Origin of the sequence: Clostridium sp. OM02-18AC (assembly GCF_003481825.1) — a bacterium.
Taxonomy (GTDB): domain Bacteria; phylum Bacillota; class Clostridia; order Lachnospirales; family Lachnospiraceae; genus Brotaphodocola.
In genome coordinates this window covers 43,813-89,187 of the sequence record NZ_QULW01000019.1, presented here as the reverse complement: position 1 = coordinate 89,187, position 45,375 = coordinate 43,813, and the positions used below count along the sequence as shown (strand labels likewise).

The 45,375-nt window shown below is 46.8% G+C and carries 45 protein-coding genes, 1 pseudogene and 1 riboswitch; of the genes and pseudogenes, 6 read left to right on the top strand and 40 right to left on the bottom strand.

Annotated features, from left to right (window positions below; all coding sequences use genetic code 11):
• Positions 1-39 precede the first annotated feature (39 nt).
• From DXB18_RS16250 to DXB18_RS13275, 4 genes are all read right to left on the bottom strand, one after another.
• Positions 40-177 (bottom strand): hypothetical protein, encoded by a 138-nt coding sequence (locus DXB18_RS16250; protein ID WP_182430574.1) that lies wholly within the window; start codon positions 175-177, stop codon positions 40-42.
• Positions 178-195: 18 nt separating this feature from the next.
• Entirely contained in the window at positions 196-426 is a 231-nt protein-coding gene (locus DXB18_RS13285) for a hypothetical protein (protein WP_118708288.1), read from the bottom strand.
• A 348-nt stretch (positions 427-774) separates the two neighbouring features.
• A complete protein-coding gene (locus DXB18_RS13280; RefSeq protein WP_118541067.1) occupies positions 775-1,200 on the bottom strand; it encodes a flavodoxin in 426 nt (141 codons plus the stop codon).
• Between the two features lie 46 nt (positions 1,201-1,246).
• A complete protein-coding gene (locus DXB18_RS13275; RefSeq protein ID WP_118541069.1) occupies positions 1,247-1,837 on the bottom strand; it encodes a DUF3793 family protein in 591 nt (196 codons plus the stop codon).
• Positions 1,838-2,093: 256 nt separating this feature from the next.
• On the opposite strand from DXB18_RS13275, the gene DXB18_RS13270 reads away from it, so the two are divergent.
• Positions 2,094-2,963: a MerR family transcriptional regulator gene (locus DXB18_RS13270; RefSeq protein ID WP_118708286.1), complete on the top strand. Its 870-nt coding sequence runs from the start codon at positions 2,094-2,096 to the stop codon at positions 2,961-2,963.
• A 107-nt stretch (positions 2,964-3,070) separates the two neighbouring features.
• Here the strand turns inward: DXB18_RS13270 and ugpC are convergent, their stop codons facing one another.
• The 10 genes from ugpC to DXB18_RS13220 form a co-directional block, all read right to left on the bottom strand.
• Positions 3,071-4,183 (bottom strand): sn-glycerol-3-phosphate ABC transporter ATP-binding protein UgpC, encoded by a 1,113-nt coding sequence (gene ugpC / locus DXB18_RS13265; RefSeq protein ID WP_118708284.1) that lies wholly within the window; start codon positions 4,181-4,183, stop codon positions 3,071-3,073.
• A gap of 27 nt (positions 4,184-4,210) precedes the next feature.
• A complete protein-coding gene (locus DXB18_RS13260) occupies positions 4,211-4,675 on the bottom strand; it encodes a DUF6106 family protein (RefSeq protein WP_118541074.1) in 465 nt (154 codons plus the stop codon).
• Positions 4,672-6,183 (bottom strand): response regulator, encoded by a 1,512-nt coding sequence (locus tag DXB18_RS13255; protein WP_118708282.1) that lies wholly within the window; start codon positions 6,181-6,183, stop codon positions 4,672-4,674. The genes DXB18_RS13260 and DXB18_RS13255 overlap by 4 nt, the downstream gene beginning before the upstream one ends.
• Positions 6,158-7,942: a histidine kinase gene (locus DXB18_RS13250; RefSeq protein ID WP_118708280.1), complete on the bottom strand. Its 1,785-nt coding sequence runs from the start codon at positions 7,940-7,942 to the stop codon at positions 6,158-6,160. The genes DXB18_RS13255 and DXB18_RS13250 overlap by 26 nt, the downstream gene beginning before the upstream one ends.
• Before the next feature lie 48 nt (positions 7,943-7,990).
• Positions 7,991-8,818: a carbohydrate ABC transporter permease gene (locus tag DXB18_RS13245; RefSeq protein WP_118708278.1), complete on the bottom strand. Its 828-nt coding sequence runs from the start codon at positions 8,816-8,818 to the stop codon at positions 7,991-7,993.
• Positions 8,819-8,830: 12 nt separating this feature from the next.
• Complete coding sequence (locus tag DXB18_RS13240; RefSeq protein WP_118708276.1) at positions 8,831-9,760, bottom strand: sugar ABC transporter permease; 930 nt, start codon at positions 9,758-9,760, stop codon at positions 8,831-8,833.
• Positions 9,761-9,852: 92 nt separating this feature from the next.
• A complete protein-coding gene (locus DXB18_RS13235; protein ID WP_118708274.1) occupies positions 9,853-11,178 on the bottom strand; it encodes an extracellular solute-binding protein in 1,326 nt (441 codons plus the stop codon).
• Positions 11,179-11,355: 177 nt separating this feature from the next.
• On the bottom strand, positions 11,356-13,845 hold the full coding sequence (locus DXB18_RS13230) for a glycoside hydrolase family 31 protein (RefSeq protein WP_118708272.1): 2,490 nt from the start codon (positions 13,843-13,845) through the stop codon (positions 11,356-11,358).
• A gap of 24 nt (positions 13,846-13,869) precedes the next feature.
• Positions 13,870-15,546 carry an alpha-glucosidase gene (locus DXB18_RS13225; RefSeq protein ID WP_118541088.1) on the bottom strand — a complete coding sequence of 559 codons (1,677 nt, stop codon included), beginning with the start codon at positions 15,544-15,546 and terminating at the stop codon, positions 13,870-13,872.
• A 233-nt stretch (positions 15,547-15,779) separates the two neighbouring features.
• A complete protein-coding gene (locus tag DXB18_RS13220; RefSeq protein WP_118708270.1) occupies positions 15,780-17,228 on the bottom strand; it encodes a cell wall-binding protein in 1,449 nt (482 codons plus the stop codon).
• Positions 17,229-17,448: 220 nt separating this feature from the next.
• Between DXB18_RS13220 and DXB18_RS13215 the strand changes: the two genes are divergently transcribed.
• Positions 17,449-17,877, top strand: a complete 429-nt coding sequence (locus tag DXB18_RS13215) for a DUF5684 domain-containing protein (protein ID WP_118708268.1) — start codon at positions 17,449-17,451, stop codon at positions 17,875-17,877.
• A gap of 126 nt (positions 17,878-18,003) precedes the next feature.
• Here the strand turns inward: DXB18_RS13215 and DXB18_RS13210 are convergent, their stop codons facing one another.
• The 7 genes and pseudogenes from DXB18_RS13210 to DXB18_RS13185 all read right to left on the bottom strand — a co-directional run bounded on the left by DXB18_RS13210 (position 18,004) and on the right by DXB18_RS13185 (position 22,514).
• On the bottom strand, positions 18,004-19,035 hold the full coding sequence (locus tag DXB18_RS13210; RefSeq protein ID WP_118708266.1) for a sugar kinase: 1,032 nt from the start codon (positions 19,033-19,035) through the stop codon (positions 18,004-18,006).
• Between the two features lie 11 nt (positions 19,036-19,046).
• Complete coding sequence (locus DXB18_RS13205) at positions 19,047-19,700, bottom strand: bifunctional 2-keto-4-hydroxyglutarate aldolase/2-keto-3-deoxy-6-phosphogluconate aldolase (RefSeq protein ID WP_118541231.1); 654 nt, start codon at positions 19,698-19,700, stop codon at positions 19,047-19,049.
• Positions 19,701-19,812: 112 nt separating this feature from the next.
• The gene (locus tag DXB18_RS13200; RefSeq protein WP_118708264.1) at positions 19,813-20,574 is read right to left on the bottom strand and encodes an IclR family transcriptional regulator; all 762 of its coding nucleotides are present in this window, start codon (positions 20,572-20,574) and stop codon (positions 19,813-19,815) included.
• A 402-nt stretch (positions 20,575-20,976) separates the two neighbouring features.
• A pseudogene (locus DXB18_RS16875) lies at positions 20,977-21,177 on the bottom strand (tyrosine-type recombinase/integrase); the annotation flags it as partial.
• A complete protein-coding gene (locus DXB18_RS16240; RefSeq protein WP_182430575.1) occupies positions 21,128-21,325 on the bottom strand; it encodes a hypothetical protein in 198 nt (65 codons plus the stop codon). The gene DXB18_RS16240 and the pseudogene DXB18_RS16875, both read right to left, overlap by 50 nt.
• 1 nt (position 21,326) lies before the next feature.
• Complete coding sequence (locus DXB18_RS13190; RefSeq protein ID WP_347560895.1) at positions 21,327-21,911, bottom strand: iron-containing alcohol dehydrogenase; 585 nt, start codon at positions 21,909-21,911, stop codon at positions 21,327-21,329.
• A gap of 18 nt (positions 21,912-21,929) precedes the next feature.
• The gene (locus DXB18_RS13185) at positions 21,930-22,514 is read right to left on the bottom strand and encodes a DapH/DapD/GlmU-related protein (protein ID WP_118541235.1); all 585 of its coding nucleotides are present in this window, start codon (positions 22,512-22,514) and stop codon (positions 21,930-21,932) included.
• 217 nt (positions 22,515-22,731) lie between these two features.
• On the opposite strand from DXB18_RS13185, the gene DXB18_RS13180 reads away from it, so the two are divergent.
• Positions 22,732-23,646, top strand: a complete 915-nt coding sequence (locus DXB18_RS13180; RefSeq protein WP_118708262.1) for a LysR family transcriptional regulator — start codon at positions 22,732-22,734, stop codon at positions 23,644-23,646.
• A gap of 6 nt (positions 23,647-23,652) precedes the next feature.
• On the opposite strand, the gene DXB18_RS13175 is transcribed toward DXB18_RS13180, so the two are convergent.
• Positions 23,653-24,195, bottom strand: a complete 543-nt coding sequence (locus DXB18_RS13175) for a flavodoxin family protein (RefSeq protein ID WP_118541100.1) — start codon at positions 24,193-24,195, stop codon at positions 23,653-23,655.
• 81 nt (positions 24,196-24,276) lie between these two features.
• Between DXB18_RS13175 and DXB18_RS13165 the strand changes: the two genes are divergently transcribed.
• Positions 24,277-25,056, top strand: coding sequence for a LysR family transcriptional regulator (locus DXB18_RS13165; RefSeq protein ID WP_118708260.1), 780 nt, complete (start codon positions 24,277-24,279; stop codon positions 25,054-25,056).
• Here the strand turns inward: DXB18_RS13165 and DXB18_RS13160 are convergent.
• From DXB18_RS13160 to DXB18_RS13085, 16 genes are all read right to left on the bottom strand, one after another.
• Entirely contained in the window at positions 25,042-25,617 is a 576-nt protein-coding gene (locus DXB18_RS13160; RefSeq protein WP_118708258.1) for a YdeI/OmpD-associated family protein, read from the bottom strand. The genes DXB18_RS13165 and DXB18_RS13160 overlap by 15 nt on opposite strands.
• Before the next feature lie 49 nt (positions 25,618-25,666).
• Positions 25,667-25,822, bottom strand: a complete 156-nt coding sequence (locus tag DXB18_RS13155; protein ID WP_118541104.1) for a binding-protein-dependent transport permease — start codon at positions 25,820-25,822, stop codon at positions 25,667-25,669.
• Positions 25,823-25,867: 45 nt separating this feature from the next.
• Entirely contained in the window at positions 25,868-26,047 is a 180-nt protein-coding gene (locus DXB18_RS13150; protein WP_118541106.1) for a hypothetical protein, read from the bottom strand.
• A 155-nt stretch (positions 26,048-26,202) separates the two neighbouring features.
• A complete protein-coding gene (locus tag DXB18_RS13145) occupies positions 26,203-26,526 on the bottom strand; it encodes a type II toxin-antitoxin system RelB/DinJ family antitoxin (protein WP_182430572.1) in 324 nt (107 codons plus the stop codon).
• A 188-nt stretch (positions 26,527-26,714) separates the two neighbouring features.
• Positions 26,715-28,007 (bottom strand): adenylosuccinate synthase, encoded by a 1,293-nt coding sequence (locus tag DXB18_RS13140; protein ID WP_118541110.1) that lies wholly within the window; start codon positions 28,005-28,007, stop codon positions 26,715-26,717.
• Positions 28,008-28,355: 348 nt separating this feature from the next.
• On the bottom strand, positions 28,356-29,786 hold the full coding sequence (purB, locus tag DXB18_RS13135) for an adenylosuccinate lyase (protein WP_118541112.1): 1,431 nt from the start codon (positions 29,784-29,786) through the stop codon (positions 28,356-28,358).
• Between the two features lie 103 nt (positions 29,787-29,889).
• Positions 29,890-31,329 carry an amidophosphoribosyltransferase gene (gene purF, locus DXB18_RS13130; protein ID WP_118708256.1) on the bottom strand — a complete coding sequence of 480 codons (1,440 nt, stop codon included), beginning with the start codon at positions 31,327-31,329 and terminating at the stop codon, positions 29,890-29,892.
• Between the two features lie 102 nt (positions 31,330-31,431).
• A complete protein-coding gene (locus DXB18_RS13125; protein WP_118541116.1) occupies positions 31,432-31,782 on the bottom strand; it encodes a hypothetical protein in 351 nt (116 codons plus the stop codon).
• A gap of 86 nt (positions 31,783-31,868) precedes the next feature.
• The gene (locus tag DXB18_RS13120) at positions 31,869-32,348 is read right to left on the bottom strand and encodes a hypothetical protein (RefSeq protein WP_147355244.1); all 480 of its coding nucleotides are present in this window, start codon (positions 32,346-32,348) and stop codon (positions 31,869-31,871) included.
• A 185-nt stretch (positions 32,349-32,533) separates the two neighbouring features.
• Entirely contained in the window at positions 32,534-33,289 is a 756-nt protein-coding gene (gene dapB, locus DXB18_RS13115; RefSeq protein WP_118541120.1) for a 4-hydroxy-tetrahydrodipicolinate reductase, read from the bottom strand.
• A 130-nt stretch (positions 33,290-33,419) separates the two neighbouring features.
• Positions 33,420-34,304, bottom strand: coding sequence for a 4-hydroxy-tetrahydrodipicolinate synthase (dapA, locus tag DXB18_RS13110; protein ID WP_118708252.1), 885 nt, complete (start codon positions 34,302-34,304; stop codon positions 33,420-33,422).
• 265 nt (positions 34,305-34,569) lie between these two features.
• Positions 34,570-34,745: riboswitch (Lysine riboswitch) on the bottom strand.
• A 46-nt stretch (positions 34,746-34,791) separates the two neighbouring features.
• Positions 34,792-35,289, bottom strand: coding sequence for a cob(I)yrinic acid a,c-diamide adenosyltransferase (locus DXB18_RS13105; RefSeq protein ID WP_118541124.1), 498 nt, complete (start codon positions 35,287-35,289; stop codon positions 34,792-34,794).
• Positions 35,290-35,450: 161 nt separating this feature from the next.
• The gene (locus tag DXB18_RS13100) at positions 35,451-36,092 is read right to left on the bottom strand and encodes a single-stranded DNA-binding protein (protein WP_118541126.1); all 642 of its coding nucleotides are present in this window, start codon (positions 36,090-36,092) and stop codon (positions 35,451-35,453) included.
• A 169-nt stretch (positions 36,093-36,261) separates the two neighbouring features.
• On the bottom strand, positions 36,262-37,605 hold the full coding sequence (locus tag DXB18_RS13095) for an MATE family efflux transporter (RefSeq protein ID WP_118708250.1): 1,344 nt from the start codon (positions 37,603-37,605) through the stop codon (positions 36,262-36,264).
• 129 nt (positions 37,606-37,734) lie between these two features.
• A complete protein-coding gene (gene typA / locus DXB18_RS13090; RefSeq protein ID WP_118541130.1) occupies positions 37,735-39,564 on the bottom strand; it encodes a translational GTPase TypA in 1,830 nt (609 codons plus the stop codon).
• Between the two features lie 153 nt (positions 39,565-39,717).
• On the bottom strand, positions 39,718-40,368 hold the full coding sequence (locus DXB18_RS13085) for a YigZ family protein (RefSeq protein WP_118541132.1): 651 nt from the start codon (positions 40,366-40,368) through the stop codon (positions 39,718-39,720).
• A 316-nt stretch (positions 40,369-40,684) separates the two neighbouring features.
• Between DXB18_RS13085 and DXB18_RS13080 the strand changes: the two genes are divergently transcribed.
• Positions 40,685-43,366 (top strand): transglycosylase domain-containing protein, encoded by a 2,682-nt coding sequence (locus tag DXB18_RS13080; RefSeq protein ID WP_118541134.1) that lies wholly within the window; start codon positions 40,685-40,687, stop codon positions 43,364-43,366.
• An 82-nt stretch (positions 43,367-43,448) separates the two neighbouring features.
• On the opposite strand, the gene spoVAE is transcribed toward DXB18_RS13080, so the two are convergent.
• Together spoVAE and DXB18_RS13070 are read right to left on the bottom strand one after the other, a co-directional pair.
• Positions 43,449-43,805, bottom strand: coding sequence for a stage V sporulation protein AE (gene spoVAE / locus DXB18_RS13075; protein WP_118541239.1), 357 nt, complete (start codon positions 43,803-43,805; stop codon positions 43,449-43,451).
• Positions 43,806-43,897: 92 nt separating this feature from the next.
• Complete coding sequence (locus DXB18_RS13070; protein ID WP_118541136.1) at positions 43,898-44,929, bottom strand: stage V sporulation protein AD; 1,032 nt, start codon at positions 44,927-44,929, stop codon at positions 43,898-43,900.
• A gap of 146 nt (positions 44,930-45,075) precedes the next feature.
• Here DXB18_RS13070 and DXB18_RS13065 point away from each other — a divergent pair, with 146 nt between their 5' ends.
• Entirely contained in the window at positions 45,076-45,258 is a 183-nt protein-coding gene (locus tag DXB18_RS13065) for a hypothetical protein (RefSeq protein WP_118541138.1), read from the top strand.
• Positions 45,259-45,375: the final 117 nt, after the last annotated feature.

Below are 45,375 nucleotides of genomic sequence, written 5' to 3'. Positions count from 1 at the left end.
CTTTTAAAAGAGCGGTGGAATTTACTTTTGCACTGGAATTTACTTTTTCAAGTCAGCACAGATTTTCTCGATCCACTGGACCAGTTCTCCGTCATAATCAGCATCTCCATGCGGCTGATCCCACACCAGTGCATAATCTACATCGGCGTCGGTCTTGTTCTCCAGACTCAGAGCCATCCCAGCTCAGGAAAGTGCTCAGATCCGTCCCTTTTTCGGTTCCAGCAGTGCGTCCTGCATTCCCGGTTTCAGTGCTCCCTGCTTCCGGCTTCGTTCTGTCTGCGTTCTCTGGCTAACCGGCTGCTTCCGTTTTTTCTGCATCTGCCGTCCGGTCTGCTTCTCCTGGTTTTCCCGCATCGTCCGGCTTTCCCGCCTCATCCGGTCTGGCATCCAGATATCGCAGCTGCTGCGGTCACTGCCGCAAGCCATAAACCGCTCTGGTAAAATCGTTTATTCCGCTTCATAATGATATGCACTCCTTTTCATGCCGTCCATTTTATATAGCGAATGTGATTTGAAAATGGAAATTCTGTGTTCATTCTGTGAAATCCCATCCACATTCCTGCATTATTTTACAGAACAATTTTCGCAGGAAAGCACAAGAATGCCCCGCGACCCAGACTTTTCATCCGGCATCCACGGGGCATTTATCATTACGTGGCATATCGAGGAGGCGCCGGTGGCGCGTCCGCTGATTTTTTACCGCTGCTTCAACCTGCAATATTACAATTCACGGATACACAAGCGACAACAGGATTTTTATCGATATGATTCTTTTTATTTTGCCAGTGCTGCACCAAGTGCCTTGCATGCTGCCTCATCATCATCGTTCGGAGTCAGATTTGCGATCACACCCTCACCGTTTACAACATTTGCGCCAGCTGCACGCATACGCTCTACCCATTTGCGCATCCATTCGCCATCGCCCCAGTCATAAGAACCAAAGAGGCCAACGGTCTTGCCAGAGCAGATTCCCTCTACTGCGGTCACAAAATCATCCATTTCTGCATCCAGTTCCTCATCACCCATAGCAGAAGCGCCCAGTGCGAAGCTGTCTGCATCCTTTAACATAGAAACATCTGCTGCGGATACCTCGATGACATTTGCCTTTCCGCCTGCTTCTTCCACACCTGCACCTACAGCCTCAGCCATAGCCTGTGTATTTCCTGTGCTGCTCCAGTAGATTACGTTTACTTCTTTCATGTTCGTTATTCTCCTTTCTATTTCCGGCTGCATGGTATTTTCATGTTTAGGACACTGCCACATGGGACAAGGTCCGTCCGCACATGATTTCCCTCAAAGCCTGTTCTTTCACCCGGTCATACAGGTCAAAGATTTTTTCAGCTTCCTTCGGATTCTGGTATACTTTCCAGTAGCGGGATGTCAGGCTGTTTTCTCCGCGGTTGATGATAAACCCTTTCACATCTCCCACCGGATATCCAAGCAGAACGCCAAGTTCATGAGGAAATTCTTTCGCAGTCCCGGCATACCGCTGATACCGTCTCCGAAGTCTCGCCAGCACAGACGCTACATCAAACCGGTCATAGCCGCAGTTTTCCAAAAACTCCCGGACTTCCCGGCTTTTCAAATGCCGTTCCAGCTGTTCATAGCGGTAGAGAAATAAAACTTCTTTTTCTGCATCCATATAAAGCGGAATACAGATAATCCTGCTTTTCTTCAGATATGCACGGATCTTACGCCATCCGCCCGGTTTCATGGTAATAAGATTCGAAATCTTTACTCCTTTTAAAACCGGGGCACACTGTGTCACAACCCGGAAGCCAAACTTTTCTTCCGATGTACAGTTGTTCAGAAAATGAAGCATGGTCTCTGCTGACATGTGCCATTCCTCCTGTAAGGTTTCTTCTTGGCTCGCATCTGGTTACCCGCCGCTAACCCGATGTGTTTATGTTAGCATAAGCTAACTTTTAAGTCAATCCAGTTTTCTGAGGAAAATTTTCATTAACTGCTTATTGAGAATTTCTTGTGATCTGTCCGCTATCTTTTGATTTATTTTTACACATTTTTACGATTTTATTACACTGGTTGATTTTTCTTCGTTCTCCTGATACCATCTTGCCAGGAGGTCAAGCAGCATGAATCAACGAAAATACCGGATTGGAGATGTGGCAAGCCTTATGGGCATGAGCCGCGATACCATTCGCCATTACGAAAAACGCGGACTGATCACTGCACAAAAAGCAGAAAATGGTTACCGTTATTATACAGAAACAGATCTTTCCAGGCTTCTCGGTATCCTTTACCAGAGAAAAATGGATATCGGCCTGGATGATCTTGCTTCACTATGGAACGCAGAGGATTCTGCCGATTCAAATGAACAGTTAAACCGGATCATCGACCATCGTCTGGAAGAAGAAGAGGAAGCGATCCTGGAACACAAACGCAAAATTGCCCGCTTAAAACTCACTAAAAATGACTGTGAAAACATGCAGAAATATGCGGGGCAGATTTTTCTTTGCTCGATTCCGGATTCCTATCTGATCGAGTCCAACCTGACCTTTCAGGATGGTCTGGAACAATGGTTCCAGTATGCAAGGGAATACAACGGGTTGGACACGATGTATCTGTTTGATGAATTTCAGCTCCAGACAACATCGTCAGAAACGCCCTTGACAGTTTCCCGGCATGCAGCACAAAAGGATGCCCTGTGTCTCAATTATCAGCGTTCCTCTCTCCTGCTCCATAAAGATATGGCAGAATATGCTGATTACCCGATTCCCAGCGACATTCCCTGTACAAATCCGTCCAGACAGTATCTGTCTGCATTCTGCACTTCGCAGGACCGCATTCCGCCCGTCCAGGTGATAAAGGATATGATCGCACATGCACAAAAGAATGGTCTGAACTGCCAAAATCAGCTGTTTTCCACCTTTCTTATACAGGGAATACGCGGACAAGAGCAATGCTATTACATGCAGCTTTTTCTTGCAGTATCGGGTTGTTAAAAACGAAAGGCTGAAAAACTGCTGCGAAAGGCTTTTTCAGCCGTACGAAAATTCAAAAGCGGACGCACCAACCGGCACGTCCGCTTTTCTTTTTTATCTTTTCTTTTTTAGTTTGTAATGGTTTTTTCTGTATCACAGTCAAACACGTGAACCATCTCAGCATCCAGTCCAAGCCGGACCTGATCCCCGCTCTTTAACGGAATGGAAGTATCTAAGGATGCAACCCATCCGGTCTGGTCCACATCGAAATAGATCAGCGCATTTGCTCCAAGCATCTCATATACCTTGACATCCACATCAAAATGTACCAGGTCTGCTTTCTCTTTTTCTGTTTCTCCCCCATAAATATGCTCCGGACGGATTCCCATGACGACTTTCTTTCCAATGTATCCGCCGTCTCGCAGTGCTTTCGATTTTTTTTCGTTTAACGGAACCCGGATGCCGCCAAACTCCAGGATCACGGTATTCCCCTCTTCAACCGCCTGTGCTTCTATCATATTCATCTGCGGGGAACCGATAAAACCGGCAACAAACTTATTGCATGGGCAGCTGTATAAGTTCTGCGGGCTGTCTACCTGCTGGATCACACCGTCTTTCATAACAACGATCCGGGTACCCAGGGTCATGGCCTCGGTCTGGTCGTGGGTTACGTAGATAATGGTTGCTCCCAGGCGCTGGTGCAGCTTGGAAATTTCCACACGCATCTGTCCGCGCAGTTTTGCATCCAGGTTGGAAAGCGGCTCGTCCATCAAAAATACCTTTGGCTTGCGGACAATGGCGCGTCCCATCGCCACACGCTGACGCTGACCACCAGACAGAGCCTTTGGCTTACGTTCCAGAAGCGGTTCCAGATCCAGGATTTTCGCAGCTTCCCTTACTGCCTTATCGATTTCATCTTTCGGAACCTTATGCATTTTCAGGGAAAATGCCATGTTATCATAAACTGTCATATGCGGATACAATGCATAGCTCTGGAATACCATGGCAATATCGCGGTCTTTTGGCTGTTTTTCGTTCATCAGCTGTCCGTCGATATACAATTCGCCATCCGAAATTTCCTCCAGACCGGCAATCATACGCAGCGTCGTGGATTTTCCACAACCAGATGGTCCGACAAAAATTACAAATTCCTGATCTTCAATTTCCAGATTGAAATCTTTTACTGCCTCAAATCCGTTCGGATATCTCTTGAATACGTTTTTTAACTGTACGTTAGCCATATGCCCATCCTTCTTTCTACCATTATTTTACTTCTCATTCCACAGCCTTCTGTAATGCATCTCATTTAAAAATGCTTCATTCGGCTCCAGATAAATCGCATCGTTTTTCGTGTTTAATGTAAAAACAGAAGCATCCGGACGGTTTGATGTATAATCGCGCACCCGGCGGCTGCCAGCCGGCTGTCTGCCTTTTACAAAAGATTCCACTTCACTTACAGAAACCTGATATAACTCTCTGCGGTTTTCTTTTCGTATGATTTTGGAAATTGTCATACTTCCATTTACATACTCAAATTCATATTCTATTTTCCAGCTCTGAATCAGCAGAAAACTGATCACAGCCAGCGCAGCACTGACTACCAGAAGTGCCCTTATAAGAAACAGGCCGTTGAATAAAAAAACGATCGTTTCTACAATCAGGAGAACTTTAAAACATTTTTGTTTTCTTCCCGGCACATAGGGGATGCTCCATTCAAATGCAACATCGTTCATTCATTCCCGCCCCCATTTCTTTCATACAGATTTTTCCGGTACTGCTCCGGTGTCATACCCTCAACCCGTTTAAATACTTTGGAAAAATAGGTTGTATTTTCATATCCCAGAATATCTGACACCTGGTAAACCAGTTTTCCGTCCGCCAGCAGTTCTTTTGCCCGTTTCATTTTCTGCCGGTTCACATATGGAATAAAATTCTCATTCATGGAACTTTTAAAGAATGAGCTTAAATACGGCTCCGATACTCCGATCAGTCTTGCCGCATCGGATAACTGAATCGGCTTATCCAGATTCTCTTCGATATAATTCAGTGCACTCTGAATGATATCGGATTCCGATTTTTTCTGTCTTGTAAAAAACTGACCGGTAAATTTGGGGATAAAATCCATCCACCAGTTCTGAAGTCCCTGAAAGCTGGTCATATTTACAATTTTCTGATAGTGCTTGTAGCTTTCCTGGACTTCAATCTCCTCAATCGCCCCGCCCAGAAGTCCGGCCTTTTTGGAAAACCGGCTCAGGATTTCAATCATCAGTTTTTTTACCAGGTTCACAGACAAATACGGATTCCCGGAAATCTCATCGAACAGCTTTTGCAGCGTATTTTTGATATCTGTTTCCGAAATCTTTGCAATTCCATGCTCCAGCTGTTCCATGTAACTTCCCACATCAAAAGGAAAAGTTTTGTTGATCTCCAGCGGTTTCTCCATGAATACGGTTTTGGGACCACATTCGTAGAAACCATATACCTCAATGGCATTTGCCACATGGATAAAAAACTGGTCATCCTGCTCCTTGAAATGATACGGTGTGATACTGATGTAACAGCGGTTTGTGACAAACTGAAAGATCAGTTTCCGAAGTTTTTCCACCTCTTCCAGCGTTGTTTCTTCTTTCAAAAGAATGAGCAGTTTCCCTTCATAAAAAGCACTCATCAGGGTTCTTCCAAGCTTCTGATAATACTGACAGGCAACCGTTTCTACGATTTTCATGTCCGTGATTTCTTCCGAATATTTCCAAAGCATATAGAAGCTTAAAACATATCCGGAAAGAAATTCTTCTGGAATCTGCTGCAGTTTTTTCCGCATTTTCATGCTGCTCTGCACCGCTGACTGCTGCAGATAAGAAGGGACTTCTGCCGGCATTTCCATCACATTTTTTAAAGAAGATAACAATTCTTCTTTCGATAATCCAAACTTCCGGATATAGTCTGCAGCTCCGAGTTTCATCGCTTTTTTTACCGTATCAAAATCCTCATAACAGCTGACTACGATCACTTTGCACGGCAGATTTCTCTGCCGGATCATCTGCAGAAGTTCCAGTCCGTTGATCTCCGGAATGTTCAGATCCAGCAGGATCAGATCCGGCTGTTCCTTTTCCATTTTCTTTAATGCTTCCGCCCCGTCACTTGCGTCTTCTAACAATGTAATTCCCAAAGACTCCCAGTCAATCAGAGAGCGCATTCCCAACCTTGCAAGTAATTCATCTTCTACTATCAGCGCTTTCATCTGCTTTTGCCTCCCGTTTCATCGCCGGAATCCGCAGCGATATTTTAAACCCGATTTCCACGGTTGTATCGATGTTCAGTCCATAATCCGGACCATAAAGTGTCTGGATCCGCTTATGGATATTGGATAATCCGATTCCCGTAATTCCGCGTTTATTGTCCTCACTTTCTTTTGAGAGATCCAATTCTTTTCCATGCAGACCTTCTCCGTTATCGATCAGGGTAAGCTCGATATCGTTTCCATTCTGTTCTCCCCTTAAAACAATAAGTCCGTTTTCCGTGTGACTCATGCCATGGATAAAGGAGTTTTCCACAAGCGGCTGAAGACAGAATCTTGGAATCAGGTATTCTCCAAGTTCATCCGAATTCACACAGAAAAATTCCACCTTATTGCCAAACCGGACCTCCATGATCTTGACATAAGCTTCCAGGATATAGATCGCATTGTCTATGGTCTCAAGTTCATTATCATTTTTATAAGTTTCACTCAGAAGCACACCCAGATTGGATAAAACTTCTGCAACCTCCTGATCTCCATTGATCGAAGCTTTCCAGTGAATCGCATTCAGCGTATTAAACAGAAAGTGCGGTTTGATCTGTGCCTTTAATGCATCAAACCGGGCTTTTTCTTTCATTTTCGCTTCATGCCGAACTTCTTCCAGTAAAATCCGGATTCGCTCCTTTGCACGCAGCATTCCATGTTCCAGTTCCAGTGTCTCCTGGAAATGATTCTTTTCCAGTACCAGTTTCTTTGTGTCAATATGTTCAATCTGCTGGATTTTTCCGGCCAGAAGCAGAATTGGCTTTGTGATATACTGGGAAATGCACCAGGTAATGGCAACGGAAAGCGCCGTGATCACAGCCATAAAGATCCAGAGATAATAAAAGATCTGTTCACTCCGCTCAAAGATCGCATGCCGGTTTCCCACATAAAGGACTACATTGCTGCAGGAAGAGAGACGTTTGCCAAGCACGTAACAGTCATCATAGTTTCCGTTTTTCTGGTCATTTGCTTTCCACTGCTGCAAAATTTCAGCCAGTCTTTCTTCGGAATAGTGTTCGCATGCACCGGTTAAAAGACGCTCATCCGAAGAAAACATGAACATCCTTCCCTTCTGATAACGGATATCATCCGGGGACTGAAAAAACAGTTTTTTCGGAAGTGCGATCAGGGCATATCCGTAAACTTTCTGACCATAACGGGTTAACTCTCTTCCGTATGTCACGTAATTATCTGGATTCAACTGGTCAAATAAAGCACTGATTGCGGTGTCCCAGTAAGGATTGGATTTTTCTTCCCGCACCTTTTTCAGCCACGCCTGCCCCTCCAGCGACAATCCCGTTTCCACTGCTTTTTCCGAGCTGATCAGAAGACCATCGTTCATCAAAAGGATCATCTCACCGCCAAAGCTCGCCAGGTTTATGACATTACGGTTTAAGATCATATCCCGGATCTTTTTAGCAGCCACGCTCCGTTCATAGGCATTGCCAGCCTGATAGTATTCCCGCAGAAGACCATTATTTTCCGTGTAAGTGATCATTGCACTGCTGACATAGTTCGACTGGAGAATCGCCGTGTCAATTTCCCGGATATTCTGGTCAAACATCATCTGATAAGATTCTGCAATGTTGGAAGAAATGGTCCGCTGCATCATCACACACAATACCAGAAGTGCTGCAAATAACGGTAATAAAACCCCTGCGATAATGCTGATGATCAGACTGAATTTTATGCTTGGTGCCTGCTGCTCTTTCCTCAAACTTGATCCCCTTTTCTGTGCTGTTTTTCTTTTGCCGCGGGGAAACGATTAACCTTTTACTGCTCCTGCAGAAAGTCCTCCAACCAAGTTATCCTGGACAAATACAAAGAATACGATTACCGGAATCAGGCTCAAAATAACAGCCGCCATCAGCGGTCCCCATTCGGTAGAATACTCTCCGATATAGTCGCGGATTCCGACTTGTACGGTCTTCTTGACTGCGGTATTGATAAACGTATTTGCATACATAAATTCATCCCAGGACATCAAAAAACAGTACAGTGTTGTTGCAGAAATACCTGGCTTTGCAAGGGGGAAAATGACTCTGGTAAATGCCTGGAAACGGTTGCATCCGTCTACCAGCGCAGCCTCCTCGATCTCCCATGGCATCTGTGCAAAGAAGGTGCACATATTCCATACTGCAAACGGCAAAACAAACGAACAGTTAATAATAACCAGGCCAAGATGTGTATCGATCAGGCCCATTTTTTTCATGATAACATAGTAAGGAATGGAAAGCAACACGCCCGGAAACATCTTGGTGAACAAGATTCCCATCTTGATCCGCTCAGATCCCATGATGTGATAACGGCAAAATCCATACGCTGCCATGACTGCAAATATCATGGAAATCAGGGTAACTGCAATGGAAATCACGGCACTGTTTAAGAAATAACGTGCAAAATTTGAGTGAAATAATACCTGTTTGAAGTTGTCAAATGTGATATAAGTCGGGATGATCTGGCTTGCATTAAAGATCTGTTCCGGTGATTTTAATGCGGTCAGAAGTACCCATACAAACGGCAAAGCCGCACACAATGCTATGATAATCGAAAGGATATACAGCACTGCCAGTTCCAGTTTTGTCCTCTTCATCCTGTCTCCTCCTTACTCTTTCCGGTCTGACGCGATCATCTTTACATAGATTACGGTAAGAATTGCAATGACGATAAAAATGACCACCGATGTTGCTGCTGCATAACCGAATTTGTGATCCACGAATGCCTGCCGGTATGCATAAGTGTACATGATCTCGGTGCTGTCAAGCGGACCACCCTTGGTCAGCAGCCAGATTGCATTGAAGTTGTTGAATATAGAAATCACATTCAGGATTACCGCTACGGCCATGGGCTCTTTGATATTCGGCAGTGTGATGTATAAGAAGCGTTTCAGCTTTCCTGCGCCATCAATTGCAGCACTCTCATACATGTCGTAGGACACGCCCTGCAAGGCTGCCAGGATAAAGATCATCAAAAACGGGGTGCTTTTCCAGACGTTGGCCAGGATAACCGCCGGCATCGCTGTCTGCACATTTCCAAGGAAGGAAAATCCCTCTTTCAGGATACCGAGTTTGATCAAAATAACATTAAAAATACCGATCTTGGTATCGTACAAGGCACTGAATGTCAGGGCACTGATTGCTGCCGGGATTGCCCATGGCAAAAGAGCAATGGTACGGAACAGGCCGCGTCCTTTCAGTTTTTCATTTAAAACCAGTGCCACAACCATGGCAAGTGCCAGTTGTGCGACAATATTGACCAGAGTCCACACAACCGAATTGGCTACCGCATTCCGGTATTTGGAATTGCTGAAAATGACGTGATAGTTTTTTAATCCGGCAAACGTACCGAATGCTGCACTGTTTGCTTTCGTCATGTCATAGTTCAAAAAGCTGATCCAGATACCCTGCAGCAGCGGGTAAATACTTAACAGGATAATTGCAATGACTGCCGGGGCAATCAACATATAACCATGCATATTCTGCTGGAATGAATATTCCTTCAGACGCAGTTTTGTTTTCTTTGTTTTTGCCTTCATGCTGCCCTCTCTCTCCAGATTTTTTCAGAAGTCAACCGTAAAAAAAGGACCGCCCGCCTGCTTATAAGGCGTTGGCGGTCCTTACAACCAAATTAGTAGTTTTCTGTAATGAAATCGTTCAGTTCAGTCTCTAATTCATTCAGTGCATCCTCAGCAGTGCTCTGATCGAAAAATACCTTCTTGAATGCGTCGCAAACCATCTCATCAACAGAAGATGCATTCTTTACACGCGGTCTTGGAACGGTATAAGCAGCCTCATCGATAAATACCTGATAATCCGGATTCATCTCAATGATCGGTGCGTAATCCACATCGGTTCTGCCCGGGATACGACCCTGCTCGGTTAAAACATAATCGCACTCTTTGCTGGTCAAATACTCAACAAAGGCCCATGCCAGATCTTTGTTTGCACTGTTCTCGTTGATCGCCAGGTTATAACCGCCAAGACATACGGCGTTTACTTTTCCTTTCGGCATCGGAGCCAGACCAAACTGCATATCCGGGTTGCCGGTCGCGATGTTCTTGTAAGCCCAGTCACCGCAGACAAAGAACAGACAGTCATCGGACACGAATGTGGTGTAAGCAGTTGCCCAGTCAGAAGCATCTTTCATGCCTTCCGGGAATGCTTTGTATTTGGTGTGAAGGCCTGTCCAGAAGTCGAATGCTTCCTTACCAGACTCATTGTTTACCGTTACAACCGGTGTCTCACCTGAGGTATCGATAATCGGGTTGTCATTCTCCATAAATGCATTGAAGATTGCGTAGCCATCCAGTCTGGTGGAGATACCTGCATAACCTTTCTCGGTTGCAAGCTTGATATCCTCTTCCAGTTCATCCCAGGTGGTCGGTGCTTCGGTCTTTCCGATCTCTTCCAGGATCCGCTTGTTGTAGTATAATCCGGTATTGTTGAAATACCATGGAACCGAATAATAGCTGCCTTCATACAGTCCGGATTCCAGCGGTCCCTGCAAATAATCGTTCTCAGACGCTTTGATCTGATCATCAAGCGGTGTGATCAGTCCCATCGCTGCAAGGTCGATCGGCCAGCCGGCATTGTCCAATGCAACAATGTCCGGACCAGAGCCTGCCATTGCGGATGTGGTAAATTTGCTGACCAGTTCTTTACCAGATAAACCTTCGATCGTAATGGTGACACCCGGATGGTCTGCCTCGAACTGTTTTGCTGCCCGCATGATTGCCGGGTCGTCCATTCCGGTAAATGCATTATTTACCATCATTGCCAGGTCGCCGGTAAGTTCTTTTGCTTCTCCTGCTGTGGTTTCTTCGGTCTTGGATTCAGCTGCTGCAGCCGTCGTGTCTGCTGCTTTTGTCTCTGTAGTGGAGGAACCACCACCACAGCCTGCTAAGGAAACCGCTGCCATCAGCGCTGCCATCGATACGGCAAAAACTTTTTTCATAAAACAAATACCTCCTTCGTTTTCTCATCTTTTCCACGAGATGTTTAAGATGTCTTTATTATATTTGGTATTTTTGTATGATGGAATAATTGTTTTTCCCGATTTTTTATCTATTGTGCATTAATAAATTTCTGTCTGCACTTTTTTAAGATCATACAATGGATTTTACTTTAATTTTTAGCGCATCACCATTTCCATAAGCACCGCTCTCCAGCTTTCCGGAAGATCCATGCCCATCAGTCCACTGGCGATCTCTTCTTTTCCAGATGCCTGACGGAAGCATTTCATGACTTCATCTTTTCGCACAACACTGCCTTGCACACGGTCCAGGAATTCAAATACACGTTCGGAAAGATTTTCATCCTGCGGCAGCAGTTCGCCTTCCAGCATCACGGAAATATCGCGCTTCACATCGGTTCCTTCCAATGTCAGGGTCAGGGTACGGGTCTTTTCATCGTACTGCTTTGCAAACGCCTCGCTTGCGTTTATCTGGCTGACTGCGAGATTCCGGAAGCCGCGGAAATGCAGCACATAGCGGCGCGCTTCTGGCAGAACGGTGAAATCACCTGCCGGGTGAAGTGTGAAAGAAGCCTTCTTTGGAGTCCAGGTCAGTTTCATGGCCGTTTTCACATACTGACCCTGTTCATAAGCAAAACCATCTCCGGCATCCTCATAAAGTTCATATTCGTTGTCTCCACCAGGGAATACAGAAAGTTCCAGCGTCTCCGGGTTTTCGATGCTGTTGCTTCCCTGTGTATGTGCTGCCATCGGAATGATCGCGCCTGCTTTTGCCAGAATTCCCTGCTGTTCGATTGGACGGCTGATCTGTCTTAAATCGCCATGTTCTCCGCCATGATATACGGCACCTTCATAGACATCGGTCCAGATTCCCGGCGGAAGCCAGGTCGGCTCGGTTGTATATCCGGTCTCTTTGTCGGTTGGATGCACCATCGGCTGAACCAGAAGCTCACTTCCGAAGAAATATTCGTTACGGTAACGGTAGCTGTCCGGATCCATCGGATAGTAATAGTAAGCCGGAACCAGAATCGGCACCATATCTGTATGGCACTGGTAATTCATCGTGTAAATGTACGGCATCAGTCTGTGGCGAAGCCGCAGGACATCCGCCGCGATTTCATCGTACGGCTTCGGATAACGCCATGGCTCTTTTCCGCAGAATGGCTTGGAATTGCTGTGAAGACGGTTGATCGGAGACAGTACACCAAACTGCAGCCACCGGATATATAGCTCATTGTCTTTGATTCCATTCATATGACCGCCAATATCATGACTCCACCAGGTATATCCGACATTGGCTGCCGTTGCTGTAAAATACGGCTGATACTGGAGCGCATTCCAGGTCACATGGGTATCGCCGGAAAAGCCCATCGGGTAACGGTGGCTTCCAAGACCGCTGTAACGGGACAGCATAACGGCTCTCTTTCCGTTACGTCTTAAGTCATAGTGGTGATAATGGTTCAGCATCCAGAGCGGATCCATGCCCTCCACGGCAGAAACATTGCCCTGCTGCCAGTCCATCCACCAGAAATCAACCCCTTTTTTCTCCTCCGGATGATGCAGATATTTAAAATAAGCCTCCACAAATTCTTTGTTGGTAAAATCAAAACGTACCGGGAATCCGGAATCCGGGTCAACCCCCAGGGCTTTTGCCATCTCCGGATACTGCTCTTCAAAGGCCCGCACGCCGTCAGCCGGATGCAGGTTTAAGGTAATGCGGTAGTTGTGCTCATGCAGCCAGTTTAGGAAACGTTCTGGATCCGGGAAGAAATCCTTATTCCAGGTATATCCGGTCCAGCCTTTTCCGTATTTTTCCGGAATGTCAACCAGATGCCAGTCCATATCCATCACGACAACGGAAAACGGGATATCCAGCTCCTCAAATTTTGTTAAAAGAGCCATATAGCTTTCTTCCGTATACTTCCAGTAACGGCTCCACCAGTTGCCAAGAACATATTTCGGCAGAAGCGGTGCTGCGCCGGATAACTGGTAAAAGTCATGGATCGCCCCAAAATAATCCCGGCCATATCCGAAGAAATAGGTATCAATGCACCCTTTCTTCCGCGGATGTACCCAGCCTTCCTCATCGATGATCAGGGATTTTCCATCCTCAAAAAAGGTGCGTCCGCTGGTATCGCACAGTCCCATGCCAAGATCCACATCTCCATCCTCCCGGTTGGTTGTGGTACCGTTCGTGCGCATTTTTTCCAGAATATTTGCTCCTACAAACCATTCCCCGTCGCATCGGTCCAGGGTACGTGTCGTTCCCTTTAAATTATGCTCTCTGAGCGGATCTCCATAATCAGTCCGGCCATAATACCATCTGCCGCCGTAGTTTGTAAAGTTGTATTTTACATCAATGTAAAGATGATTCGGACCAAATTCTTTTTTGTCATAAACCAGATGGAAATACTCGGTATCGATTTCCAGACAGTCCGGCTGATCGTTTACCTGGAACTGCGGATGATCGAATTTACGGTTCCACACCACCTGGGTCGGACGGTCCTCAAATACTCCGTCCTCCGCGTATTCCATGCGCAGCATCCGGGAGGTCAGAACCGTAAAGCGGTATTTTTCTCCCTGTACGACACAGTCCGGATAGCAGCTTCCATCCAGACCCAACGCAAATCTTGAATCCAGTTTTGCCATGTTTTTCCTCCTTTGGGTGATTGTTTATGATAACTGATAGATTCTTGCTTCATACGGACGAATCTGTTCTGCAGTCTCATTTGTCACATCGTCATAATTTCCAAGAAGCAGTGTCCCATGTTCCTGATCCAGGATTTCCTGAACCTTTTGCGGCATGCTGCGCTCATTCCCATAGAAATTACAGATCACAAGCCATGTTTCCTTTTCATATTGTCTTAAGTAAACGATCAGATCCTCATCGTCCTCTAACATCTGGTGATAATCGCCGTATACCATAACCGGATGTTCTTTTCTTAAGGAAGTCAGTGTCCGGTAAAAACGCAGAACCGAATGTTCCCGTTCTTCTTCCCGCACAACATTAATATCAACATAGTTCGGATTGCTGTGCATCCACGGGGTTCCTGTTGTAAATCCTCCATTGTCGCTGTCGTCCCACTGCATCGGGGTCCGGTCATTATCGCGGCTGGTATGCTTCAGGGAATTGAGGGCTGTTTCCGGATCCACTCCGCTTTCTACCATCGTCTCATATTTTCCTACGGTATATTTTTCGTTATAATATTCGATCGACGGAAAATCCACATTGGTCATGCCGATTTCTTCTCCCTGGTAGATATAAACCGTACCAGGATGGGTATGCATCAGCAGTCCCAGCATCGTGGCAGACTCATAGCGGTACTCTTTGTCGTTTCCAAAGAAAGAAACCTGTCTCGGCGTATCGTGATTGGAGAGATACTGGGTGATCCATCCGTTCTGTTCCATAACCACGTGATTCCAGCGGCGCTCAATTTCCTTAATCTCTACCGCCGTTTTTAAGACCGGATTTTTTGCAATCTCAAAATGGAATACCATATTGATTTCTTCCCGTTCCTCTTTCACGTAATCGATCGCAATGGCAGCATCGACGTTTCCGGTCTCCCCGACAACCATCATATCGTATTTCTGGAACACTTCCTGGTTCAGTTCGTGAAGCAGTTCATGAATACCCGGGCAGTTTGCGCACATGGTCCGGTCGACCACATAACCATAGATTCCTACCGGTGGTGTCGGCGGATTCGGAGAATCTGGAAGCCCCTTCGGCTTTACCAGGCGGTTCACCGCATCCATACGGAACCCATCGACCCCCAGATCAAGCCACCAGCGCATCATGCGGCACATATCCTCTTTCATGTTCGGGTTGTCCCAGTTCAAATCCGGCATTTTTTTCGAGTAATTATGGAGATAATATTCCTGGGTGGTTTCATCAAACTCCCAGGCCGAACCACGTCCCTCATAAAAATAATTGCCCCAGTTGTTCGGCTCTTTCCCGTTCTTTGCCGGACGCCAGATATAATAATCCCGGTAAGGATTATCCTTTGATTTCTTTGACTCCTGGAACCACCGGTGTTCATCGGATGTATGGTTCAGCACCATGTCCATGATCAGACGGATGCCGCGCGCATGCGCCTTTTCCAACAGCTCCTTAAAATCGTCCAGGGTGCCGTAACGCTCATCAATACTCTGATAATCCGAGATATCATAACCGTTATCGACATCCGGTGATTTGTAGATCGGATTCAGCCAGATGACCGTTGCCCCCAGCTTCTTAATATAATCCAGCTTCTGGATAATTCCCTGCAAATCTCCAATGCCATCCCCATTGGAATCATAGAAGCTCTTTGTGTAAATCTGATAGACAACCGCTTCCTTCCACCATTTTTTCATAAAGTACCTCCACTCTTTTTATGATAAACTTATCGTAACATGTTTCTTTTAGAAAGTCGTTGTGCATTTTTATTGGATGTATGCACTTTTTTAAGATACAAATGAAAAAAGAGACCTTTTTACAGGTCCCTTTTTTACAGAGAGTTTTCATTCATTATGTGATCGTTTTTACGGTAATTCTTTCTATCCGTGCTTCATTCTTCTTATTTTATTCTTCTTATTCCGTCTTTCTCCTACTTCGCGCTGTACTTTTCGGTTCCCTCATAGGTTACCATGCCCTTGCTGTCGGTGCAGTAATAAATGTCATCGCCATCTTTGACATTCGTCTTCTTTTTCTGGATCTTACCGCTGGTATTTACCAGATAAGTACCAGACTTGGAATCGTCATCCGGATCATTCCACTCTACTTTTTTGAGTTTTTCATCAGAATCGGCCTCGATCCGTTTGCCCTTCTCGTAGATGACACCATCCTCAATTCCATTGTATCCCTGTCCACGTCCATCGCCAGACTTGCGGAAGTTGTAGGTGTGGCGTTCTCCATCAAGATCCAGTACCACGGTTCCGGTCTTCATGGCACCATCCTTGGAAGAACCGCCGAAATAATAAAGTTCCTCAGCATCTCCTGCCTCCGGCAGATCACTCTCGCTCTCCACTTCCTTGTAAGACAGGATATCATTGTCCGATACCGTCAACTTGTAGAGTCCCTCTAACATCTTTCCGTACTCATCAAATGCATAGTAGGAACCGTTGATCTTCTTGATGCGGCTCTTGACTACGTCACCGTCCTTTTCTGCATAGTACCAGCGCTCTTCTCCGTCAGAATATCCTTCCGGATCCGTGTTCTCACCTGGCACTGTCTTAAACCAGCCAACAGACATCCAGCTGTCCCCGATCGGGCTGTAGAAGCTCGGTGTTGCTACCGATGCTGCATTGCTTGCACTTGCGTACCAGCTGAAACGCGCATTGCCGTATTCCTCAAAATAATACTTGTGCCCATTGATGGTCTTTTTGGTATCGGCTGCCTTTTTGCCGTTGGCATTGAAATAGAACCAGTACCAGTCCTGGAACTCATCGCTTGTCTGGTTGTCATCGACCACATCCAGGCGTTCCCACTGGCTGCTGCGCATAGCGCCATCATTGGAAGCTCCCAGATAATAAACGCCCGTCTGCCATGCATCATCTCCGGTCTGGCGCTCGCCCTGCTCATCGATCCAGCCATAGAGCATTTTTCCTTCTTCATCAAACGCATACTTTTTTGTAACACCATCCGCCCGGACAATGCTCTTGAAATTCACCCGTCCGGCATCCTTGCTCTTATAAGCTTTGCCGTTTGGCCCGAAGTAATACCAGACCGTATCGGACTCACCATCGTCCGACGGATCGTCATTCTCCAGTTCCCGCCACTGGTTTTTCACCATGGCACCGCTCTCGTTCACATAATAGTAATCGTCATCGTCCTGGATCAGCTGACTGGTTGCCATGTTGCCATCTTCATCCAGCCAGAAAAAATCATTTCCGGATTTCTTAAAGACCGAGGTAACTGCCTCTCCATCCTTATCGTAGTAACGCCAGGTTCCGTCTTCCTCCTGCCAGCCGGTTGCCGCAAAAGACAACATGGTTGTTCCCAGGGTCAGCGCTGCGGCTGCACACGGGATTAAAAGTGTTTTTGCATGTTTTTTCATTGTATTTCTCCTTTCGATGCTCTTGTCATCTGACAGTCATGACTTTACACCCTCGAACCATTCCAGGGTCAATAGAAGTCATAGAATCGTAAAAATCCGTAATTTTTCAGAAATAATTCTTGCTTTCTTGACTATTTTCTTAACACAATCTATACTGTCAGTATGTTACTGCCCGCGCATTGCGCAAACAGGATACAAATGAGAAAGGAAGGTATATGCTATGGATAGTCTTGCTGCTTTACTTTTTGCCAGCATTGGAACCATTATCATTCTGGCTGTTGGCTGGTACGTTCTTCAGGCAATTGCTTATTGGAAAATTTTTGAGAAAGCCGGAGAACCAGGCTGGAAAGCTCTGATTCCAATCTACAATAGCTACATCCAGTACAAATTCACCTGGAATCCAAATATGTTCTGGATCGTACTGGTCTGCTCGTTGCTTGGAGGAATACTTGGTGCAACAGATGGTGCTTTCTCTTATGTAGGTTCCCTATGCGCACTGGCTGCTACCATCGTCAATATCATCGCCGCAAACAAGCTTGCAAAAGCGTTTGGACATGGCGTAGGATTCACGATTGGTTTATTTTTCTTAACTCCGATCTTTATGCTGATCCTTGGTTTCAGCAGTGATGAGTATATTGGACCACAGTAAAACAAAATATAACAATATCGCACAGTAAGTATCAAAGGGGCGAAAGTTCCCACAGCCGCCATGCATGGCGGCTGCGGGAACTTTCGCCCCTCATTCGTTATCGTGCAATATTGTTTATGGAGTAAATCAGCGCTGTACCCGTCCGGAGCTGTCTCCTCCGGCGAGTTTCTCTACCTCCACACGGCTCACCAGGTTAAAATCACCCGGGATCGTGTGTTTCAGGGCAGCTGCCGCTGTACCAAATTCCAACGCAGTTTTCATATCATTTCCTTCCAGCAGTCCACAGATCAGTCCGGAAGTAAAGGCATCCCCGCCGCCGACACGATCCACGATCGGGGCGATGGTATACTTTTTCGAATGATAGAATTCTTTTGTTTTTCCATCCATGATGCAGGAAGACCAGCCGTTGTTCGAAGCACTGTGACTCTCCCTGAGAGAACTTGCAACATAACGGAAACCAAACTTATCCACCATCTGACTGAAAATATTCATATAACCGGAAAGCTCCAGATTTCCCGACGTGATATCACTGCCTTCCGGCTTAAATCCAAGAACTTTTTCCGCATCTTCCTCATTGCCAATGCAGACATCTACATACTGCATAAGATTTGTCATAATTTCGCGTGCTTTCTCCTGCGACCAGAGTTTCTTCCGGAAATTCAAGTCTACGGACACCGTAACCCCATGTGCTCTTGCAGCTTTCAGTGCTGCCTCGGTAAGTGCTGCCGCACGGTCAGAAAGTGCCGGGGTGATCCCGGTAAAATGAAACCAGTCTGCATCTGCAAAAATGGCATCGAAATCGAAGAGATCTGGTGTTGCACAGGCAATTGAAGAACCTGCACGGTCATATACAATGTTGGACGGCCGCACAGAAGAACCTGGTTCCAGATAATAAATTCCAAGGCGCTCCCCGCTTCTGGAAATGAATTTTGTTCCTACATTGTATTTCCGCAGCGCTGCCACAGCACAGTCCCCGATCGGGTTATCCGGGATTGCAGAAACATATTCCGTATCATATCCGTAATTTGCCAGCGATACCGCCACATTGGCCTCGCTCCCGCCATAATGGATATCAAATTCATCTGCCTGAATAAACTTTTCATTACCCGGGGTCGATAATCTGAGCATGATTTCCCCCATGGTCACAATCTTTGCCATGTCTTTTCCTCCTAGTTTGCCCGTGCAGCTGCCACAGCTGCCACAAATTCTTTTGCCTTTGCTGTCACCGCTGCAAAATCGCCGGTCTTTGCTCCTTTTGTCAGGCTGCTTCCGGTTCCAACCGCATAGGCACCTGCCTTTAACCACTTATCTACGTTATCCACATCGACCCCGCCGGACGGCATAAAATTGCCCTGCGGAAGCGGACCACGGAAAGAACTGATCGCTGCCGGTCCCAGGATATTTCCCGGGAACAACTTGATGACATCACATCCGGCTTCCAGCGCAGTGATGGCCTCTGTCGGAGTCATAACGCCAGGAAGCATTGGCACACGGTAGCGGTTACACAGTCTGATCGTGTCCAGATTCAGTCCCGGGCTTACCACATAATTCGCACCAGCCAGAATCACAGCTCTTGCAGTTTCCGGATCAAGCACCGTACCAGCACCGATCACGATCCGGTCATCCTTCCGGTATTTTTCCGACATGGCAGCAAGAAATTCAATCGGATTTCCCTCATCCATGGTCATCGTGATCTCGATAAAATGAATGCCGCCTTCGATCACGGCCTCCACAACTTTTTCCCCCTGTTCGCGGTTCTTCGCACGGATTACCGCAACCAGACACTCTTCTTTCATTCTGGATAAAACCTGTTCTTTCTGCATATTCATCTCTCCTTCTCCTGAACCTGTTTTCTTCCATTTCAGCCCGAACCTGACTTTTTGTCTCTCCGGTCCTCTATTCTTTTCTTTTCATTTGCATGCTGTGCCGGGACAACTACTTTCTTCCAACATATCCAAGCATCCCGGATAGCTGCTTTGCCTTTCTGGAAACAATACGCCCCAGCTCTTCATAGTTGACCGCATCCCGGTATAATGTAGAGGCACTGACAGCACCAACCAGACTTCCATCTGCCCCAAATACTGGTGCACCCACGCACTCCGCATGCTCCTCCATCTCCCGTGCATCCAGTGCATAGCCCTGCTCGCGCACCTGTTCCAGCTCTTCCATAAGCCGCACCGGGTCGGTAATGGTGCGTTCTGTCTTTTTCACAAAATCCATACGCTTAAGAAGCTGCTGCTGAATATCCGGCTCACTGTAAGCTAAGATTGCCTTGCCGAGAGATGTACAATACAATGGAATGCGGCTTCCCACCGCTGCCGTGGTGATGATCGGATTTTCCGGCTCAAACTTGCAGATGTAAACGACCTCACAATCGGAGCGTACTCCGAAAAACACCGTCTTCCCGATTTCATGGGCAAACTGTTTTAATTCCGGCTCCATCACATTCATGATATTTAAGTTGTTCGTGTAATTGATGCCGATCCGGTATGCCGTAAGGCCAATGGTGTAGCGTTTCTTCTGTCCCCAGTCCGCATGGACCATGCCAAGCGCCTCCAGCGTCGTGACAATGTCGTATGCACTGGTCTTTGGAAGTTCCAGACGGTCGCACAGCTCGTCTAAGGAAGCGCCCTCCGGCTTCTGGGAAATGATTTCCAGGATCTCTATGGTCCGCTGAGTTGTACGATTTAATTTCATGAATGTTTTACACCTTTCTGCGCATCGTTTCTGCCCCACCGGACGTAAAATGCTTACCTCTGATTTGCATATAGCATCATTTTACTGAATATAAAAAAAGAAGTCAAGTTATTGACAGAATTGTGTCACGACACAAAGCCCAAAAAACCGCAGGAGTCCAACCATTGTATGGCTCTACTCTGCGGTATCCACTGCAAAAACAGCCTTTGCAAAGCGGGTAAATTTTTCTTCTGCATCTTTTAAGATATGGCGGTAGTATACCGGCTGGATCACGGCAAGTCCCTATCCGTGGTTGCAGTCCGTATAAGCCTCCAGCTGATGCTCCATCTGGTGTGCCTGGAAGTCAGTCACGCGTCCGACTTTCAGAATGCCGTTCTCAGCCATGGCGGAATCCCACATCAGGTTGCTCATTTTGCGATAATGCTTTACACTCGATACTCTCTTATGTCCGAGAAGCCTTGCTATCGTCCAGTCATCGAGATGCATTTCTGTAAGTTTGACTCCGTAGTAATGCCGAAACATGTGTGTTCCAAATCCAAATAATCTGCCATTATCATCTTTTAACTGTTTTTCCTGTATCATGGACATCACTTTTGATTTTATAGTCACACATAATTGCGGTATCAATCATACGATAGCCACAAGATATCGCATTTTTTACGCACTCAATACAATCTTTTCCTCGGATATCCCATATACCAAATCCTATCATGGGCATACAAATTCCGTTATTTAATCTCACTTTATCCATCTTAAAGACTCTCTTTCAGAATTTTCACAATTTCTTCCCGATCTAATACTTTATATCCACCCGGCAGAATAATTGTAACATCTGCAATTCCATCTATCATTTCTTCTGTAGCTCCAAGTTCAGTGATATTCATAACAAGTCCCAGTTCTCTCATCCAATTCTCCATTGCAGATAATCCTTCTTCTGCCACCTGTTCATCTGTTTTTCCAACTGTATCTACATTCCATACATTTATAGCAAACTGTCTGAATTTTTCTAATCCGAACCGCATTATATATCGATAGTATGGAAGTGAAACTGCTGCCAGCGTCATACCATGTGTAGCATTTGTATAACCACCTACGGTCTGTCCTATCATATGAACCATCCAATCCGTAGATTTTCCCTTTGCAAGCTCCTGTTGATAGTTCGCCATAATACTATGTGCAAACTGAACTCCATTTTCGTCACTGTATAAGGAAACTAATGTATGCCAATAGCTTCCAAGTGATGTATTCAGACAGACCATAATTACAATTGCAGTAAAAGCAATCGGGATCAAAACAGTCAATATATTTGACAATCGTATTTTTTTCTTTATTGTCAATCTCAACACCTCCCGACTCTATCTTTCAGACTTCTGCACCTCTATTTTCTTTATCACTTTTGCAGGGATGCCTCCGACCACTGTATTCGATTGAACATCTTTTGTCACCACTGCTCCTGCTGCAATGACAGCTCCGTCTCCAATCGTCACTCCTGCCAAAACGGTTGCATGTGCACCAATCCATACATTCTTTCCAATATGAATCGATACCGGAAGTAAATCTGCTCTTTTACCCGGATCCATCTCATGGTTTAATGTTGCCAGCACTACCTGATGTCCGATCAGAGCTCCGTCATCGATGTAAATTCCTCCCTGATCCTGAAACTGACACCCTGAATTGATAAACACATTTTTACCGATATGAATATTTTTTCCACAATCCGTATAAAACGGTGGAAACATTCCAAATGTCTCATCCACTACTCTTCCCGTCAGTTCTGACATCAGTGACCGAATTTCTTCTGGTGTATGATATCCCTGATTTAGTTTTCCGGTAATCTGCATTGCCTCATTGGATAATTCTATCATTTTCAAATGTACATCAGACCCGGCAGTAACTTTTTTTCCGCTATTTAGAACTTTGACAAATGCCTCTGTACTCATTAATTCCATTTCTTTCTCTTTTCCCATATTCCATTTTTCTCCTCATACTTTTTTCTTACTCTTCTTTTATCACCTTAAGTATAAATTTAATTTCTGCGCATAGCAAATACTTAGTTTTGATGCATTTGTATAGTTGAAAATTATATATTTGCATGATAAAATAACCTTAAACAGCTTTTTAGGATTTATTTTGCGAGAATGCGGAAAGGATTATGATATGGAAATACGTGTATTACAATATTTTTTAGCAGTTGTAAGAGAGCAGAGCATCCTTCGCGCAGCCGAATCCCTGCATTTGTCACAGCCTACACTTTCTACTCAGATCAAAAATATGGAAAAGGAACTTGGAAAACAGCTTTTGATCAGAGGAACAAAAGGATCCCGTAAAGTAACACTTACCGAAGAAGGATTGATTCTCAAAAAACGTGCAGAAGAAATCCTTGAATTAGTGAAAAAAGCGGAACAGGAAATCGCCCTTTCCGATAGCATTATTCTTGGAGATGTATCAATTGGTAGCGGAGAAACAGACGGACTTCGTATCCTTGCCAAAGCAGCGTCAAACTTGCAGGCAGAATATCCCGGCATTCATTACCATATTTTCAGTGGAAATGCAGATTTTGTCACTGATCATCTGGATAAAGGATTAATTGATTTTGGAATGATCTTTGGACAGGTTGATTTAAAGAAATATAACGCTTTTACGCTTCCTTCCAAAGATATCTGGGGTGTTCTTATGCCAAACGATGCCCCTCTTGCCAGGAAAGATGTGATTTTCCCGGCAGATCTTGTAGATAAACCATTGATTCTCTCCCAAGAAGAAATAAACGGTGGAAAACTGATGCAATGGCTGAATGTAGCACCTTCTGATTTAAACATAGTTGCTACTTATAACCTTTTATTTAATGCATCCCTTCTCGTCGAAGAAGGCATGGGATATGCCATATGTTTTGATAAGATCATCAATACGACCGGAAACAGCAGCCTTTGCTTTCGCCCACTTAGACCGGCACTTGAAATACCAATGTATCTAATCTGGAAAAAAACACAAATGCTTTCAAAGCCTGCCGAAAAATTCCTGCAGGCTCTGAAAGATTCTTTGTTGCCAACCATATCAATAGATTCGATGAACTAATTTTGATTATGAAATTGCTTTTCCTAATTGATATGCCTCTTCAATTGCCTTATGCCCTTTTATTGTTCCGGCATCATCTACACCTCCGGCAAAGACAGTTCCAGCAAGTCTGGCGCGTTCAAAACACTCAATCCATCCTTCCAGACCACTGATTGCCCGGCTATCAACACCCTCTTCAGCTTCTGCAGCCGTACTTAAAAGATAAACATCTTCAAAAGCATAATCTGTCCCATATAATGGATTGGCTCTGTCAAGCATTGTTTTCATCTGACCAGCCATTTCATAGTAATAAACAGGCGTTGCAAAAGCAATCACTTCTGCATCATGCATCTGCTTTGCAATATCTATTGCATCATCAGCAATCACACAATGTCCAAGTTTCAGACAGGCTAAACATCCTTTGCAGAAGTTGATTGTTTTATTTTTTAAACTAATTTCTACAACCTGATTTCCAGCCTCCTTCGCTCCTTTTACAAATGCTTCTGCAAGCATATCTGAATTGCTGTTCTGACGAAGACTGGTTGAAATCACTAATGCCTTTTTGCTCATAAATTGCTCCTTTACATCTTTTCACTGAAAAAATCAGCCAGTTTTTCAAATGGGATTCGATCTGTTCTGTCACACAGATCAATGTGTTCTGCATCTTCAACCACATATAATTCTTTCGGTTCCAATGCAGCATCAAACGCATTTTCACTGAAAAATCTGGAAGAAGATCTGGGATTAACCCTGTTCGAACGAACGAAGAATAAACTGACTTTGAATCAAAATGGAGAATATGTGCTGGAGCTGGCAAAAAAGCTTCTGGAAGATGCAGACTCCCTCACGGAAAAAGCTCGTGAATTTGACCGGAAAAACCACACGATTTTCCTCGGCACCTGCGCCCCCGCTCCTTTGTGGACGCTCACACCGATGATCACCGGTCTGTTTCCCCACATGGCTCTGCAGGCCGACACGACCTCAGACAAACGGCTTTTCAGGGGACTGGATCAGAATCACTACCAACTGATCGTCACCCACGAAAAACCGGATTCCGACTCCTATTTTTTCAAAGAATGGGGAACCGAAAGCCTGATGTTCGCACTTCCCAAAGACCACAAATATGCAAACAAAAAAAGCCTGTCCTTCTCCGACATGAACGGAGAAAACATGCTTTTAATGCCAGATATCGGCTTCTGGTCCTTTGTATTAGAAAAAATGCCGGATTCCCGCTTTCTGACCCAAAACAACCGCTATAGCTTTCAGGAACTGGTCCAGGCCTCCTCCCTGCCCTGTTTCGTAACCGATGTCTCCGAAAATTACCGGGTTACCGCAGAAAACCGGATCGCGATTCCGATTTCTGCCCTGCCTGATGTTTTGATCAAAACCGCTGGTGGTTCGGTAAACTGCAATCTGTCAGTCTGTAAGTAAGCGTCCATTATCATTCCATTCGCCATACATAATCCCCGCCTTGGTGTTATCTAAAAATTTTTGTAAGCGACTTTGGAACAGTTCTGGATGCTTTTTCTTAATCTGGATCGTATCAATTCTCACACGCTGATAGAGCGGCGGGAATTTTTGAAAATTCTCCCAAATTTCAGCGTCTATTTGCGATGCGTCTAAAATCATCTTGTCAATAACAAAACCATTTTCAGACATATCCGGCAAAACTGCTCTTCCAGCATCCGTCATACGCCCTAATCGCTCCATTCTCCGACAACGTTCTTTATTTAAATCAGACCACAAACTGTTTTTTCTTCTGGGTGCTAATCTTTGTGCCGTTATTCCGTTATCCATTTTCTTCGTGGTGCTATCAATCCAGCCAAAACACATGGCTTCTTCGACTGCATCTATATACCAAAAAGTTCCATTATCTACTGGACGTCCACGCTTTACAACTACCCAGCATTCGGTTTCTTTGTTATAATTTTCCGAAAACCATTCTCGTAACTCATCACGATTTTGAGCTGGTAATAAATTCTTAAATTCCATTTTTTTCTCGCAATCGTTGATTTCACCAGTTCTCCAAGCTGGAAGTCACTTACTTCTTATCATTGAAAAGAATAATAAATGCACCCATCACAGCAACAGCAAGGATAACACCCCACTCTGGTGCATTGACCCAGTTTGCAAAGATGGCACTGCTCATAAACCCAACCATTATGGTTACAATCATTGCTAAAATTGCTTTTCCCATGCAATCACACTCCCTTGTCAACTATCGATTTTCTGATTTATAATACTATGATTTTGCATCTTCTGATGAGCCTTCCTTTAAATTCTCTATAGATTTAAGAATAAATGCGCCCATTGTTGCAATTGCAAAAATCGAACCTAGTTGAGGCCAAAGCATGGTTTCACAAATCACAGAACTGAGCCAGCCTACAAAAATTGTGATTACAAACGCCCTTATACTACTCATTTTTCTCCTGTCTCCTATTATTTCCGGAATCTCTTATTATGACTCATAGTGTGATTCTATTGTTTGTAAATACATTTACGAATCACCTCTTCCATTTCGCTGTACTCACACAGAAAAGATTTTTGGCTGGCTGATAGCATTTCGTATCTGACATTTTACACCTCGTTTAATATTTTCTCTCGTGCTTGTTCAAAACTGATATTTCCATGCTGAATCTCCTGCATTAACTGTATGTCATTCTCGTCTAAATGTAATCCTTCAAGTTTTAATGTTGCAGCTACCTCATTGATTTTTTCCGCATTCGTATAGGAGGATTTTGTCAGCTTAACAGAAAACGGAATTCCTTCTTGAATAATTAACTGGTTCAAAGCCATATTGATATACGTAGACATGTTCAATCCAAGTTTATCCAAAATATTTGCTGCGTTTTCTTTGATCCGCTCCGGTGTGCGAGCCTGTACAATTCCCATTGGTTCCATAAATGATACCTCCTCATCGATTATATATAATATATGACACCATGCATACATAGTCAATATTTTATAATACGTGAATCACGATTATAAAACAGAGTCTTATTTTTTCGTCTGCTGAAATAAGACAAAAGCCGTGGAAGCTACCGAAAGGCAGCTTTCACGGCTCTATTACGTTAACAATATTACTATTTTTACAGGCGTACGATCATTGCCTCGCGTCCTGCGCCGGTTCCGATGAATTTTACCGGAACTTTGATATAATCCTCGATGAAGTTGATGTATGCCTTTGCATTCTCCGGAAGCTCCTCGAAGGTCTTGCAGCCAGAGATGTCACCGAAGTTACCATCGAACTCTTTGTATACCGGCTTGCTGTTCTCTAAGAACTTTAAGTTGGTTGAGAAGTCCTCGGTCTGTACCCCGTTGCAGTCATAAGCAACGCAGACTTTGATCTTGTCGAACTTACCGATGGTGTCTAAGTGGTTTACGGAGATTCCGGTCAGACCATTCAGACGCTTTGCATATTTTAAGGTTACCAGATCCAGCCAGCCACAGCGACGCGGTCTGCCGCTTACGGTACCGTACTCATGACCAAGGTCACGGATCTTATCACCGGTCTCGTCGAGCAGCTCGGTTACGAACGGGCCCTCGCCGACACGGCTGGAGTAAGCCTTGATGATGCCATATACATTGCCGATATCGGATGCGCTTAAACCGGTTCCGGTGATGATACCGCCGATAGTCGGATTGGAGGAGGTTACATACGGATAGGAACCGAAGTCGATGTCAAGTAAGGTTGCCTGAGCACCCTCTACGATGACCTTCTTATCCTCTTCCAGTGCTTTGTGCAGATAAGTTACAGTGTCACATACGAACGGCTTTAACTGCTCTGCGTACTCGGTATAGGTCTTATATACCTCTTCAAAGTTCAGTTTTTCATCAATGGTGGTGTCTTCCGGATCATAGAACTTTAAGAGTGCTTTTCTGGATTCTACCAGCTCTTCCAGATGGCTCTTGAAGTTGTCTGCGTACAGATCCTCAACTCTTAAACCTGCGCGCTCGTACTTGTCACAGTAGGTCGGTCCGATACCTCTGCAGGTGGTGCCGATCTTGGAAGCCTTTCTTGCTTTCTCCAGTGCGCGGTCTAACATCGGATGGTATGGCAGGATCACATGGGTCTTGTCACTGATTTTTAAGTGGTTGTCGATATCGTATCCGTGTGCTTTTAAGTTTTCGATCTCACCTAACAGCACCTGCGGGTTCATAACAACGCCGTTGCCGATTACGCCAATGGTATGACCGGACAGGATTCCGGACGGAATCAGACGCATTGCGTATTTCACTCCGTTTGCTTCGATTGTATGGCCTGCGTTATCACCACCGGTTGCACGGACAGCGATATCTGCATTCGTTGCAAGATAATCGATTACTTTTCCCTTACCTTCATCGCCATAAAAACATCCAATAACTACATCTACCTTTGACATAATTCGTCTCCTTTGTTGTGCTTAACGTGACAGTACGGACTTCGCGCATTTTTACTCACGCGCTGCACATCGAAAACCAATGTGCCCTGGCACCGCCACTTGCTATTCCTAATATTCTCATGCGGAATCAGCCGACTCCGCAAACATTAACAGTATATAAGATTCTTGCTTTAAAATCAATACGCAAACACAAAAAGGCAGACAGATTTTCTAATCTGCCTACCTCTTGTTATTAATGTACGTTATAAACATTAATTACTGTAATTTATCAGTTTTGTCATTTTCTGACATGTTCCATACATTGAAAATAAGACTCAGAAAATAATTCCTATTACATCAAACATTCTTTTATACGTTAATCTCTGCGGTCATACCGAGGTCTCCCTTGTTTGCCTCCAGGATCGGATTGACTACTTCGCCTAAGAATTCGTCTACCTGCTGCGGTGCACGTCCTACATAGCGGGACGGCTCCATGCATGCCTTTAAGTCTTCTAAGGAAAGTCCAAATGCCGGATCTGCCGCAATGAGCTCTAACAGGTTGTTGTCCAGACCTTTTTCCTTGACATTTCTGCCTGCTTCCATGGAAAGCTGGCGGATGCGCTCATGCAGCTCCTGACGGTCGCCGCCTGCCTTTACTGCATCCATCATGATGTTCTCGGTTGCCATGAACGGAAGCTCTGCCATAAAATGCTTCTCAATCACCTTCGGATATACCACCAGGCCGTCTACAACATTTAAGTACAGATCCAGGATACCGTCGATGGCCAGGAAGCCTTCCGGAATGCTTAAACGCTTGTTTGCGGAGTCATCTAAGGTACGCTCGAACCACTGGGTGGAAGCAACCATCATCGGGTTCATGACATCGCTCATTACATAGTTGGAAAGAGATGCGATACGCTCGCTGCGCATCGGGTTTCTCTTGTATGCCATTGCGGAGGAACCAATCTGGTTCTTCTCAAACGGCTCTTCCACTTCTTTTAAGTGCTGCAGCAGACGAATGTCATTGCTGAACTTGTGGGCGCTCTGCGCGATTCCTGCAAGAACATTCAGGACACGGGTATCTACCTTACGGGAGTAGGTCTGGCCGGAAACCGGATAGCATGCAGAAAAGCCCATCTTCTCGGCGATCATCTGGTCTGCCTTGCGGCATTTCTCATGGTCTCCCTCAAAGAGTTCCAGGAAACTTGCCTGGGTACCGGTGGTTCCCTTGGAGCCAAGAAGCTTCATGGTAGAAAGGACATGATCCAGATCCTCTAAATCCAGACAAAGCTCATTGAGCCAAAGCGTTGCTCTCTTACCAACGGTAGTCGGCTGTGCAGGCTGGAAATGGGTAAATGCCAGGGTCGGCTGGTTTTTGTACTTGTCTGCGAATTTTGCCAGCTCTGCCATCACGTTGATGAGTTTTTTACGAACCAGCTTTAAGCCCTCGGTCATGATGATGAGGTCCGTGTTATCACCTACATAGCAGGAGGTTGCACCCAGATGGATGATCCCTTTTGCCTTCGGACACTGCTGACCGTAAGCGTATACATGGGACATGACATCGTGGCGCACCAGACGTTCACGCTCTTTTGCGACTTCATAGTTGATATCCTCGGCATGTGCCTTTAACTCGTCGATCTGCTCCTGGGTAATCGGCAGGCCTAACTCTTTCTCAGTCTCAGCCAGCGCGATCCATAATTTTCTCCAGGTTTTGAATTTCTTGTCCGGGGAGAAGATGTACTGCATCTCCTTGCTTGCGTAACGCTCGGACAACGGGCTTTGGTATCTGTCGTTCATAAGAACCCTCCAATATTTTGATTGATTATTTGGTATCTTCGCCGCGGATGCATTTTTTCGACACTTGTTTCGTATATTCGCCGCAAATGCTTTCCTTTGGCGCTTACTTCGTATATTCGCCGCGGATATCCTCCTTCGGCGGTTCCAGCGGATAGTTTCCGCTAAAGCATGCCGTGCAGATCGGCAGGGCTTCTGCCAGTTCTGGCAGACGTTCCATCTTTAAGTAAGACAGCGAATCTGCCCCGATGATCTGACGAATCTCTTCTACCGTGCGTCCGCTTGCGATCAGCTGGTCTTCGGACGGGATATCCGTTCCAAAATAGCACGGATGCAAAAACGGCGGTGCACTGACCTTCACATGCACTTCCTTCGCACCTGCATCGCGCAGCATTTTCACAATGAGGTGGCTGGTCGTACCGCGGACGATGGAATCGTCGATCATGATGACACGTTTTCCTGCAACTGCCTCTTTTAATACATTCAGTTTTACTTTTACCGCAGAAACACGGCTGCTCTGTTTCGGCTTGATGAAGGTACGTCCCACATAGGAGTTCTTCACAAACGCCGTTCCGTATGGGATACCGGACTGCATCGAATAGCCAAGTGCTGCAGCATTACCGGATTCCGGCACACCGACCACGAGATCGGCATCGACCGGGGAATCGATCGCCAGACAGCGGCCTGCGTGAATGCGGGAATGATAAACGCTCACACCGTCAAACACACTATCCGGTCTTGCAAAGTAAATATATTCAAAGACACATCTTGCCTGTTTCTTCGGATCCGGCAGGCACATGCTCTTATCGGAGCGGATGCCGTCCTTGGTGATCGTTACGATCTCGCCCGGCTCCACGTCGCGGACAAACTCCGCGTCAATCGTTGCCAGGGCGCAGCTTTCGGATGCCAGGATATAGGCATTTTCCTTTTTGCCGATACAAAGAGGCTTAAAGCCAAACGGATCTCTCGCACCGATCATCTTGCGCGGGCTCATGATGACCAGGGAATACGCACCCTTGATCTTCTTCATGGCATTGACCACTGCTGCTTCAACGGTTGCCGTGCGCACACGCTCACGCGCGATATGGTACGCAATGACCTCAGAGTCAATGGTGGTCTGGAAGATTGCACCGCTGTATTCCAGCTCTCTGCGCAGCTCCGGCGCATTGACCAGGTTTCCGTTGTGGGCCAGTGCCAGGGTACCCTTCACATAATTGAGTACCAGAGGCTGCGCGTTCTCTCTTGTGCTGCTTCCCGCAGTCGAGTAACGCACATGTCCCACACCAATGTTTCCATGTAACCCCTCTAAAATGTCCGGTGTGAACACCTCATTGCAAAGCCCCATCCCCTTATACGCATTTACCTTCCCCTTCGGTCCTTCTGTGTCGCTGACCGCAATACCGCAGCTTTCCTGCCCCCGGTGCTGCAATGCGAACAGTCCGTAATAAATCTCGGATGCCACATCATTGCCGTCAAAATCGTACATTCCGAATACACCGCACTCCTCGTGCAGCTCATCTGGATTCAGCAAGCGTTTCTCTTCCATCGGCTTTCTTCCTCTCTTGATGTATTTATAAGTAATATAAATAAAAGAAGTTAATTTCAGAAAAAATTATAATACACAGGCATCTGAATTGCAATATGTTTTTTATTGCCGGATAGAATCCTTTCTGTGGTAAAACTGGACTTCTAAATTTTTTGTATCCAGCCGGATCCCGTAAATATCCTGTTCCGGCTCACTGCTCACAGCATTGCCCGGAGCAATTGCCTCTTTGGAAATAAGCTCCACTTCACAGAGTTCTTCCCTGCGTACCAGAGAAAGCTCAGGGCGCTTTTCCTGCCAGAATAATGCCGTTCCTGCTGCAATTTCCAGACAGATCGCAGCCGCCAGAATTCTGCGGATACACCTTAAGCGTCTGGAACGCTGATAATTCCATGCCAGCCGCCGGATACACTGTTTTCTCCAGGCGCGGCATGACCGATTCCATGTTCTGATCAAAAGTCCTCCTATGTACATGAAAAACGGATAACATCGCTTTTGAAAAGCGATGTTATCCTAAAAACAAGAAAAACCAAATAACGTTCTTACTGCACAACGCGCTCCACATCATCCACGAGTCCGTCCACCACGCCAGTGCTTTTCTGAACTCCGGTGCGGTTTTCTGCAGCAGAATTTCCAACATTTCCGTTTGTCTGGTTTAAGTTTCCGCCATTCTCACTTCCGGCAGCTCCACCTGCTCTATTTACACCATTCCCGGTGTTTTCCCCGGTTGTGTTAGTACCGTTTCCGTTGATTCCGCCATTTCCAGTAGTACCTCCGGTTCCACTCGTGCCATTTCCGGCTCCGCCGTTTTCACCGGCCATTCCGTTTTCCATGTTGTTTGTGCCGTTTTCCCCGGCAGCGGTGCCCCGGCCATTTCCATTCTGGCCATTTGGCGCTCCCTGGCTTGCAGTCGTGGCTTCATCCGCCATGTTGTTTCCATTCTGGTTGCTGCATCCCGCTAAAAGACAAACAGTCATGGCGAAGATCAGCACACATGCAGTCATTCTGATTTTTTTCATCATCGTATTCTCCTTTCTTTCCTAATGAATTCTGAAAAAGAGTGCGCATCCAGGCGGAGCGTTTTTGTTTCATAGACTGTACTTTTCCACGAAACAACCTATTTCAGGAATACATCCTGCTGTTAGTATGAGAAAGAAGAAACGATTTTATCAAAAATCAGAACTTCCATTTTTATCTTTTTATAAAATTAACCGATCACATCCTGCATGTCGTACAGTCCCGGCTCTTTACCTGCCAGAAACAGGGCTGCCTGCAGTGCACCTTTTCCGAAAATTGCCTTGGAATAAGCAGTGTGGCGGAAGGTAATGACCTCATCCGTTCCGGCAAAGATCACGTCGTGGTCACCTACAATCGTACCGCCGCGCACGGAAGAGATACCGATCTCTTTCTCGTCACGTCTTACGCGCTCCTGGCTGCGGTCATATTTGTAATGGTACTGGTTGTCCATCGCCTCGTTGATGGAATCTGCCAGAGCCAGTGCAGTGCCGCTCGGCGCATCCAGTTTTTTGTTGTGGTGCTTCTCGACGATCTCAATGTCAAAGCCTGCATTCGCCAGTACCTTTGCCGCATCCTGGACCAGCTTCATGAGGGTATTGATGCCAAGGGACATATTCGCAGAGCGCAGGATCGCAGTCTGTTTGCTGCTCTCTTTTACTTTTTCGATCTGCTCTGCAGAAAGTCCGGTCGTGCAGAGTACCAGAGGCATCTTGTGTGCCACGCAGTAATCCAGCAGATGGTCCACTGCCTTTGCAGAAGCAAAATCAACGATCACATCTGCCTCAACGTTACATTCCTCTAAAGATGCAAACACCGGATAATCACTTAAAACTACCGGATTGACATCGATTCCGGCTACGATCTCAATGCCATCCATCTCCTTTGCCAGACCGGTAATGGTGCGTCCCATCGCACCATTGCAGCCGTGCATGATCATTTTTACCATTTTATAAGTCCTCCTGTGCAGGTCCTGTTCTTTCGTTTGTGATTCTATTTGTACGTTTCCATACAGCTGCTTTCCATGACACAGGCAGCTGTCGTTTTGATTCTTTGCAAATGCTGCGTACATTCCTGGTTTACAGGATTCCATACTCCTGCATTGCCTTTTTCAAACGTTCCTGGTTCTGCGGCTCCATCTCGGTAAGCGGCAGTCTTAACGGGCCAGCTTCTTTGCCCATCAGGTTTAAGGCAGCCTTAACCGGAATCGGGTTTACTTCGCAGAACAGCACATTGATCACCGGAATGGCATCTAACTGCATCTGGCAGCTCTTCTGGATATCGCCCTTGAAGAAGTTCTCGCAGATCTCGTGGGTCTGTCTCGGAGCAACGTTGGACAGAACGGAGATAACGCCCTTGCCGCCCATAGCCAGAAGCGGAACAATCTGGTCGTCGTTGCCAGAATACAGATCTACGCAGCCGTTTGCCAGGTGCATGATCTCTGCGATCGCGGAGAAGTTGCCGCTTGCTTCTTTCACGCCAACAATGTTTTTCACATCGCGGCAAAGTTTTACGATGGTCTCCGGTTTCATGGTAAGACCGGTACGGGTCGGCACATGATATAAAAGACACGGAATGTTTACAGACTCTGCGATCGCGGTATAGTGTGCGATTAGACCATTCTGGGTTGCCTTATTGTAATAAGGAGTTACTAACAACAGTCCGTCTGCTCCGGCCTTCTCAGCCTCTTTAGAAAGGTGGATTGCCTCTCTGGTACAGTTGGAACCGGTTCCTGCGATAACCGGGATACGCTTGTTTACCACCTTGCAGGTGAAACGGATCACATCCAGATGCTCCTCGTGACTCATGGTTGCAGACTCACCGGTGGTGCCGCATACGATGATCGCATCGGTACCGCCTGCGATCTGCTCCTCCAAAAGCTCAGCAAGCTTATCATAATTTACCTCTCCAGATTCTGTAAACGGGGTTACCAATGCAACACCAGCGCCCTCAAAAATAGCCATGTTCTTTTCCTCCTCATATGTTTATGTATTGCAGGCGTCAATCAACGGATACGCCACCGCACTGTTCCGACATGCAATGTAAAAAAGAATGTGCCTTGGCACATTCTCGCGCCGAGGCGCGGTTGCTTTGGCAACCATCTACCTTTGCGCCGAGCGCGCATCCCTGCGGAGCACTTTTTTGTTTCATAGGACGCACTTTCCTATGAAATAAAAAAGGGACTGACAAATCCCGGTCAGCCCTCTTAAAGTCGCTTTTGTGCTTTTTGCTTTAAGTAGCTCTCCATCCGGTTGGATGACAGTTACAGGATTCTTCACCCTGTCCCCAGATAAATGACTTCCAGACCGTCCTCTATCTTCGGCGCCCGCCCTTTCAAAGAATCCTCTTCTGCTTCTGGTGCATCCGATTCTTTACTCATGCTTCGCGCAACCTCTACTTGCCTGTTTATATATAATACTAGCATTAACCATTTTAATTGTCAACTTAAACCTATCTGGAACAGTTGGAACAATCTACATATTCCACTTTATCTGCGATCCGGCGAATGCCTTCCGGCAGTACCTTTCCGGTCACAATGACCTGGACCTGGTCACGGCAGTTTAAAATGCCCTCCAGTTCCTCTTCCGTTACGATATTCTGGTCAACCAGCCCAAGGGCTTCATCGAGAACCAGAAGATCGCACTCCTCTGTGGTCAATACCTTCTTTGCATAATTTAATCCATTGCGAATATTGACCTGCTCATCTTTCTTTTCAGAATCGCTTAACTCTGCAAAGTAGCGGTCTGATTTTTCGAAGCGGAATATCTTCAGTTCCGGCTCCATTCGCTTTAATACGTCCAGATTTCCTGTTTTCTCACTGCCTTTTAAAAACTGGATCACGATCACGGTTTTCTGCTCTGTGAGCGCCTGGAGCGCTCTGCCAAGGGCCATCGCTGTCTTGCCTGAGCTGTCTTTGCCGCAGATGACCTCTAGTCTTCCTGTACTCATCGCTTTTGCACCTCTGTTTTTCTTAGCATCGTTTATACAAGCGTGCTAATCGTAACACATTCCCATGTAATTTGCAAGTTAATCTGTTAAGACTGCGGCTATCCTTATTGCGATTCACATACATAAATCCGCCAGCACAGCCGCGCCGATGCTTCGCATCCTTACGCTTCCTCTTCCAGATCCCCGCATTCCAGCTTGCTGATGGAAACCTCGTAAGCCACCCGCTTCTCGCACTCGGTCTCGCTGAGCTTTTTGGTGTACTCCCGGCTCTGCACACGGCCCCATACGCGCACTCTGGTTCCCACCTCGAATCCGGAAGCAAACCGCGCATTTCTGCCCCAGGCAATGCACGGGATATAGTCTGACTTGCCGTAAGGGCGGTTGACTGCCAAAAGGAGATCTGCAATCTCCCTTCCGAGCGGTGTTTTCCGGTAAACCGGTGCCTTACAGATGTAACCATCCAGAAAAATCTGGTTCGTCTTGGTATAATCCGTAAATTTCTCCATAAAATGGATTTCCCGTACAAACACCGACAGTACCAGACGGTTTTTTATCCCTTCATGGCGGTTATAGGAACGGAACTGGCCAATGGCCTCCACCGTGCAGCCAATATAATCTTCCTTAACATCCAAAAGACGCTCTGAAATCATAAGCGGAATGATATCGGCCTGCTCGCTCAAACGGCTCACCGCTACATTTACCAGATAAAATCCCTCTCCAAACACTTCATGGCTGAAGGTAAACCCGGAAATGATTTCTCCGATCACACTCACTTTATTGTTTTCGATCACTTTTTCTGACATAGTATTTTCTCTCCTCTTCCCATTTCTTTTAGCTCTCAGCTATTATCATATTTACGGGAAAATGAGAAAAAATATTCAGGTTTTCGCTCGACAAATGGCGGCAAAATGTTACATTTTCCATGCAAAAGGCAAAAAAGCAGCAGATTTTATAATGTTTTGCTGCCTCCAACTAACGTTCCCGAAAAGCAGCGAAAGCAAATCGTCCTACAAGACAGGCTGAAACCGCCGCCGAGATCCACTCACTGATCCAGAATCCGTGCCAGACTCCAACTGGCCCCATGATCCGGTTTAAGATCCAGGCAGCCGGCAGGATCACCACCAAATAACGGCACAGGGAAATGATGAGAGAAGACATGCCCATTCCCAATCCCTCAAACGCGCCGCTTGCGGTCACAGAAACCGAAGAAATTAAAAATCCCAGGCAGATCAGGCGTAATGCCTGTGTGCCCGCTGCCACGGTTTCCGGGTTTGTGGTGAACAGCTGCATAAGCTGTTTTGCAAACAGAAGACAGCCAAACGTTCCAACCGCCATAATGACTGCACACATCACCAGCGTCAGTTCAAACAGCCTGCGCACCCGCTTCATTTCCTTTGCCCCGTAATTGTATCCAATCAGCGGGCGCAGTCCCTGCACAATGCCGCTGGCCGGAAGATACAGGAACGTCTGAAGTTTATAGTAGATTCCGAGCACCAGGACATAACAGTCCGAAGATGCCGCAAGAATGCCGTTTAACGCGGAAATCAAAATCGATGGCAGAGCCAGGTTCAAAATTGCCGGAACACCGATTCCATATAATTTTTTCAGGATCGGTCTGTTTGGGAGCAGATCTTTTTTCGAAAACTTGACCGGAAATGGTTTTCCAACGTACATCACCAGATACACCGCCAGGGAAACAACCTGGCCGATTCCCGTTGCGATCGCTGCTCCTGTGATCCCCATTGCCGGAAAAATGCCGATTCCAAAGATCATCAAAGGATCCAGGATGATGTTGGCAATACAGCCGCAAAGCAGACTTGCCATGGCCGCCTTCATGCGCCCTACCGCCTGAAAAAGCTTTTCAAAAAACAGTCCTGCCATGATCACCGGCGCAAACGAAAATGCGATGGAAACGTAACGGATCGCCAACAGCTTTACCGCTTCATCACTCGTAAACATGCTTAAGAAATGCGGCATGATCAGCAGGGAAAGAACAGCCAGAACAACACCATGGGCCAGGCAGCAAAGCAGTCCCTGTCCCGCCGCATTTCCGGCTTTTTTCTTATCTCCCGCCCCAAGATACAGCGATACCAGTGCATTGATCCCCACTCCAAAACCAATGGCAGCCGCATTGATAAAATTCTGTACCGGATACACCAGGGAAAGCGCTGTCATGGCATTTTCACTGATCTTCGCCACAAAGAAACTGTCGATAATGTTATAAAGGGAATTGACCAGCATAGACACTACCATCGGCAAGGCCATCGACAACAGCAGTGGAAATACCGGTTTTTCTTTCATAAATGTATCTGTCATAGTTAACTCCTTTCAATAGCGCAAAAACGCCACACAGCCGCCCTCCCGTACGGGAAGGGGCTGTGTGGCGAAAAATAGCTTGGCTTTACTAGAAAAGTCCACACCAGGTTTTAGGGAATCTGGCAATATTTATTTTTTAAAGGATGCTCTCTTACGCATGGTCGGATCCAGGATTTTCTTGCGGATACGCAGGTTCTCCGGGGTTACCTCAAGAAGCTCGTCGGTATCGATGAACTCCAGGCACTGCTCCAGGCTCATGATCTTCTTCGGAACCAGCTTCAATGCCTCATCAGCACTGGAAGAACGGGTGTTAGTCAGCTTCTTGGTCTTGCAGACATTGACCTCGATATCCTCGGTCTTCGGGTTCTGTCCGATGACCATACCAGAGTAAACCTTCTCGCCCGGTCCCACAAAGAGGATACCGCGCTCCTGTGCATTGAACAGACCGTAGGTGATGGTCTCACCGCTCTCGTAAGCGATCAGGGAACCGGTCTTACGGTAGCTTAACTCACCCTTGAACGGACCGTAACCATCGAAAATGGTGTTGATGATACCGTTACCCTTGGTATCGGTCATGAACTCACCACGGTAGCCGATCAGACCTCTTGCCGGGATGGAAAACTCCAGACGGGTATATCCGCCGTTTGCCGGACTCATACCCTGCAGCTCACCCTTTCTGGAGGTCAGCTTCTGGATTACCGCACCGGTAAACTCCTCCGGAACGTCGATGTAAGCTAACTCCATCGGCTCTAACTTCTGGTTGCGCTCGTTGTATTTGTAAAGAACCTCAGCCTTGCTGACTGCAAACTCAAAGCCCTCGCGGCGCATATTCTCGATCAGGACAGACAGATGCAGCTCACCACGTCCGGAAACCTTAAAGCAGTCCGGGGACTCGGTCTCTTCTACACGCAGGCTAACATCGGTGTTCAGTTCGCGGAACAGACGCTCTCTTAAGTGACGGGAGGTAACAAACTTACCTTCCTGACCTGCAAGCGGGCTGTCATTTACCATGAAGTTCATGGCGATCGTCGGCTCGGAAATCTTCTGGAACGGAATGGATTCCGGATTCTCCGGGGAACAGATAGTATCACCAATGTGAAGGTCTGCGATACCGGATACTGCAACGATATCACCGATGGTTGCCTCCTGAACCTCTACACGCTTTAAGCCGTCGAACTGGTACAGCTTACCGATCTTCACGCGGCGCATCTTGTCCGGATCGTGATGGTTTACGATCACGCAGTCCTGGTTTACCTTGATGCTTCCGTTGTCGATTTTGCCGACACCGATACGGCCAACAAACTCGTTGTAGTCAATGGTGCTGATGAGCATCTGGGTATCTGCATCCGGGTCTCCCTCCGGAGCCGGGATGTAGTTTACGATGGTCTCAAACAGCGGGCTCATATCTACTTCCGGATCGTCCAGCTCTTTCTTTGCAAAACCTGCACGGGCAGATGCAAATACGAACGGGCAGTCTAACTGCTCGTCGGATGCGTCCAGATCCATAAACAGCTCTAATACCTCATCAATCACCTCGGTCGGTCTTGCTTCCGGACGGTCGATCTTGTTGATGCAGACGATAACAGACAGGTCCAGATCCAGTGCCTTCTGCAGCACGAATTTGGTCTGCGGCATCGGTCCCTCATATGCGTCTACAACCAGGATAACACCGTTTACCATCTTCAGTACACGCTCAACCTCGCCGCCGAAGTCTGCATGTCCTGGGGTGTCGATGATGTTGATCTTCTTATCTTTATAAAATACTGCTGTGTTCTTGGAAAGAATGGTGATTCCGCGCTCACGCTCAATATCGTTGGAGTCCATGACACGCTCTGCCACTTCCTGGTTTGCACGGAAAACGCCGCTCTGCTTTAACAGTTCATCTACCAGAGTGGTTTTACCATGGTCAACGTGGGCAATGATCGCGATGTTACGGATGTCTTCTCTCTTCATTTTCATAGTCGTAATAATCCTCTTTCTCTTTAAAAAAACTAAGGACTTGTTGCCAGGTCCTTAGTTTCACGTCATTCATCACAAGTTATTAATATAGCATTCTGGTGAACGGAATGCAAGCGTTTTTTCCTCAATTGCAGGGCTTTTTCTGTTTAAATTTTAAAACAGGACCAGTTCCCCGTCTGCAAAGCCATAATAGCATTCCTTTTCCCGGGTAATCACAGCTTTGCCGCCAGTCTTTTCGGTGATCTGGGCAACCAGGGAACCTTCTTTTTCAAGTGGCACCATGCAGACAACATCCACTGCATCGGTGTACTGGGTATCCAGAACCGGGATCTCCATCTGCGCATTGATGTACTGGATCTTGCCAATGCCATTGTAATCAGTATGGATCTTCCATTCCACCCCCGGACATTTCTCCACGATCACGCTGTTTTTGAGTCCCTCCTGCACCGCGCCGGAATATGCACGCACCAGTCCGCCGGTTCCAAGCAGGGTTCCGCCAAAATAACGGGTCACCACGACACAGATATTTTTCACTTCTGCACCCAAAAGCACATCCAGCATCGGACGTCCTGCCGTCTGGGCCGGTTCTCCATCATCGCTGCAGCGCTGCACCTGGCCACGCTCCCCGATCACATAAGCCGAGCAGTTATGCCGGGCATCCCAGTATTTCTTTTTCATCTCATCGATAAAAGCGACGGCCTCTTCCTCGCTCTCTACCGGTCTTGTGGTAGCAATGAAGCGGGATTTTTTCTCGGTTAATTCCCCTTCGCCGCCCTCATAAAGAATTTTATATCGTTCCATCATGGGTATACTACTTCCTATCATCCTGTTTCTTTTACGATTCGCTTCTCTCGTTCCCTATCATACCAGTAAAGAAGACTTCTGGCAAGAAGCAACATGACTGCCCATGTGTTTCGCAGGGTTACTATTCACGCGCTGAGCAAACAGTAACGGATTCTGCCGATGCTTCGCACGGTTGAATTATCAGAATCATTTTGGTATAATGATAGACGGATTTTTATGTTGTTCACGCATGATACAAACAACATTTTATCCCCGATCAGCAGCTGTCAGACCTCTTTACAGCTGCCAGTACACATCCTGAAAAGGAGGATTCCGAATGAATTATGGAAAAAACGCTACAGAAAAGCGTTTGCAGGCCGCGAACTCACGGAGCCGGAAATACCGTTCCCGCATTTTCCTTACCTTCGCCAAAACCTGCTGCGTGCTCTGTCTGTTTTGCGTTCTGGTCGTATCCAGCATTGGCATCGGTATTGTCATGGGCATCATCGACAATTCCCCGGAGCTGAATGTGAACAGTATCGTTCCCATCGGCTATGCCACTACGGTTTACGACAGTGCCGGAAATCTAACCGACACACTGGTAACTGCAGGCTCCAACCGGGAAGAAGCCACCTACGACGAACTTCCACAGGACCTGATCAACGCTTTTGTTGCCATTGAGGACTCCCGTTTCTGGACCCACAACGGCATCGACCTTCGCTCCATCTCCCGCGCCGCTGTCGGCGTACTGACTGGCGAAAACCGCGGCGGCGGAAGCACCATCACCCAGCAGCTGATCAAAAATAACATGTTCAACGGCGGCATGGAAACCAGCTTCGGTGCAAAACTCGAGCGAAAACTCCAGGAACAGTATCTGGCTCTCCAGCTGACTAAATCCATGGACCGCAAACTGATCCTGACCAACTATTTAAATACGATCAATCTGGGCAACAATGCACTGGGTGTCAAAGTTGCTGCCCGACGCTATTTTAATAAGGATGTTTCCGATTTAACCCTTTCCGAATGTGCCGTTATCGCCGGCATCACCCAGAACCCTTCCCGCTTAAATCCGATCAGCGGGCAGCAGGCCAACGCGGAAAAACGCAAAGTCATCCTGCAATATATGTTCGAACAGGGTTATATTACAAAAGCACAGCAGGAAGAAGCCCTGGCCGACGATGTCTATGCCCGGATCCAGATGGTAGATACTGTTTCCAAAGAAAATTCCACCCCGTACAGCTACTTCACGGATGAACTGACCCAGCAGGTAAAAGACACGCTGATGGAAAAACTCGGTTATACGGAAACACAGGCTCACAACCTGCTTTACAGCGGAGGTCTCCAGATCTACACCACCCAGGATCCAACCATTCAGGCCATTGTAGATGAAGAGGTCAATAACCCGGACAATTACTCCGCCGCACGCTACAGCGTAGAATACCGGCTTTCCGTAACCCACGCAGATGGAACTACCGAACATTTTTCAGAGAAAAACTTAAAGTCTTGGCATGCTTCCACCTTAAATCCTGGCTGGGATGGACTGTATAACAGTGAAGCCGATGCCGACGCTGACATCGAATCTTACAAAGCAGCAATCCTGCAGGAAGGTGACACCATCATTGGAGAGCGCTGCAGCAAAGTACTGGAACCGCAGGTTTCCTTCGTGATCATGGATCAGAAGACCGGACAGGTCAAAGCCATAAGTGGCGGACGCGGTACCAAAACAGCCAGTCTGACCTTAAACCGTGCAACCGATACCACAAGGCAGCCTGGTTCCACATTCAAGGTCATCACCGCTTTTGCCCCGGCACTGGACACCTGCGGTGCTACCCTGGGAAGCGTCTACTACGATGCTCCTTTCACCGTGGGAACCAAAACGTTTAAAAACTGGTACAAGCAGGGCTATCTTGGTTACTCCAGCATCCGCGACGGTATCATCTATTCCATGAACATCGTTGCCGTGCGCACTTTGATGGAAACTGTAAGTCCACAGCTCGGTGTAGAATATGCCAAGAACTTTGGCATTACAACCCTGACGGACACCGACATGAACGCAGCGACTGCCCTGGGCGGTATTACCAACGGTGTAACCAACCTGGAACTGACCTCCGCATTCGCTTCCATTGCAAACGGCGGACTTTATACCAAACCGGTTTTCTTTACCAAAATTCTGGATCACGATGGCAAACTGCTCATCGACAATGAGCCGGAAACCCACCGGGTATTGAAAGATTCTACCGCATTTTTACTGACCGATGCCATGAAAGATTCCATGCAGGCAAACCACATCTTCGCGAGTTCTGGTGTCAGTGTCAGCTCCACCAGTACCCGCGCGGCACTTCCGAACATGTCAGCAGCAGGTAAGAGTGGTACGACCAGCAACAACAACGATATCTGGTTCATCGGTTACACTCCTTACTATACCGCAGGTGTATGGGGCGGCTGCGATGAAAACCAGAAACTGACGGCAGTAAACGGCGGCACGTCCTTCCACAAAGATATCTGGCGCAAGATCATGACCCGTGTTCACGAAGGCTTGAGTGACCCGGGCTTCACCGTACCAGACAGCGTGGAAACTGCAGAGATCTGCCGCAAATCCGGCAAACTGGCGATTCCGGGCGTCTGCTCCCATGATCCGCGCGGCAATGCCGTATACACAGAATACTTCGCAAAGGGAACCGTACCGACCGAAATGTGCAACACCCACGTACTTACCACTGTCTGCAGCGAAACCGGTCTTCTTCCGGGACCGAACTGCCCGAAGACATCCATCGTGCGGATTGCACTTCCGGCTGACGAAGAAGGCGAAACCGATGATTCCAAATATGCAATGCCAACCAGGCAATGTCCCGGTCATACCAGCGTGACCATCGATCCATCCTATCTCGGACCGGACGATGATGTTACCCCGGGAACCGGAAGTTCCCGAGGCGCAGGAAACGCAGTTCCCGGTCTTGGGCCTGGCGGTGCCAGCACCCGCCCATCCTCGGCCGTATCCAATGGACCGGGGCGGGACTAAAACAACCATTTATTTCACTTTAATAGGGCCGTGTGAGTTGCCTTTCGGCAACTCACACGGCCCTTGTCATATACTTATATTGTTATTCTTTCATCCTCGGCTTAAAGATCAGTGCCCCCAGATACCCAAACACCAGAGCCGCCGCAATCCCGGCAGAGGCTGCCGTCAGACCTCCTTTGAAAATTCCAATGCATCCTTCTTCTCCGATTGCTTTTGCAACACCTTTCCACAAGGTATTTCCAAAACCAAGAAGCGGTACCCCCGCTCCGGCCCCTGCCCACTTCAAAAACGGTTCATAAAGTCCGAGCCAGCCAAGAATCGTTCCACTTACAACCAGCGTTACCATAACCCGTCCCGGCATCATTTTGGTCCTGTCTAAAAGAATCTGAACGAGCGCACAGATCACACCGCCCACAAGAAAGGCCCGGATCAGTTCCATTGCCACACCACCGGCTGCACTGTTCAAACTGTCGCCCGCCGCACTGGTCATACTGTGCATGATAAAAACGATACGATTATCCATTCGTTCATTCACACCTCCATTCGTTCCAGTACTACCGCATGGGCAATTCCCGGAATACTCTCTCCTTCATTGTAACTGACGGTAGACAACAGGGCTCCTGTCGGAACAAACAATACCCGTTTCCACTCGCCACGCTGCATTTTCGGCAGAATATGGGCACACAATGTCACCGCTGCGCAGCCACATCCGCTGCCGCCTGCATGCACATCCTGTTCTCCCCGGTCATAAATCTCCAGCCCGCAGTCCATATGCCTGCCCGCCATATCATGACCGCTGCTTTTCATAAAATCCAGCAGCACTTTCTGTCCCACTGCTCCCAGATCCCCGGTGATGATCCGGTCATAATAGGAAACATCCACACCAAAATCCTCCAGATTCTGACAGATCGTATTCCAGGCTGCCGGTGCCATTGCCGCACCCATGTTCATAGAATCCCTGGTTCCCATATCTACCAGTTTTCCTGTGGTGATGCCGGTTACTGCAATATGGGATGTCGGCAGATTTCCTGCTTTTTTTCCACACTCCAGCACCACTGCCCCACAGCCAGTCACCGTCCACGATGCACTCTGCGCCCGCTGGTTTCCGTATCCCAGGGGAAAACGGAACTGTTTTTCCGCAGTTGCAAAATGGCTGGATGCAATTGCAAGGACCCGGTCTGCATATCCTGCATTCACACACATTGCTCCAAGTCCCATGGCTTCTCCCATGGTCGAACAGGCGCCGTAAAGCCCAAATAAGGGGATTTCCAGATCCACCGTACCAAACGAAGTCGCGATCAGCTGCCCCAGAAGATCTCCTGCAAACAGATAACGTACCTCTCTCCGGTGAATATTTCCTTTCTCAAGCGCCAGATCTGCCGCCTGCTTCTGCATGGCACTCTCTGCCTGCTCCCAGTTTTCCATCCCAAACATCTCATCCTGCTCCGTCACATCGATCCCGGCAGCCAAAGGTCCCTGTCCCTCTTTTTTCCCTGCAACCGATGCCCAGGATGCAACAAAAGCAGGATGCTCAAAACGCAAGCTTGCTTTTCCCATCTGCATACGAAAGCTCCTTTCCTGATTCCACAAACCTCTGAACCTAGTATTTCACATTGGAATCATTTTTATCCAGGTTTTATAGCGCTTGTGATTCTCCTGCCAGCTTGCTATAATACATTCTGAACATCTATTTTCGGAGGAACACAACCATGGGAAAATCAGGGAAAGAACGACGGGCAATTATGCTGGATTATGTAAAGAAACACAATGTGGATTCCGAACAGTCTCCACTGAATTACGATCTGCACAAATACGCATCTTATGTAGAAAAGCACAAGCTGGACGCAGAAAAGGTATCGCCGGATGTGCTCGAGAAGTTCCGGCTAAAATAACAATATTGCGTAGTAAGTCTCTGTAGATACGGAAACACAAGCCAGCCGGTACAGGATAAGCATTTGGGTGAAAATCCTTTTGCTCGTAGGCTGCGCCGCCTATTGTTGGAACTGCGA

Excerpts from the sequence above, each read along its gene's own strand:
- DXB18_RS16250 (WP_182430574.1), bottom strand. The coding sequence starts at position 177 with ATGGCTCTGAGTCTGGAGAACAAGACCGACGCCGATGTAGATTATGCA.
- DXB18_RS13285 (WP_118708288.1), bottom strand. The coding sequence starts at position 426 with ATGGCTTGCGGCAGTGACCGCAGCAGCTGCGATATCTGGATGCCAGAC.
- DXB18_RS13280 (WP_118541067.1), bottom strand. The coding sequence starts at position 1,200 with ATGAAAGAAGTAAACGTAATCTACTGGAGCAGCACAGGAAATACACAG.
- DXB18_RS13275 (WP_118541069.1), bottom strand. The coding sequence starts at position 1,837 with ATGTCAGCAGAGACCATGCTTCATTTTCTGAACAACTGTACATCGGAA.
- DXB18_RS13270 (WP_118708286.1), top strand. The coding sequence starts at position 2,094 with ATGAATCAACGAAAATACCGGATTGGAGATGTGGCAAGCCTTATGGGC.
- ugpC (WP_118708284.1), bottom strand. The coding sequence starts at position 4,183 with ATGGCTAACGTACAGTTAAAAAACGTATTCAAGAGATATCCGAACGGA.
- DXB18_RS13260 (WP_118541074.1), bottom strand. The coding sequence starts at position 4,675 with ATGAACGATGTTGCATTTGAATGGAGCATCCCCTATGTGCCGGGAAGA.
- DXB18_RS13255 (WP_118708282.1), bottom strand. The coding sequence starts at position 6,183 with ATGAAAGCGCTGATAGTAGAAGATGAATTACTTGCAAGGTTGGGAATG.
- DXB18_RS13245 (WP_118708278.1), bottom strand. The coding sequence starts at position 8,818 with ATGAAGAGGACAAAACTGGAACTGGCAGTGCTGTATATCCTTTCGATT.
- DXB18_RS13240 (WP_118708276.1), bottom strand. The coding sequence starts at position 9,760 with ATGAAGGCAAAAACAAAGAAAACAAAACTGCGTCTGAAGGAATATTCA.
- DXB18_RS13235 (WP_118708274.1), bottom strand. The coding sequence starts at position 11,178 with ATGAAAAAAGTTTTTGCCGTATCGATGGCAGCGCTGATGGCAGCGGTT.
- DXB18_RS13230 (WP_118708272.1), bottom strand. The coding sequence starts at position 13,845 with ATGGCAAAACTGGATTCAAGATTTGCGTTGGGTCTGGATGGAAGCTGC.
- DXB18_RS13225 (WP_118541088.1), bottom strand. The coding sequence starts at position 15,546 with ATGAAAAAATGGTGGAAGGAAGCGGTTGTCTATCAGATTTACACAAAG.
- DXB18_RS13220 (WP_118708270.1), bottom strand. The coding sequence starts at position 17,228 with ATGAAAAAACATGCAAAAACACTTTTAATCCCGTGTGCAGCCGCAGCG.
- DXB18_RS13215 (WP_118708268.1), top strand. The coding sequence starts at position 17,449 with ATGGATAGTCTTGCTGCTTTACTTTTTGCCAGCATTGGAACCATTATC.
- DXB18_RS13210 (WP_118708266.1), bottom strand. The coding sequence starts at position 19,035 with ATGGCAAAGATTGTGACCATGGGGGAAATCATGCTCAGATTATCGACC.
- DXB18_RS13205 (WP_118541231.1), bottom strand. The coding sequence starts at position 19,700 with ATGCAGAAAGAACAGGTTTTATCCAGAATGAAAGAAGAGTGTCTGGTT.
- DXB18_RS13200 (WP_118708264.1), bottom strand. The coding sequence starts at position 20,574 with ATGAAATTAAATCGTACAACTCAGCGGACCATAGAGATCCTGGAAATC.
- DXB18_RS16240 (WP_182430575.1), bottom strand. The coding sequence starts at position 21,325 with ATGGATAAAGTGAGATTAAATAACGGAATTTGTATGCCCATGATAGGA.
- DXB18_RS13185 (WP_118541235.1), bottom strand. The coding sequence starts at position 22,514 with ATGAGTACAGAGGCATTTGTCAAAGTTCTAAATAGCGGAAAAAAAGTT.
- DXB18_RS13180 (WP_118708262.1), top strand. The coding sequence starts at position 22,732 with ATGGAAATACGTGTATTACAATATTTTTTAGCAGTTGTAAGAGAGCAG.
- DXB18_RS13175 (WP_118541100.1), bottom strand. The coding sequence starts at position 24,195 with ATGAGCAAAAAGGCATTAGTGATTTCAACCAGTCTTCGTCAGAACAGC.
- DXB18_RS13165 (WP_118708260.1), top strand. The coding sequence starts at position 24,277 with ATGTGTTCTGCATCTTCAACCACATATAATTCTTTCGGTTCCAATGCA.
- DXB18_RS13160 (WP_118708258.1), bottom strand. The coding sequence starts at position 25,617 with ATGGAATTTAAGAATTTATTACCAGCTCAAAATCGTGATGAGTTACGA.
- DXB18_RS13155 (WP_118541104.1), bottom strand. The coding sequence starts at position 25,822 with ATGGGAAAAGCAATTTTAGCAATGATTGTAACCATAATGGTTGGGTTT.
- DXB18_RS13150 (WP_118541106.1), bottom strand. The coding sequence starts at position 26,047 with ATGAGTAGTATAAGGGCGTTTGTAATCACAATTTTTGTAGGCTGGCTC.
- DXB18_RS13145 (WP_182430572.1), bottom strand. The coding sequence starts at position 26,526 with ATGGAACCAATGGGAATTGTACAGGCTCGCACACCGGAGCGGATCAAA.
- DXB18_RS13140 (WP_118541110.1), bottom strand. The coding sequence starts at position 28,007 with ATGTCAAAGGTAGATGTAGTTATTGGATGTTTTTATGGCGATGAAGGT.
- purB (WP_118541112.1), bottom strand. The coding sequence starts at position 29,786 with ATGAACGACAGATACCAAAGCCCGTTGTCCGAGCGTTACGCAAGCAAG.
- purF (WP_118708256.1), bottom strand. The coding sequence starts at position 31,329 with ATGGAAGAGAAACGCTTGCTGAATCCAGATGAGCTGCACGAGGAGTGC.
- DXB18_RS13120 (WP_147355244.1), bottom strand. The coding sequence starts at position 32,348 with ATGATGAAAAAAATCAGAATGACTGCATGTGTGCTGATCTTCGCCATG.
- dapB (WP_118541120.1), bottom strand. The coding sequence starts at position 33,289 with ATGGTAAAAATGATCATGCACGGCTGCAATGGTGCGATGGGACGCACC.
- dapA (WP_118708252.1), bottom strand. The coding sequence starts at position 34,304 with ATGGCTATTTTTGAGGGCGCTGGTGTTGCATTGGTAACCCCGTTTACA.
- DXB18_RS13105 (WP_118541124.1), bottom strand. The coding sequence starts at position 35,289 with ATGAGTACAGGAAGACTAGAGGTCATCTGCGGCAAAGACAGCTCAGGC.
- DXB18_RS13100 (WP_118541126.1), bottom strand. The coding sequence starts at position 36,092 with ATGTCAGAAAAAGTGATCGAAAACAATAAAGTGAGTGTGATCGGAGAA.
- DXB18_RS13095 (WP_118708250.1), bottom strand. The coding sequence starts at position 37,605 with ATGACAGATACATTTATGAAAGAAAAACCGGTATTTCCACTGCTGTTG.
- typA (WP_118541130.1), bottom strand. The coding sequence starts at position 39,564 with ATGAAAATGAAGAGAGAAGACATCCGTAACATCGCGATCATTGCCCAC.
- DXB18_RS13085 (WP_118541132.1), bottom strand. The coding sequence starts at position 40,368 with ATGATGGAACGATATAAAATTCTTTATGAGGGCGGCGAAGGGGAATTA.
- DXB18_RS13080 (WP_118541134.1), top strand. The coding sequence starts at position 40,685 with ATGAATTATGGAAAAAACGCTACAGAAAAGCGTTTGCAGGCCGCGAAC.
- spoVAE (WP_118541239.1), bottom strand. The coding sequence starts at position 43,805 with ATGGAACTGATCCGGGCCTTTCTTGTGGGCGGTGTGATCTGTGCGCTC.
- DXB18_RS13070 (WP_118541136.1), bottom strand. The coding sequence starts at position 44,929 with ATGCAGATGGGAAAAGCAAGCTTGCGTTTTGAGCATCCTGCTTTTGTT.
- DXB18_RS13065 (WP_118541138.1), top strand. The coding sequence starts at position 45,076 with ATGGGAAAATCAGGGAAAGAACGACGGGCAATTATGCTGGATTATGTA.